General features: G+C 67.0%; 47 protein-coding genes, 2 tRNA genes and 3 pseudogenes (1 of these 52 running past the window's edge). 17 read left to right on the top strand and 35 right to left on the bottom strand.

What is annotated here, in order from left to right; genetic code table 11:
- The 3 genes from FHT32_RS27030 to FHT32_RS27020 form a co-directional block, all read right to left on the bottom strand.
- A protein-coding gene (locus FHT32_RS27030; RefSeq protein ID WP_176667655.1) for an aldehyde dehydrogenase family protein crosses the window boundary here: on the bottom strand, nt 1–677 show its 5' end (the start). The gene continues 751 nt to the left of window position 1, outside the view; the window shows 677 of its 1428 coding nt (coding positions 1–677); its start codon is at nt 675–677; the stop codon falls past the left edge of the window.
- 32 nt (nt 678–709) lie between these two features.
- Nucleotides 710–1726: an alpha/beta fold hydrolase gene (locus FHT32_RS27025; RefSeq protein WP_176667654.1), complete on the bottom strand. Its 1017-nt coding sequence runs from the start codon at nt 1724–1726 to the stop codon at nt 710–712.
- A 189-nt stretch (nt 1727–1915) separates the two neighbouring features.
- Nucleotides 1916–2644, bottom strand: coding sequence for an SDR family oxidoreductase (locus FHT32_RS27020; RefSeq protein ID WP_176667653.1), 729 nt, complete (start codon nt 2642–2644; stop codon nt 1916–1918).
- A 73-nt stretch (nt 2645–2717) separates the two neighbouring features.
- Between FHT32_RS27020 and FHT32_RS27015 the strand changes: the two genes are divergently transcribed.
- The 3 genes from FHT32_RS27015 (at nt 2718) to FHT32_RS27005 (ending at nt 7353) form a co-directional block, all read left to right on the top strand.
- Nucleotides 2718–3653: a LysR family transcriptional regulator gene (locus FHT32_RS27015; protein ID WP_176667652.1), complete on the top strand. Its 936-nt coding sequence runs from the start codon at nt 2718–2720 to the stop codon at nt 3651–3653.
- Between the two features lie 34 nt (nt 3654–3687).
- Complete coding sequence (gene hemE / locus FHT32_RS27010; protein WP_176667651.1) at nt 3688–4797, top strand: uroporphyrinogen decarboxylase; 1110 nt, start codon at nt 3688–3690, stop codon at nt 4795–4797.
- 480 nt (nt 4798–5277) lie between these two features.
- Nucleotides 5278–7353, top strand: a complete 2076-nt coding sequence (locus tag FHT32_RS27005) for a primosomal protein N' (protein WP_371132259.1) — start codon at nt 5278–5280, stop codon at nt 7351–7353.
- 34 nt (nt 7354–7387) lie between these two features.
- Here the strand turns inward: FHT32_RS27005 and FHT32_RS27000 are convergent, their stop codons facing one another.
- Nucleotides 7388–7597 (bottom strand): hypothetical protein, encoded by a 210-nt coding sequence (locus FHT32_RS27000; protein WP_176667650.1) that lies wholly within the window; start codon nt 7595–7597, stop codon nt 7388–7390.
- A 312-nt stretch (nt 7598–7909) separates the two neighbouring features.
- On the opposite strand from FHT32_RS27000, the gene FHT32_RS26995 reads away from it, so the two are divergent.
- Nucleotides 7910–8524, top strand: coding sequence for a hypothetical protein (locus FHT32_RS26995; protein WP_176667649.1), 615 nt, complete (start codon nt 7910–7912; stop codon nt 8522–8524).
- Here FHT32_RS26995 and FHT32_RS26990 read toward each other — a convergent pair.
- Entirely contained in the window at nt 8521–9546 is a 1026-nt protein-coding gene (locus FHT32_RS26990; protein ID WP_176667648.1) for an AEC family transporter, read from the bottom strand. The genes FHT32_RS26995 and FHT32_RS26990 overlap by 4 nt on opposite strands.
- A gap of 155 nt (nt 9547–9701) precedes the next feature.
- Here FHT32_RS26990 and FHT32_RS26985 point away from each other — a divergent pair, with 155 nt between their 5' ends.
- The 4 genes from FHT32_RS26985 to nadE all read left to right on the top strand — a co-directional run bounded on the left by FHT32_RS26985 (nt 9702) and on the right by nadE (nt 14462).
- The gene (locus FHT32_RS26985) at nt 9702–11810 is read left to right on the top strand and encodes an ATP-dependent helicase (protein WP_176667647.1); all 2109 of its coding nucleotides are present in this window, start codon (nt 9702–9704) and stop codon (nt 11808–11810) included.
- 5 nt (nt 11811–11815) lie between these two features.
- Nucleotides 11816–12313, top strand: a complete 498-nt coding sequence (locus FHT32_RS26980; RefSeq protein ID WP_256099178.1) for a hypothetical protein — start codon at nt 11816–11818, stop codon at nt 12311–12313.
- Nucleotides 12310–13497 (top strand): phospholipase A, encoded by a 1188-nt coding sequence (locus FHT32_RS26975; protein WP_176667646.1) that lies wholly within the window; start codon nt 12310–12312, stop codon nt 13495–13497. Before FHT32_RS26980 ends, FHT32_RS26975 begins: the two co-directional genes overlap by 4 nt.
- A gap of 125 nt (nt 13498–13622) precedes the next feature.
- Nucleotides 13623–14462, top strand: coding sequence for an ammonia-dependent NAD(+) synthetase (nadE, locus tag FHT32_RS26970; protein WP_176667645.1), 840 nt, complete (start codon nt 13623–13625; stop codon nt 14460–14462).
- Nucleotides 14463–14512: 50 nt separating this feature from the next.
- On the opposite strand, the gene FHT32_RS26965 is transcribed toward nadE, so the two are convergent.
- On the bottom strand, nt 14513–14779 hold the full coding sequence (locus FHT32_RS26965; RefSeq protein ID WP_176667644.1) for a hypothetical protein: 267 nt from the start codon (nt 14777–14779) through the stop codon (nt 14513–14515).
- 7 nt (nt 14780–14786) lie between these two features.
- Between FHT32_RS26965 and FHT32_RS35140 the strand changes: the two are divergent.
- A pseudogene (locus tag FHT32_RS35140) lies at nt 14787–14997 on the top strand (IS701 family transposase); the annotation flags it as partial.
- 399 nt (nt 14998–15396) lie between these two features.
- Here FHT32_RS35140 and FHT32_RS26960 read toward each other — a convergent pair.
- The 4 genes from FHT32_RS26960 to FHT32_RS26945 all read right to left on the bottom strand — a co-directional run bounded on the left by FHT32_RS26960 (nt 15397) and on the right by FHT32_RS26945 (nt 19279).
- Nucleotides 15397–15801 carry a helix-turn-helix transcriptional regulator gene (locus FHT32_RS26960; RefSeq protein ID WP_371132258.1) on the bottom strand — a complete coding sequence of 135 codons (405 nt, stop codon included), beginning with the start codon at nt 15799–15801 and terminating at the stop codon, nt 15397–15399.
- A gap of 868 nt (nt 15802–16669) precedes the next feature.
- On the bottom strand, nt 16670–17713 hold the full coding sequence (locus tag FHT32_RS26955) for a relaxase/mobilization nuclease domain-containing protein (protein ID WP_256099177.1): 1044 nt from the start codon (nt 17711–17713) through the stop codon (nt 16670–16672).
- Nucleotides 17714–17768: 55 nt separating this feature from the next.
- Complete coding sequence (locus FHT32_RS35135) at nt 17769–18350, bottom strand: hypothetical protein (protein ID WP_256099176.1); 582 nt, start codon at nt 18348–18350, stop codon at nt 17769–17771.
- 356 nt (nt 18351–18706) lie between these two features.
- On the bottom strand, nt 18707–19279 hold the full coding sequence (locus tag FHT32_RS26945; protein ID WP_371132257.1) for a helix-turn-helix domain-containing protein: 573 nt from the start codon (nt 19277–19279) through the stop codon (nt 18707–18709).
- Between the two features lie 217 nt (nt 19280–19496).
- Between FHT32_RS26945 and FHT32_RS26940 the strand changes: the two genes are divergently transcribed.
- Nucleotides 19497–19739: a helix-turn-helix transcriptional regulator gene (locus FHT32_RS26940; RefSeq protein ID WP_176667641.1), complete on the top strand. Its 243-nt coding sequence runs from the start codon at nt 19497–19499 to the stop codon at nt 19737–19739.
- A 67-nt stretch (nt 19740–19806) separates the two neighbouring features.
- Here FHT32_RS26940 and FHT32_RS35490 read toward each other — a convergent pair.
- The 4 genes and pseudogenes from FHT32_RS35490 to FHT32_RS26920 form a co-directional block, all read right to left on the bottom strand.
- A pseudogene (locus FHT32_RS35490) lies at nt 19807–20784 on the bottom strand (IS5 family transposase).
- Between the two features lie 460 nt (nt 20785–21244).
- Nucleotides 21245–21532 (bottom strand): hypothetical protein, encoded by a 288-nt coding sequence (locus tag FHT32_RS26930; protein WP_176667640.1) that lies wholly within the window; start codon nt 21530–21532, stop codon nt 21245–21247.
- Between the two features lie 17 nt (nt 21533–21549).
- On the bottom strand, nt 21550–21675 hold the full coding sequence (locus FHT32_RS26925; RefSeq protein WP_126469318.1) for a YHYH domain-containing protein: 126 nt from the start codon (nt 21673–21675) through the stop codon (nt 21550–21552).
- Between the two features lie 122 nt (nt 21676–21797).
- Nucleotides 21798–22079: a hypothetical protein gene (locus FHT32_RS26920; RefSeq protein ID WP_256099172.1), complete on the bottom strand. Its 282-nt coding sequence runs from the start codon at nt 22077–22079 to the stop codon at nt 21798–21800.
- A gap of 215 nt (nt 22080–22294) precedes the next feature.
- On the opposite strand from FHT32_RS26920, the gene FHT32_RS26915 reads away from it, so the two are divergent.
- The 4 genes from FHT32_RS26915 (at nt 22295) to FHT32_RS26900 (ending at nt 29384) form a co-directional block, all read left to right on the top strand.
- The gene (locus FHT32_RS26915; RefSeq protein WP_176667639.1) at nt 22295–22657 is read left to right on the top strand and encodes a hypothetical protein; all 363 of its coding nucleotides are present in this window, start codon (nt 22295–22297) and stop codon (nt 22655–22657) included.
- 680 nt (nt 22658–23337) lie between these two features.
- Nucleotides 23338–24612, top strand: coding sequence for an HlyD family efflux transporter periplasmic adaptor subunit (locus FHT32_RS26910; protein WP_176667638.1), 1275 nt, complete (start codon nt 23338–23340; stop codon nt 24610–24612).
- Nucleotides 24613–24663: 51 nt separating this feature from the next.
- The gene (locus tag FHT32_RS26905) at nt 24664–25995 is read left to right on the top strand and encodes a hypothetical protein (RefSeq protein WP_176667637.1); all 1332 of its coding nucleotides are present in this window, start codon (nt 24664–24666) and stop codon (nt 25993–25995) included.
- Nucleotides 25983–29384, top strand: coding sequence for an efflux transporter outer membrane subunit (locus tag FHT32_RS26900; RefSeq protein WP_176667636.1), 3402 nt, complete (start codon nt 25983–25985; stop codon nt 29382–29384). Before FHT32_RS26905 ends, FHT32_RS26900 begins: the two co-directional genes overlap by 13 nt.
- A gap of 36 nt (nt 29385–29420) precedes the next feature.
- On the opposite strand, the gene FHT32_RS26895 is transcribed toward FHT32_RS26900, so the two are convergent.
- From FHT32_RS26895 to FHT32_RS26880, 4 genes are all read right to left on the bottom strand, one after another.
- On the bottom strand, nt 29421–29852 hold the full coding sequence (locus tag FHT32_RS26895; protein WP_176667635.1) for a hypothetical protein: 432 nt from the start codon (nt 29850–29852) through the stop codon (nt 29421–29423).
- A gap of 159 nt (nt 29853–30011) precedes the next feature.
- Entirely contained in the window at nt 30012–30413 is a 402-nt protein-coding gene (locus FHT32_RS26890) for a PaaI family thioesterase (RefSeq protein ID WP_176667634.1), read from the bottom strand.
- A gap of 33 nt (nt 30414–30446) precedes the next feature.
- A complete protein-coding gene (locus FHT32_RS26885; protein WP_176667633.1) occupies nt 30447–31145 on the bottom strand; it encodes an aspartate/glutamate racemase family protein in 699 nt (232 codons plus the stop codon).
- A gap of 43 nt (nt 31146–31188) precedes the next feature.
- On the bottom strand, nt 31189–32607 hold the full coding sequence (locus FHT32_RS26880) for an MFS transporter (RefSeq protein ID WP_176667632.1): 1419 nt from the start codon (nt 32605–32607) through the stop codon (nt 31189–31191).
- A 261-nt stretch (nt 32608–32868) separates the two neighbouring features.
- Between FHT32_RS26880 and FHT32_RS26875 the strand changes: the two genes are divergently transcribed.
- The 3 genes from FHT32_RS26875 to FHT32_RS26865 all read left to right on the top strand — a co-directional run bounded on the left by FHT32_RS26875 (nt 32869) and on the right by FHT32_RS26865 (nt 37552).
- Nucleotides 32869–34221 carry a dicarboxylate/amino acid:cation symporter gene (locus tag FHT32_RS26875; protein WP_176667886.1) on the top strand — a complete coding sequence of 451 codons (1353 nt, stop codon included), beginning with the start codon at nt 32869–32871 and terminating at the stop codon, nt 34219–34221.
- Nucleotides 34222–34308: 87 nt separating this feature from the next.
- A complete protein-coding gene (locus FHT32_RS26870) occupies nt 34309–36171 on the top strand; it encodes an ATP-binding protein (RefSeq protein WP_176667631.1) in 1863 nt (620 codons plus the stop codon).
- 7 nt (nt 36172–36178) lie between these two features.
- Complete coding sequence (locus FHT32_RS26865; RefSeq protein WP_176667630.1) at nt 36179–37552, top strand: sigma-54 dependent transcriptional regulator; 1374 nt, start codon at nt 36179–36181, stop codon at nt 37550–37552.
- Between the two features lie 59 nt (nt 37553–37611).
- On the opposite strand, the gene FHT32_RS26860 is transcribed toward FHT32_RS26865, so the two are convergent.
- The 17 genes and pseudogenes from FHT32_RS26860 to tuf form a co-directional block, all read right to left on the bottom strand.
- Complete coding sequence (locus FHT32_RS26860; protein WP_176667629.1) at nt 37612–38955, bottom strand: integrase arm-type DNA-binding domain-containing protein; 1344 nt, start codon at nt 38953–38955, stop codon at nt 37612–37614.
- A 171-nt stretch (nt 38956–39126) separates the two neighbouring features.
- Nucleotides 39127–39202: transfer RNA gene (locus FHT32_RS26855), tRNA-Phe, on the bottom strand.
- 21 nt (nt 39203–39223) lie between these two features.
- On the bottom strand, nt 39224–39925 hold the full coding sequence (locus FHT32_RS26850; protein WP_176667628.1) for a response regulator: 702 nt from the start codon (nt 39923–39925) through the stop codon (nt 39224–39226).
- A gap of 96 nt (nt 39926–40021) precedes the next feature.
- Complete coding sequence (locus FHT32_RS26845) at nt 40022–42355, bottom strand: ATP-binding protein (protein ID WP_176667627.1); 2334 nt, start codon at nt 42353–42355, stop codon at nt 40022–40024.
- Nucleotides 42352–42996 (bottom strand): DUF4390 domain-containing protein, encoded by a 645-nt coding sequence (locus FHT32_RS26840; RefSeq protein WP_256099171.1) that lies wholly within the window; start codon nt 42994–42996, stop codon nt 42352–42354. The genes FHT32_RS26845 and FHT32_RS26840 overlap by 4 nt, the downstream gene beginning before the upstream one ends.
- Complete coding sequence (gene rsmB / locus FHT32_RS26835; protein ID WP_176667626.1) at nt 42977–44374, bottom strand: 16S rRNA (cytosine(967)-C(5))-methyltransferase RsmB; 1398 nt, start codon at nt 44372–44374, stop codon at nt 42977–42979. The genes FHT32_RS26840 and rsmB overlap by 20 nt, the downstream gene beginning before the upstream one ends.
- A gap of 101 nt (nt 44375–44475) precedes the next feature.
- Nucleotides 44476–45093: a lema family protein gene (locus tag FHT32_RS26830; protein WP_176667625.1), complete on the bottom strand. Its 618-nt coding sequence runs from the start codon at nt 45091–45093 to the stop codon at nt 44476–44478.
- A 98-nt stretch (nt 45094–45191) separates the two neighbouring features.
- The gene (rpoC, locus tag FHT32_RS26825) at nt 45192–49427 is read right to left on the bottom strand and encodes a DNA-directed RNA polymerase subunit beta' (protein WP_176667624.1); all 4236 of its coding nucleotides are present in this window, start codon (nt 49425–49427) and stop codon (nt 45192–45194) included.
- Nucleotides 49428–49448: 21 nt separating this feature from the next.
- The gene (gene rpoB / locus FHT32_RS26820; protein ID WP_176667623.1) at nt 49449–53573 is read right to left on the bottom strand and encodes a DNA-directed RNA polymerase subunit beta; all 4125 of its coding nucleotides are present in this window, start codon (nt 53571–53573) and stop codon (nt 49449–49451) included.
- Between the two features lie 248 nt (nt 53574–53821).
- A complete protein-coding gene (gene rplL, locus FHT32_RS26815) occupies nt 53822–54199 on the bottom strand; it encodes a 50S ribosomal protein L7/L12 (protein WP_093207002.1) in 378 nt (125 codons plus the stop codon).
- Between the two features lie 45 nt (nt 54200–54244).
- Nucleotides 54245–54778 (bottom strand): 50S ribosomal protein L10, encoded by a 534-nt coding sequence (gene rplJ, locus FHT32_RS26810; protein ID WP_176667622.1) that lies wholly within the window; start codon nt 54776–54778, stop codon nt 54245–54247.
- A 253-nt stretch (nt 54779–55031) separates the two neighbouring features.
- Entirely contained in the window at nt 55032–55730 is a 699-nt protein-coding gene (gene rplA, locus FHT32_RS26805; RefSeq protein WP_176667621.1) for a 50S ribosomal protein L1, read from the bottom strand.
- Entirely contained in the window at nt 55731–56162 is a 432-nt protein-coding gene (gene rplK / locus FHT32_RS26800; protein ID WP_093206996.1) for a 50S ribosomal protein L11, read from the bottom strand.
- 137 nt (nt 56163–56299) lie between these two features.
- The gene (gene nusG / locus FHT32_RS26795; protein ID WP_176667620.1) at nt 56300–56920 is read right to left on the bottom strand and encodes a transcription termination/antitermination protein NusG; all 621 of its coding nucleotides are present in this window, start codon (nt 56918–56920) and stop codon (nt 56300–56302) included.
- Nucleotides 56921–57304, bottom strand: a complete 384-nt coding sequence (gene secE, locus FHT32_RS26790) for a preprotein translocase subunit SecE (protein WP_019658339.1) — start codon at nt 57302–57304, stop codon at nt 56921–56923.
- A 102-nt stretch (nt 57305–57406) separates the two neighbouring features.
- Nucleotides 57407–57482, bottom strand: a tRNA-Trp gene (locus FHT32_RS26785).
- Between the two features lie 21 nt (nt 57483–57503).
- Nucleotides 57504–57671 (bottom strand): annotated as a pseudogene (gene tuf / locus FHT32_RS26780) (elongation factor Tu); the annotation flags it as partial.

Raw genomic sequence — 57671 nt, 5'->3', positions numbered from 1 at the left:
GTGGCCGTCGAGCCGGTGAACGAGATCTTGGCGATCGCCGGATGGGTGGCGATCTCGTCGCCCACGTCGCCGCCGCGTCCGAGCAGCACGTTGACCGCGCCCGCGGGCAGCCCGGCTTCGTGCAGCGCCTCGGTCACGACCCGCGCCTGCAGCGGGCTGAACTCGCTGGGCTTGATCACCGATGCGCAGCCCGCGGCGACGGCCGAGGCCAGCTTGCTGCAGATGCTCCCTGCGGTGCTGTTCCATGGCGCGATGAGTCCGGCCACGCCGACCGGCTCCATGCGCACGACCGCGTCACCCATGCGGCGCTCGAACTCGTAGCCTTCCAGCATCCGCGCCGTGTCGGCGAAGCATTGCGATGCGTAGTTGCTGACCCAGCGCGAGCGCGCCAGCGGACCGCCGTATTCCTCGATGGTGGCTTCGCAGATCTGCTCGGTACGCGCCAGCACGGCGGCTTCGAGGCGCCTGAGCATGGCTATGCGCCGCGCCTTGCTGCTGCCGGCCATTGCCGGCTGCGCCCGGCCCGCGGCTTCGATCGCCCGCTTCGCGTCGTCGCGGTTCGCCAGCGTCACGGTGCCGATCGGCTGCCCGGTGGCCGGGTTGACGATCTCCAGCCGCTCGCCGCCCTGCACGGGCACGAAGGCGCCGTCGATGTAGGCCTGGTGGATGTTCCACATGTTCGTCGTTCCTGCGCTCAGGGCTTGTCGACTCAGCCGCGCGCGACGTCGATCACCGCCTTCGCGAAGGCCTCGGGCGCTTCCTGCGGCAGGTTGTGGCCGATGCCGCCGCTGACCAGCCGGTGTTCGTAGCGTCCCGAGAACTTCTTCGCGTAGGCGCTGGGCTCCGGGTGCGGCGCGCCGTTGGCGTCGCCTTCGAGCGTGATGGTGGGCACGCCGATCACGGGCGCCTTGGCGAGCCGCTCCTCCAGGGCCTGGTACTTCGCCTCGCCCTCGGCCAGGCCGAGGCGCCAGCGGTAGTTGTGGACCGTGATGGCCACGTGGTCGGGGTTGTCGAGCGCCACGGCGCTGCGATCGAAGGTGGCCGCGTCGAAGTTCCACTTGGGCGACGCGGTCTGCCAGATCAGCCTGGCGAAGTCGTGGCGGTTCTTCTCGTAGCCGGCGCGGCCGCGCTCGGTCGCGAAGTAATACTGGTACCACCACTGCAGCTCGGCCTGCGGCGGCAGCGGCACCTTGCCGGCCTCCTGGCTGCCGATGAGGTAGCCGCTCACCGACACCAGCGCCTTCACGCGCTGCGGCCACAGCGCGGCCATGATGCAGGCGGTGCGCGCGCCCCAGTCGCAGCCGGCGACGGTGGCGACCTGGATCTTGAGCGCGTCCATCAGCGCGATGATGTCCACGGCGACCACCGACTGCTGCCCGTTGCGCGGCGTGTCCGCCGACAGGAAGCGCGTGGTGCCGTAGCCGCGCAGGTACGGCACGATGACGCGAAAGCCGGCCGCCGCGAGCGCCGGCGCCACGTCGACGAACATGTGGATGTCATAGGGCCAGCCGTGCAGCAGGATCACCGGCGCGCCGTCGGCCGGGCCCGCTTCGTAGTAGCCGATGTTGAGCGTGCCGGCATCGATGCTCTTGAGCGGCTCGAGGCGCCGGGGCGCCCCGGCGGCCTGGGCGAAAGCCGGCGTGAGCGCCGCCAGCTGGGCGGCTGCGGCGCCGAGGGCCGCGGCGGCGAGGAAGGATCTGCGGGGCAGTTGGAGCGACGATGTCATGGGGCTTTCCTGGATGGCTGGAGGTTGTGGTGGAAGGTCGATGGATCCGACTTTCGCGCCTCGAACCGCCGTTCGCCCGGTCCTGCGTATCGCTCTGTATCCACCCCCCGTTTTTTCAACAAAACTTTTCGATGCCCGCCCCATGCATGCCCCGGCCCAGGAACTTTCGGGTGCTGCCGGCGCTTCGACTCACACCAGCCGCAGCCCTCCGTCGCACTCGATGACGGTGCCCGTGGTGTAGCCGTTCTCGATCAGGAACTGGATCGCATGCGCCACGTCCTGCGGACGGCCCACGCGGCCGACGGGCAGCGTCTCGACCTGCTGGCGGAACAGGTCGTCCTTCATCGCGGCGGGCACGCGGTTCCACCAGGGCGTGTCGACCAGGCCGGGCGACACCGCGTTCACGCGGCTCGGCTTCAGCTCGCGCGCCAGGCTGCCCACCATCGCCTCGATCGCGCCGTTGATGGCCGCGAGCCCCGCCGTGCCGGGCAGCGAGTTGCGCGCGGAAATCGCCGTCACGAAGGTCAGGCTGCCGCCCTTGCGCAGCACGCGGGCGCCGGACTGCGCGGCCTCGAGCTGCGGCCAGAACTTGGCCTCGAAGCCGCGGCGCAGCGACTGCAGGTCGAGCTGCGCGAACTCGCCCGCGCCCTCGCCGCCGCTGAGCGTCAGCACCAGGTGGTCGACGGGCCCGACCCTGTCGAAGAAGGCATCGAGCGCGCCGCGGTCGCAGGCGTCGAAGGCCGCGCCGCTCACGTTCGCGCCCAGGCCACCAATCGCCTCCTGCAGCTTGCCGTTGTCGCGCCCCGTGGCGATCACGCGCGCGCCGGTCGCCGCCATGCGCCGCACGGTCTCGAGCCCCACGCCCGACGAGCCGCCGACCACCACCACCGTCTGTTGCTGTTGTTCCTTCTGGGTCATGCCGATTCCTTTGAATGCTGGAAGAGGCCTCAGGTTAGGGAGCACGGCACTATCATTCAAATCGTTTGAAACCATGGAATACATCAACGAAAGTGATTTCAGGCGGCTCGACTTGAACCTGCTGCTGGTGTTCCACGCGCTGCTGCACGAACGCAGCGTCACGCGCGCGGCGCAGCGCCTGTTCATCGGCCAGCCTGCATTGAGCGGCGCCCTCAAGCGCCTGCGCGCCGCGCTGGGCGACGAGCTGTTCGTGCGCACCTCGCACGGCATGACGCCGACGCCGCGTGCGCTGGAGCTTGCGCGCGTCATCGAGCCGCTGCTGCTGTCGCTGCAGCAGGCACTGCATGCGCGGCCAGCGTTCGACCCGGCGAAGGCCGAGCGCGTGTTCCGCATCGGCCTGAGCGACGCGCTCGAAGTGGCGCTGATGCCGCGGCTGATGCAGCGGCTTTCCGAAGAGGCGCCCGGCGTGCGGCTGATCGCGCGCGAGGCCGACCGCACGAATGCGCCCGCCATGCTCGACGCGGCCGAGATCGAGCTGGCGGCAGGCGTCTTCATCGACCGCGCCTCGTGGCACCGGCAGCGCGCGCTGTTCGGCTGGAACTTCGTCTGTGTCTACAACCCGGCGCTGGTGAAGCTGCGCGGCACGAAGATCACGCTCGCCGAGTACCTGCGCCACCCGCACCTGCTGACCTCGTTCAGCGCCGACCTCAGCGGGCTCGTCGACGAACTGCTGCGCGAGAAGGGGCACGCGCGCCAGGTCGTCTTCTCCAGCCGCAACTTCGCGACCAGCCCCTTCATCGTGCGGCAGATGCCCGCGATCACCACGGTGCCCACCTTCGCCGCCGCCACCTGGCGGGACGCGCTGGGGCTGGCGGTGAGCCCCTTGCCTTTCGAGACGCCGGCCTACGAGGTGTCGCTGCTGTGGACGGCCGCGCAAGATGCCGACCCGGCCCTGCAGTGGCTCATCGGCCTCGTGGCGGACGCGTTCGGCGGCAAGCCGGTTGCCTGAGCGGGCCGGGACACACCCCTGCGACAATCGGGAAATGCCTTTCGCCCCATTGCAAAACGACACTTTCCTGCGGGCCTGCTGGCGCCAGGCCACCGACCACACGCCCGTCTGGCTGATGCGCCAGGCCGGCCGCTACCTGCCGGAATACGTGGCCACCCGCGCTAAGGCGGGCAGCTTCATGGGGCTGGCCACCAACACCGGCTACGCCACCGAGGTCACGCTGCAGCCGCTGGAGCGCTATCCGCTGGACGCGGCCATCCTGTTCTCCGACATCCTCACCGTGCCCGACGCCATGGGCCTGGGCCTGTCCTTCGAGGCCGGCGAAGGCCCGCGCTTCGCGCGCCCGCTGCGCGACGAGGCGGCGGTGGCCGCGCTCGAAGTGCCCGACATGGAAAAGCTGCGCTACGTGTTCGACGCCGTGGCCTCGATCCGCAAGGCGCTGAATGGCCGCGTGCCGCTGATCGGCTTCTCGGGCAGCCCGTGGACGCTGGCCTGCTACATGGTGGAAGGCGCCGGCTCCAGCGACTACCGCCTGGTGAAGAGCATGCTCTACGGCCGCCCCGACCTGATGCACCGCGTGCTGGCCGTGAACGCCGATTCGGTGGCCGCGTATCTCAACGCCCAGATCGACGCCGGCGCGCAGGCCGTGATGATTTTCGACAGTTGGGGCGGCGTGCTGGCCGACGGCGCGTTCCAGGAATTCAGCCTCGCCTACACCGCCCGCGTGCTGGCCGGCCTGAAGCGCAACGGCGCCGACGGCCAGCCGGTGCCGCGCATCGTGTTCACCAAGGGCGGCGGCCTGTGGCTGGAAGCCATGCGCGAACTCGACTGCCAGGTACTTGGCGTGGACTGGACCGTGAACCTGGCCGCCGCGCGCCGCCAGATTGCCGAAGGCACGGACGGCAAGGCCAAGGCGCTGCAGGGCAACATCGACCCCAACGTGCTGTTCGCGCCGCCCGAGCGGATCGAGGCCGAGGTGGCCAAGGTGCTCGACACCTTCGGCAAGCCCCACACCGACCGCGCCACCCAGGGCCCGACGCACATCTTCAACCTGGGCCACGGCATCAGCCAGTTCACGCCGCCGGAGCACGTGGCGGCGCTGGTGGCGGCGGTGCACGCCAGGTCGCGCGCGATGCGCGGCTGATACACCTGTTATCAGCAAGAACGGGTTCGCGCGGCCGCGGTGCGCCCCCGGGAGTCGGTACGCCGCCGTTTGTCAAGCGCAAAAACGGCATATGGTTCCCACTTATGCACAAAACGCGTGCTGCACTGCGCAAGATTCCGAAGGGAGCCGCTTTCTTTGCTCCCAAAGAGATAGCAACGCTAAGTTGTTGATTTATATAGGATTTGAACTTTGCTTTTTTTCCGGGCAATCCAGCCAGAGCCTTGATTTTCAAGGCTTGGCGGCGAGTCCAGCATGCTTGTCAACAAAGTTATCCACAGGAACTCTGGATGGCCTCCAAAGCGCTGAAAAATCAACGACTTAAGCGCTCTTGCTCCAAGTCTCATTAACAAATCGCTCCAAGAAGGACCCGCCATCTCCTCCGCCCGCCTCCCCCTCGACGAGGCCTCCGATCCGACGGACGGCGCCCCCGCGGCGCTGCCCTGGCGGCTCGACATCGCCGTGCAGACGCCCGCGCACGCCGCGCTCGGCGACCTGCTGAGCTACGCCGGCGCCGAGCCCCTGCCGCCCGGCACGCTGGTGCGGGTGCCGCTGGGCAAGCGCGAGGTGCTGGGTGTGGTCTGGAACGAGCCGGTCTCGCTGGAAGGCGCCGAGCCCGACATGGCGCTCAAGCCGGTGGGCGCGGCGCTCGATGCGCTCACGCCGCTGGGCGAGGGCTGGCGCGACCTCGTGGCCTTTGCCGCGCGCTACTACCAGCGCTCGATCGGCGAGATCGCGCTGGCCGCGCTGCCGCCGCAGTTGCGCGACCTGTCGACGGCGCAGCTCGCGCGCCGGCTCAAGCGCAAGAGCGCGGCCGGGCCGGTGGCGCAGACGCCCGAGTCGTCGAACCCGGTGGCGCTGAGCGCGGAGCAGGCGGCCGTGCTGGCGCGCATCGAGGAAGCAACAGGCACCTTCCTGCTCGCCGGCAGCACCGGCAGCGGCAAGACCGAGGTCTACCTGCGCTGCGTGGCCGACCTGCTGGCACGCGAGCCCGAGGCGCAGGCGCTGGTGATGGTGCCCGAGATCAACCTTACGCCGCAGCTCGAAGCCCGCTTCAAGGCGCGCTTCGGCGACGAGGCGGTGGTCTCGCTGCACAGCGGCATGACCAACCCGCAGCGCCTGGCGAGCTGGCTGGCGGCGCACAGCGGCACGGCGCGCATCGTGCTGGGCACGCGCATGGCGGTGTTCGCGTCGATCCCGGCGCTCAGGCTCATCGTGGTCGACGAGGAGCACGACCCCAGCTACAAGCAGCAGGAAGGCGCGCGCTACTCTGCGCGCGACCTCGCCGTGTGGCGTGGCCAGCGCGAGAAGGCCAAGGTGATCCTGGGCTCGGCCACGCCCTCGCTGGAGAGCTGGCACCAGAGCCGCCCCGCCGAAGGCGAAGACCCGGGCGGGCGCTACGTGCGGCTGGCCATGCCCTCGCGCATCGGCGCGGGCGAACTGCCGGCCGTGCGGCTGGTCGACATGAACCTGCAGCCGCCGAAGACGGTGATCTCGGGCGCGCTGCTCGACGCCATCGGCCGGCGCATCGCGCGCGGCGAGCAGAGCATGATCTTCCTCAACCGGCGCGGCTATGCGCCGGTGCTGGCCTGCGGCGACTGCGGCTGGAAGAGCGAATGCCCGCACTGCAGCGCGTATCGCGTGTTCCACAAGATCGACCGCACGCTGCGCTGCCACCACTGCGGCTTCACCGAGCGCGTGCCGCGTGCCTGCCCGGCCTGCGGCAACCCCGACATCGCACCGGTCGGCCGCGGCACCGAGCGGCTCGAGGAGCACCTGGCGGAGCTGTTCTCGTCGGTGAAGCGGCCCGATGGCGGCGCAATCCGCATCGCGCGCATCGACGCCGACAGCACCAAGAAGCAGGGCGCACTCGAGTCGCAGCTCGCGGCCGTGCATGCGGGCGAGGTCGACGTGCTGGTGGGCACGCAGATGATCGCCAAGGGCCACGACTTCCGCCGCATCACGCTGGTGGCGGCGGTGAACCCCGACGGCGCGCTGTTCTCCAGCGACTTCCGCGCGCCGGAGCGGCTCTTCAGCCTGCTGATGCAGTCGGCCGGCCGCGCGGGCCGCGACGCCGCCTACCTCGCCGCGCAAGGTGCGAAGGCCGAGATGTGGGTGCAGACGCACCATGCGCAGCACCCGCTCTTCATGGCGCTGCGCAAGCACGACTACGTCGCCTTCGCGCAGCAGCAGCTCGACGAGCGCCGCGCCGCAGCCATGCCGCCCTTCGCGTTCCAGGCGCTGCTGAGGGCCGACGCGCGCGAGCAGTCGGTGGCGCAGGGTTTTTTGAACACGGCTGCCGACCAGGCGGAGTCGCTGCCCGGCGCCGACATCGTCACGCGCTATCCGGCGGTGCCGCTGGCGATCCAGCGCGTGGCGAACGTGGAGCGTGCGCAGATGCTGATCGAGAGCCCCTCGCGCGCCGCGCTGCAGAAGCTGCTTGCGGCATGGCAGCCGCTGCTGCACGAACTGCGGCGTGCACCGGAAGGCAAGGGCGTGATCCGCTGGCTGGTCGACGTCGACCCGCACAGCATCTGAGGCCGGGGCCGCCCGCGGGCCAGAGACCGCGGTTTCAGTGGTAGCCGGTGGGCTCCTTGCCCATGTCGACGTAGCGAAGTTCGTTGTGCCGGCGTCGCGCGACGCTCACGGGCCATGCGAACACCACGAGGCTCAGCGCAGCGAGCGCGATCGCCGTGGCGGTGCCGAACCTGCCGGCATGCCAGAACCAGCCGACGGCCGAGAGCCAGGCCAGCCACAGAAGGATGCGAACCAGAATTGCCATTGCGCGCCCCATTCACATCTTGACTTGGAAGCACTGTAGCAGCGCATCTGCAAACCCAAGCATTCATCTGAAGTAGTAGCGGATAGCTATGTCTTACGACATGCCCCGGACTACCGCAAATTTGTGAAAAAAGAGTTGACGGCGCACCCCGGCGCTGCTCAAGCTGTAAAGACGCGAACCCGCCGCGGATCGCGCACTCCAAACTGCCTCGCTCACCGCTTGCAAAGGTAGGTCGCCGTGAAACCGCCGTCTCGCTCTGGTTGGTCCCTCTCGCTGGCATCGTGCCTGGCCGCCCTTTCCCTTTCCTTCGCCATGCCGTCGGCCTCGACCGCCGCGGAGCTGGAGGTGCAGGGCGGCCGTCTCGTGGTCTCGGGCATGCTCGACGGGACCATGGTCAAGGAGTTCACCGAGCAGCTCGGCAGCGGAACGATCCACACCGTGGTCTTCGAGGACTCGTTCGGCGGCACCGCCGAAGCGGCCGGCGCCTTCGCCGACGCCATCCGCGCGAGCGGCGTGCAGACCGAGGTGCGAGGCCAGTGCATGGCGGCCTGCGCCTACGCCTTCCTGGCCGGCAAGACTCATCGCTTCGGCTATGGCCTGCAGGTCAACGGCATCCTGCTGCCGGTGGCGCAGCGCCCCTCGGCCGCCGAGCTGGCGGTGCGCTGGCGCGGCGACGACGCCCACAAGACGCTGGCCGAGTTCACGCCCACCTCGGCCAAGCCGGTGGAAGCCAGCGTTCCGCCCGCCAAGGACAGCTCCCGCGACAACTGGCAGCCCGACCACGGCGTGCTCTTCACCGCGAGCCCCACGCTCTTCGGCCGCGTCTACAACACCTACTACTGCGACGGCACGCAGGGCCGCGACTTCTCGAAGTGCGAGCGCCTCGCCGATGCCGACCCGTACAAGCTCGGGGTGCTGACTCCCTAGTTCCTCAGCGCGCTCACCGCGAGCGGAAAGCTCAGGAAGGCGATCACCGTCGTCCACAGGATGATGCGGGCGATGCGGCCGTTGTCCGCGCCGAAGCGCTCGGCCAGCATCGACACGTTGCTCGCGCTCGGCAGCGCCGCGACCAGCACGATCGTCACCAGCGCCGCATGCGACAGCGGCAGCCCCAGCGCGATGGCGCCGAGCCCCAGGCCCCACACCAGCAGCGGGTGCGCGAGCAGCTTCACCGCCACCACCGGCAGCACGTCGCTCCACGGCGCCTTGGCCGCCGGCATGTGCCCGGTCGCGCCCATAGCCTCGGCCACCGCCGCACTGGCGTCGTGCTCGCGCGCCAGCAGCGCCGAGCGGGCCAGCACCGCTCCGATGGTGAAGAGCGCCACCGGCGAGGCGGCGTCGGCCAGCATGGCCACCGTGCGCTCGACGGGCCCCGGCAGCGCCCAGTGCGCCGCCGACAGCAGCACGCCCAGCAGGATCGACCACGGCATCGGGTTGACCACGATGCCGCGCAGCGCCTTGCGCGCCGCCAGCATGGCGCCGTGCCGCCCCGCTCCGCCGGCCCCGTCGAGCCGCGACAGTGCGATGCACAGCGACGAGGTGACGACGAGGTCGAACGCGATCGTGATGATGATCGGCCCCGCCGCCTGCGCGCCGAGAATGGCCACCAGCAGCGGCACGCCCATGAAGCCGGTGTTCGGAAACGCCGCCACCAGCGCGCCGAAGGCCGCGTCGTTCCAGCCGATGCGCGCGTTGCGCGTGAGCGCCACCACGCCCGCCACCACCGCCAGCGCGCAGATGCCCCAAACCAGTGCGACGCTGCCGTCCAGCAGCTGCCCGATGGGCGTGCCCGCGCCGAAGCGCAGCAGCATGCACGGCAGCGCGAAGTACAGGACAAAGGTGTTGAGACCGGGAATGGCGTCCAGCGGCAGGATGCGGGCCCGGGCCGCGCCGTAGCCGGCCGCGATCAGCGCGAAGAAAGGGAAAGTAACAAGGAATACAGGCAGCACCGCTCCATTGTCGTTGCCTACTGCCGGTGGGCCGGATCGGCGTCGGCGGCCTACAACCCCGGGAAGGCCGGCCCCGTATCATTGCCCGCTTTTGCGCCTGCCGCGCCCCGCGGCGTTTTTGGCTCTTCCGGTTCCTTCGGTTCTCTTTTTCTCCCATGTCCCACGGTCTCAATCCCGCCCAGCTCGAAGCGGTCAACTACATGAGCGGTCCCTGCCTGGTGCTCGCCGGCGCGGGCTCGGGCAAGACGCGCGTGATCACGCACAAGATCGGCCGGCTGATCCAGTCGGGCATCGAGCCGCAGCGCATCGCGGCCATCACCTTCACCAACAAGGCCGCCGCCGAGATGCGCGAGCGTGCGAAAGACCTCATCGGCAAGGACGCGCGCAAGGTGGTGGTGTGCACCTTCCACGCGCTGGGCGTGCGCATGATGCGCGAGGACGGCGCCGTGCTCGGCCTGAAAAAGGCGTTCAGCATCCTCGACGCCGACGACGTGACCAAGATCCTGAAGGACGCCGGCGGCACCACCGACGCAGCCACCGCCCGCATCTGGCAGTGGACCATCAGCAAGTGGAAGAACATGGGCCTGAACGCCGCGCAGGCCGAAGCCCAGGCCGCCGACGACAACGAGCGCATCACCGCGAAGATCATGGCCCGCTACGAAGAGCGGCTGCTGGCCTACCAGAGCGTGGACTTCGACGACCTGATCGGCATGCCGCTGAAGCTGCTGTACGAATTCCCGGAAGTGCGCGCCAAGTGGCAGGCCATGATGGGCCACATCCTGGTGGACGAATACCAGGACACCAACGCCACGCAGTACGACGTGCTCAAGGCCCTGGCCGGCGAGCGCGGCCGCTTCACCGCCGTGGGCGACGACGACCAGTCCATCTACGGCTGGCGCGGCGCCACGCTGGACAACCTGCGCAAGCTGCCGGTCGACTACCCCACGCTCAAGGTCATCAAGCTGGAGCAGAACTACCGCTCCACCAGCGCCATCCTGCGCGCGGCCAACAACGTGATCGGCCCCAACCCCAAGCTCTTTCCGAAGACGCTCTTCTCCGAGCTCGGCGAGGGCGAGCCGGTGCGCATCGTCGATGCCGACAGCGAGGTGCACGAGGCCGAGCGCGCGGTGGCGCGCATCATCAGCATCCGTGCGGGCGAGGCCATCACGCAGGGCAAGCAGTACAAGGAGTACCGCGACTTCGCCATCCTCTACCGCGCCAACCACCAGGCGCGGGTGTTCGAGCAGGCGCTGCGCAAGGCGCAGATCCCGTACAAGGTCTCGGGCGGCCAGAGCTTCTTCGACCGCGCCGAAATCAAGGACCTGTGCGGCTGGTTCCGCCTGTGGGTCAACAACGACGACGACCCTGCGTTCCTGCGCGCCATCACCACGCCCAAGCGCGGCATCGGCCACACCACGCTCGCGAGCCTGGGCAGCTTCGCGAGCCAGTACAAGCTGAGCCTATTCGAAGCGCTCTTCAGCCCCTCGCTGCCCAGCGTGATGCCCAAGCGCACGCTCGAGGGCATCCACGAGTTCGGCCGCTACATCAACGACCTCGAATACCGCGCGCGCCGCACCATGGGCGCGGAAGACTCGCGCACCTTCATGCTCGACTGGCTCAAGGAGATCGACTACGAGAAGCACCTGTACGACGGCGAGGACAGCGAGGCCGCCGCGGCCTCGCGCTGGACCAACGTGCTGGAGTTCGTCGACTGGATGTCGCAGCGCGCCGGCGGCACGCTCGACGACACCTCGGGCGCCGACAGCGGCGGCATCGAGAGCGAGCGCAAGAGCCTGCTCGAGGTGGCGCAGACCATCTCGCTGCTGTCCACCATCAGCGAGCGCGAGCAGGACCAGGACGTGGTCACGCTCTCCACGCTGCACGCCTCCAAGGGCCTCGAGTGGCCGCACGTCATGCTCATCGGCGTGAGCGAGGGCCTGCTGCCCTTCAAGCTCGACGACGACAACGGCCGCCAGCAGCAGGTCAGCGAAGACACCCTGCAGCGCCTGCAGGAAGAGCGCCGCCTGATGTACGTGGGCATCACCCGCGCGCAGCGCAGCCTGGCCGTGAGCTGGACCAAGAAGCGCAAGCAGGGCCGCGAGATGGTGCCCTGCGTGCCCAGCCGCTTCATCGCGGAGATGGGCCTGGACAAGGCCACCACCAGGGAAGACCCGCGCGAAAAGCTCAAGGCGCTGCGCGCCGAGTTCGCGCGCAAGGCGCAGGACAGCGCCGCAAAGGCCGCCGCCGCGGCCTCGGCACCGTGAAGATGATGACGACGAAGACGATGAAGAAGAAGACCACCGCGACCGCTGCGCTGCTCGCCGGCGCCCTTGTCCTTCTCTCTGGCTGCGCCTCGATGAGCGGCAGCAGCCCCGACTGCCCCGCCGACGCGCGCGACCTGCCGCTGGAATCGCTCTACGGCAACTGGGAGGCGCGCTTCGACAACCTGCCCGCCGTGGCCGCCGTGCAGCTCGGCAAGCACCCCGACTACGACGGCGTGCGCGGCACCATCACGCGCAACGGCGCCAACCCGGCGAAGGCCACGGTCGCGCAGCTCGCGGGCGACGTGGACGACGAAGGCGCGCTCTCCATCGACGAGTCGCAGGACGGCCGCGCCATCAGCGGCGTGTGGTCGGGCAAGCTGCAGGCCGGCTCGTGCGGGCGCGAATTCAGAGGCACCTGGCGCAATGCCGCCGACGAGAGCACGCACCCGTTCGTGCTCAGCAAGACGGCGCCACCGGCGTCACAGGAAGGAAAGAAGCAATGACGAAGACGACCACCATCTCGCCGCGATCTCGCTTCAGGTTCAACACGCTCGCGGCCGTGGCCGCATGCCTCGGCGGTGCGGCGGGCATGGCCCACGCGCAGGCCGTGGACAAGCCCGCGAGCCCGCTGGCCGATTCGCAGCTCACCTGGCAGCAGTGCACCGCGCTGGGCGCCAACAACGAAGCACGCCTGGCCTGCTTCGACCGCTGGGCGCAGCAGCAGACGCTGCCCGCGGCGGCCGTGCCCGCCGCGCCGCCGGTGCTCGCGAGCACGCAGCCGCCGGTGGACGGCACGGTGCCCGCCACGCGCGTGGTCTCGGTGGCCACCACCGAGGGCTGCCGCGACCGCCAGTACTCGGCGCTCTCGCGCTTCTGGGAGCTGGAGAACGCCACCGACTGCGGCACCTTCGGTTTCCGCGGCTACCGCCCGCTCAACGTGTCGGTCTCGGCCGCCACCAAGAAGCCGGAGACGCCCACCTCGCCCTCGGCCGACCACACCGCCGACCCGGTGGCCTACCAGGCCAACGAGATGCGCATCGGCCTGTCGGTGCGCACCAAGCTCGCGCAGGGCATGCTCACGCAGAACGATCCGGTCAAGAAGGACTCGCTGTGGTTCGCCTACAGCCAGCAGTCGACCTGGCAGCTGTTCAACGGCTCCATATCGCGCCCCTTCCGCACCACCGACCACGAACCCGAGCTGATGTACGTCTACCCGGCCGACTTCAAGCTGCCGGGCGGCTGGCGCTGGCGCTATGCGGGCGTGGGCATCGTGCACCAGTCGAATGGCCAGAGCCTGCCGCTGTCGCGCAGCTGGAACCGCGTGTACCTGATGGGCGGCGCCGAACTCGACGACCGCTTCACCATCACCGGCCGCATCTGGAAGCGCATCTCCGAAAGCGCCGCGAAGGACGACAACCCCGACATCGCCGACTACATCGGCCGCGCCGAGCTCACCGGCCGCTGGAACCTCAACCGAGACAACCAGCTCGCCGTGACCGTGCGCAACAACCTGCGCGACAGCGGCCGCGGCTCGATCCGCCTCGAGTGGCTCAAGGCCATCGGCGACCCGACCAAGAGCAACCTGCGCTTCCACACGCAGCTGTTCTCGGGTTACGGCGACACGCTGGTGGACTACAACCGCAAGCGCACCGTGCTGAGCATCGGCCTGAGCCTGGTGGATTTCTAGGCTCACCCCCAGGCTGCGCGCACTTCGTGTCGCGCACGCCTTCCCCCTACCGGGGGCAACACCCGCGGCCCGGCAGCGCCGGTTCCGCGGTGTTCCACCGGAAGAACTCAAGGAAAAATCGCCGTATGAATCACGACCTCTCTCCCGTCGACGACACGCAGCGCGAGATCATCGCGGCGCTGCATGTCGCGCCCGTCTTCGATGCCGCCCGCGAGCTGGAGCGGCGCGTCGACTTTCTCGCGGACTACCTGAAGCGGACCGGCCTGAAGACGCTGGTGCTGGGCATCAGCGGCGGCGTCGATTCGCTGACCGCCGGCTGCCTCGCGCAGCGCGCGGTCGAGAAGCTGCGCGCCACGGGCTACGACGCGAGCTTCATCGCGATGCGCCTGCCCTACGGCGTGCAGAAGGACGAGGCCGAGGCGCAGGCCTCGCTGGCGGTGATGAAGCCCGACCGCACCATCACGGTCGACATCCGCCCCGCGGCCGACGCCATGCTCGCGGCGCTGAAGGCCGGCGACCTGACGTTCCGCGACGCCGCGCATGAAGACTTCGTGCTGGGCAACATCAAGGCGCGCCAGCGCATGATCGCGCAGTTCGCGGTGGCCGGCGCGCACGACGGCATCGTCATCGGCACCGACCATGCGGCCGAGGCACTGATGGGCTTCTTCACCAAGTTCGGCGATGGCGCGGCCGACATCACGCCGCTCACCGGCCTCAACAAGCGCCGCGTGCGCGCGGTGGCGCAGCTGCTGGGCGCGCCCGACGCGCTGGTCCACAAGGTGCCCACCGCCGACCTCGAATCGCTGGTGCCCGGCAAGCCCGACGAAGACGCCTTCGGCGTCACCTACGAGCAGATCGACGACTTCCTCGAAGGCAAGCCGGTGTCGGCCGAGGCGCGGCGGATCATTCTTTCCACGCACCGCAAGAGCGCGCACAAGCGCGCGCTGCCCGTCGAGCCGTTCTGAGCGGGGCCCGTGCCGCCGTACGTGCCTAAGAGCGGGACGTCCTTCCGGCGTCAGGCCGACATCTCCGCCGCATAAGGCGCCGGAATACTGGCCTCGTAGCCGTTGCCGCGCACGACCGCATCGTAGCTACAGACGGTCTGATCCTGGGGGTCGTGCAGGGTCCAGCGCACCTGCGTGCCGTCGGGCGCCTCGTTCGCGACGTGCATCGAAGGCACGCCGATGTTGGCGCCCACGTGGGCATAGCGCGCGTCCACCGTCATCGGCACGTGGGGCGAAAAGGGCTCGCTGCCCGGCAGGTCACACCACTCGTGGTTCATCAGCAGGCTGGGTCTCGGCCACCACGAGGGCAGGTTGGCGGGGATACCACCACCATGTCGCCTCGAGCATCGCGGCCTATGGGTTCTTGATGGCTGAACTCTTGGTGGTCGACAAGTCTGTCGGCAAAAAAACTTCATCGAATGCCAAGTGCCTGGATTACATCCCCCGCGGCAGTCCTGCGCGCACATCGCCACGTGGCGATGTCGATCACGACACTCAGCCCCGACTGAGCTACCGGCTGCTCGCTCGTCTCGAGCAGTCCCTGCTGCTCAAAGGCAGGCGCAAAGCTACTTTTTTTGACACAGTAAGAATAGGCAGTACGGCCCCACGAACCCTGACTGTCGCTCGGCTCATCGAGCGCCTATGGCGAAAAATTCAAGAAGCGGTGGACCAGACAGCTTCCCCACGGTTGCCCCTTAGGAAGAGCTCCACCTTGACAGCGCAAGCTGGGCCACGTTTTAGGGCTAGCAACGGCGATCCAGCGATGATCTACAGTCCGCTCTCGATCACAGCGGTCGTCCATTGCCGGCATGTCGCTGGCAGCTATCAATCTTCAGGGTTCATAGCAACTGGATTTTTAACTTCCGGGTAGAAGTCGTCGGACTGCAGGCGCGTGTCAGGCTCCAGTATCGAGGTCGCCCAGCCCGTGGGCATCCGAGTATCCCTCCGGATCATCTACCCAGCGCTGCAGCGCGGCACGTGGCCAACCGCAGGCGCGTCCACCCAAGTGCATAGGAGCTGGAAACTTGCCCTCAGCAATCCTGCGATATAGGGTCGCGCGGCTCAGTGCGGTGATGCGTATCACATCGTGCATGCGAAAGAACTCGGGCCCTTCCACGCTCGAAAGGTCAACACGGCGGTGACTGGAATGGGGTCCAAAATGCATGACATCTCCTTGAAACTGGTTTGAGCCTTCGAGCAGCGACCTGAGTACCGACGGCGAATCTCTGACTTGAAGAATCCGGACAGCGGCAGCACCGGCACCGAAACCAGCAGCAAACCATCCAGACTTGATCAGCATTGCGACCGTATCGAGCGCCTCCTTAGACTCGTCTCCAGCGTGGATGGACGTTGAGCATGCGACGACTCACGACTTCCGACAACTAACAACTTTCACAGTAGACAACCCCTACCTTTCGGCATCACTGCCCACACTCTCAGACGACGACTTCGCACCAGGGCTGCAGCCGAGTGCGAGACTCGCGTTATTGCGCCTCCGCTCGCACTCATAAGTGCGCTGCGTGACTCCCACCGGAAACAGACGCGGACCGCGCCTGGAACAGGAACCGCTTTTGCCCAGCGACTATCTAGAACGCCAACCACATGAGAGTGCGACGGTGCTCAAAAGTCCATCCAATCCACCCTCGATGCGTGGCATATGGCGCATAGATGGCCGATGGGAATTCCCGCTCACACGGCAAGGCCGCCGCCATCGCCGCGTCTTCCTGTTCAGCACGCAGGATGGGGTTCGTGCTTCGCTCGGGATCGCCAGACAATGACGGGATGAGGTTGCAACCGAGAAGCTGCAAACGCCGCGTCACGTGCAAGCAGTCAGATTGCAGCCGGGCTCACCGATTGGCATCGCCGACTTGGCCTGTGCCCAGCAGACGCGGCACCGTCGGCCCGTCATGTGGCGAAGTCAGACAGGCATCGATGGTCGAAACATGAGCAGTCGTACAACTTCGGGCGACATGGCGCGCGGGCATCACGTTTCGTCATTGCGGCCTGCGAGAAGCAATTCGAGCAAATGAAGCGGCGCTTGCTGTCGCGGGCGGCGTGACCCACACGCCAGCCGCCAAGGGCGCCCTCAGCGAAATCGGTGGCACTCGCCAACGCGCGGAACCATTTCCCGACGTCAAGCTTCGTCGGCCGCTGCATAAGTTCCTGGCTTACCGAGCCGGTGCTCCAGGTGACTTGGCATCAGTACGCTCCTGCGCTCGATTTCGCTCCGCATCCTTCCAGCGCTCCGCCATGCGCTGCTCGTCGGTCTGCACGGCAGGCATGCGCCCAACGAAACGCTCCACGCGCTCGGCCAATTCGGCCTGCCCCTGCCTTCTCAGCGTATCGGCGGTCGATTGCCAGTCCGCCGCCACCTCCTGCCACGTGCGCTGCATCTCGTCTCTGCCTGCATCCAGGGTGTCTCGCCTTGTCTGTAGGGCCCGCAGCACGGCCCCGAGCTTGGCTCGCATGAAACTCGAAGTCTTCGGCGGCTGCCGACCCGCCCGCTCGTCCGGCGGCAGTTGCCCGAATGCCCGAAGCGCGCGCAGCCGGTGATGGATGGCGTCCTTCAGCGGCTTGCGGATCTGACCGCGCACCTGCCGCGGCGTCGCGTTGGCCGCCACGCCCTGCTCCCGCATCAGTGCGGCGAACTGCTCGCGCCATTGGCGCAGTGTTTCCTTGCGGATGTAGAGACGCTTGCCGGGCTCGAACTCGTGCTCGCACTTGACCACGAGGTGCACATGCGGGTGTGGCTGGTCGGTGTGCAGCACCATGGCGTAGCGGTACTGCAACGCGAAGTTCTCCCGCGCAAACACGCGTGCCGCCGCCAGCACCTTTTCCGGCGGGGTACCCGGCGGCATTGACAGCACGATGTTGTGGGCGAGCTTCGCGCGGATGTCCTTCTGGCCTGGGACCGGCTTGGGCCTGTACTGGCTGCTGCACAGGTCCAGCTGCCAGTCGGTGACGATCTCCCTGGGTGCCCCGCGGCCCTGCATGGCAGGTCCCTCATCGGTCTCGAGGGGCACCTTGCCGTGCCGGCTGATGTAGCGCAGGTGCGCCTCGACACCACCGGTGTCGCGCCCGCCGCCGGAGACTTTCACCAACACCTCGGGCGTGCGTCCCACCGTGCGCTGGATCTGCGCGATCTCGCCGGAACCGAAGCGCAGGGAGCCACCGGGTCCGCGCCGACCATAGCTCACGATGTCCAGCGTCATGTCGCGTGCGCCATCGGCACATTGGCGACCACCGCGTGTGAGCCGCAGCGTCTGTCTAGGCATGGTCCACCTCGCGGCTGCAGGTCTCCCAGCTGATCAGGTTGCGCTGCACGACGGCGGCCGTAGCCTGGCGCGCCTGCTCGATCTCCCTTCGTGCAAGCGCAAGTGCATCGATGATCTCGCAGGCCTGCGGCTGTGTGACGGTGTTCGGCAAACCGAACATCCGGAACTGCCGTCCGAGCCCGGCCAGTTGCGCGCAGGTCGCCTTGATCTGGGTGAGTTCGTTCGGCGGAAGCATCACGGGTCCATGCACATGGTTGTGGATCAGCATGGCCAAGTAGCTGCCCGGCTTCATGCCCCGCAACCCGGCCCGTTCAGCAATCAGGGCACGATCGCCCGCGCGAAGCCGCATCGTGATGCGATCCTCGGAGAGACGGCCGATGTCCGAAGCGCGCGGGGTATGCGTGGAGGACGACACCGTGGTCGAGGGCGCATTGGTGCGCAGAACTTCGTCGACGAGCTTGGCAAGCAGGCCGGCCTCCGTCAGTTGATGACGTGCCGCGAGCGCAGCAAACCGTGTCCGGGTTTCGGCCGACACCCGGGTTCCGATCACGCTCGATCGAGAGGTCTTGGTCATCGCGACGCCATCGCTGTTAACAATGTCTGACGGCAGTCTATCCTGCCCTCACAGCCGCACAAGGACTCTGCCCTCAAAACTCCCCGCTTCTTGCCACCATCTCGTTTAAGCTGCCGGCATACATCATCCATCCTGCTCACGCAGAGTGCCCTGCACGACTGTCTGATAGATGTCTCGCCCTTTCATTGAACAAGAGGGCTCCGCACTTGATAGCCGGCCGGAGCTCCCTCGACATTCGGCATGCCGAACGCCGAACCCGGGAGAAACAAAAGAAATTGGTATGAGCGAATGCCAAAGCGATGAGTCGGGCCGGCATCGACCTCACTCAGCAAGCCTGACAGTTCGCCGCGAGTAACCTAGTCGCGCAGTGTAAAAACTACCGAGAGGTAGGAGACCGGTCCCGAGTGGATGGTCTCAATGCCGTGCAGCGCACTCGCCTCAAACAGCAGTGAGTCTCCCGCTCTCACCTCAACCATCTTGCTGCCATAGCGGTAGCTGACCTCGCCGGACAGGAAGTACAGGAACTTCAGACCCGGGTGCTGGAAAGTCATATACGGATCGGCGCGCGGCAGCAGCGTTACCAGGTAGGGTTCGACAAACAAGTTGCCCGACAATAGGTGGCCCAGCAGCTCGTAGTGATAGCCGGCCACGGCCCCAATGCGGTCGACTACAAGCCCCTGCCCTGCCCGCACGTGGCAGAAGTCCGTGCGCCGCGCCTGATCGCAGAAGAAGCGCGAGACCGGCACGTGCAACCCCTGCGCGAGCCGCTCCAGCGTCTCGACTGAGGGCGACACCAGACCTCGCTCGATGCGCGAAAGCATCGACGCCGAGATCTCGGACGCCAGCGCCAGTTGGCCCGCAGACCGCCCCGCTGCAACGCGCAGCGCTCGCACCTGCGCGCCGATCCGGGCGGCGGACAAGCTCCGCACCACAGGCTCAGACTGCCGAGGTCGTGCGCGCGTCACTGAGAACGGCAACCGTAGGCGGTATGCCGTTGGCAGAGGCGAAGCGGCCTGTCGACGCGTCATTTGGATCTCATAGCAAAAGAGTCGTGAGAAAGGCCAAAGCGGCATTTTTCCCCGACGTCCATGATACCCCAGAAAAGGTCGAAATGGCCTTTTTTAGTCTGTCTCTGAGCATCAAGTGGTGCCTCCGTCCATTCATCATCGCCGATACGAAGTGCTAAGAAAGCACCTGCGTTACCTCCGGCGCGCTGCCGGTTTGACGCAAGCAGAACTGGGAGTACGGCTCAAAGTGGACCAGTCCCATGTATCCAAAGTCGAGCGAGGCGAACGGTATATGGACGTGCTGTTTTATTTGGACTGGTGTCGCGCTTGCAAACAACATCCGGAAGCCGCGATCGCGGTCCTGGTCAAGGCTGGAGCCTAGGGCTACGCTCATTCCGTCGATTTTGGACGCTCGTGTTTCGCAAAGCGAGATCTGCGGCGAGCGGATTTCATCGGTTTTCCTTTTGATTCGACGGGCCTGTGGCCCCTTTTGCCCTGTACGGGTGCATCTTCGCTAGCAGCAGCTCCCGGGTCATGTAGTGACCAGAGAGAGCGCCGTAAGCGCGTAGCGTTCTTGTGCAGCCCACGGTAACGCACCTTACTGAAGACGCACAGCCGCTAGACGATGGCAAACATGTGCTCACGCGTGCACGCACCTTCGACTTCTCCCGGTTGCGACGCCGATGCAGCTCTTCGGCCCTCAACCGTTTTACGCACACACTGGTTCGTGCAGTCCTTCGCCGCAGGCGCCTCCTCGGCGATCACTTCCTGCTGCCCTGCATGGGCACAGTCTCCGTACACGTTCAGCTTGTCCGCGTGCAGCCGTTCGGGCGGGGGTATTTATCATGCACGTTCGCAGACGTGACCATCGGACTGTGCGCCAGCCCCGTGTGTCCGTCCACGCCAAGGTGCAGTTTCATTTCGAAGAACCAGTTCTTCTTGTCCTTGGCCGTCCGGTACGTTTCCGGGTCGCGCTTCTTGTCTTTGTTCTTCGTCGAACTGGGCACGCTAATGGTCGTGGCGCCCACGATCGTGCCCGCCCCCACCTTCATTCCATGGCCCGGCAGCATTTCGCGACCTTGGCGAACAGCGCTTGCCTCAGATCGTTCGTCTACAGCAGGCGACGGCACTTCAACAACAGCGTGGCATCGGGCCTCCACTCGCGATCCAGGTCGATCCCCATGAAGCCGCGCAGACTGGCGCTGTCGTACAGCGCTTCCTCGCACGCCTCGTCGGCCAAGTTGAATCTGTGCTGCGCGAACAGCATGCGAAGCATCCGCTGAAGCCTCGCTGGTGGGGCGGGCACCTTGGCAATACGGCTCCAGGCCACGGCACGATCTTGTCACCGTCTTGGAACATGTAGCCCCTGGGCGGGCGGCGCAACTGCTCGAAGCCTTTGACGCCATGGCAAGAGTCTGTTGCTTCATGCCTCCATGAACGCATCCGCCGGTCTCGCGGCAGACTTCTTTCAGCGTAGCCGTAGGTCTGTCACCCCCCATGACAGCCCGCAAATCCATGGACAGCGACCGGCTATCGAATAGTGGGATTGAGGCACGCTTCTCGCTGCTCCGTTGCGCGATAATCTGACTTAGGTCGGACGGAATGCACCATTTGAACTTTCGCACCGCACGACCTTAAATGGTCTGGTGTACCCGAAGGTGTGCCCAGAGAACAGGAGCAGTGAGCGAAAGCAAGTGCTGGCGAGGGTTGCGCAGAATTATTCGATTCCGCCCCAGCCACCACTTCCAAGCCCCTGATTCTTGATCGAATCAGGGGCTTTTCAGTTTTCAGGCCTCTCGACGACCGCGCGGATTTGTGTCCGATGCCGGCGTGGCAGTACTCGACAGCGGCGTCGTTCCTCGTCCGGCCAATCTCCGCTTCCCCCAACTAGTTAGCCGGCTTCGTCCCCGCCTTGCCGGTATATGGATTCACGTTGCCCCTGGTAGACCAGTTGTCCGTCTTCGTGCCGTTCGGGTTGGTCGCGTGGCTCGGCGCTACATGGGTTCCGTTGCCCCTGGTGTAGCCGCTGATCGAATGGCTGCCGCCCGAGCCCGAGCTGTGGCTGGCCGAGTGCGATCCATGGCTTCCGGAACCGTGGCCGTGACCACCACCGCCTCTGGCGAACGCAGGCATGCAAACGGCCAGGGCGGTGGCCAGAACAATGATCGATTTCATCGTTGCTTCTCCACTTGTCAGTGGCAGTGATAGCCGCCGGTCTTGTGGTCGCGATGGCAGCCGTTCTTGTCCGTTCCGCCCGAGTGTGCGAACGCACCCAGGCTCAGGCACAAGGCGGCCATCAGCACTGCGATCTTCTTCATGTTGTCTCCTCGCTCGCTTGAATGAAGTCGCAGTGTGCGCCTGTGCTCGATCTGTCAACCGAGGGTTTGCGAGCGATCTCCCATGTTCGTGGGAGCCCGGGAACCGAATGGCGCACCGGCCCTCAGGCCGCGCAACTCTCGCGCAGCATGCCGATGGTGCCTTCCGCTGCCTCGATGCGCCGGTTCAGTTCCTCATTGACAAGCCGGACCAGCGCGCCGAGTTCGGAGCGTGTCGGATAGACCTCTTCGCAGTCGCTCACATGCCGGGCGACGATGAGCTTCTCGAGGCACGCGTACGCGCAGTGCACGTCGCGAATGCTCGCGATGTCATCGGCGGCTTGCAGTGCGAGCGATTCGGGGTCGTGTTGAAGAGGGCGCGAGGGCGCGCGAGCGGATTTGGCCATGAACGATCTCCAGGAGCTTGCTTCCAAGAGCTTCTTCGAGCTGCTAAACCCGATCACGCCGTCTCGCGGCGCGACGGGCGCAAGTATAGACATCGGCCCCTCGCCACCACGCGTGACATTTGGGAACGTTCTTCACCGTAGCGATGTGCGCCGTGCCGTGAGCCCGGGCGTTGGTGGTGCATCAGAGGCTTTTTTCGTCCTCAGGAGTGAAAGAAATGACTTTTCCCCGATCCATGTTCAAGCTGGCTGCCGCGGGTCTCGTTGCCGCCGGTGCCTTGTTCGCCGCCGCATCCGCCAATGCCGGAACAAGCTGGTCCATCGGCGTCAACGTGCCGGGCGTGGTCGTGAGCGAGCCCGCGCCGGTCTACTACGAACCGGCTCCCGTCTATTCGCGGCCGGCTCCGACCTACTACCAGCCTGCCCCGGTCTATTCGACGCCGGCACCCGTCTACTACGAACCGAGCTGGGAGGAGCGCCGTGCCCAGCGCTGGGAAGAACGCCGTGCGGAGCGCCGCGAATGGCGCCGCCATCAATGGGAGCGCGAGCAGTACCGCCGCTACTACGAAGGTCGCGACTGAGCGACCCGGGCAGGGGGCAACGTCGTTCGGCGCGACTGCGCCGAGGCGTTGCCTGACCGTGCCGATGATCCCTGCGCCATACAGCGACAGCGCAATCTCTTTCCGGGCACGCTGCTCGCCCGGCGAAGCGGCCCGCCGATACACATTCGGCGGCGCATCCTTCCTTCATGACTCCCGATCGCTCTCCGATGCTCGCGGCACCGCGTCGATCGGCGACTGACCGCTGCTGAATTCCCACGGTCGTCGTGACCGTTCGCGGCTATATCGTTACCGCGTGTTGACCGCGAAGCCCCTTGCGTGGTCGTCGGCGTCGCGCGTCGAAGAACGACATCCCTTGCACTCCAGAAATTCCGAGCCCGCTGCTTCCCTGACAACCGGGGGCCACGCGATGCTTCGGCATGCCTGCGCGCTTGCGGGCTGTCAATCCCTCGCGCCTCGGAGCCGGTGTAGGACTCCATCCCGCTTCGCGCTCCCGAATTAGATGTGAAGTTTGCACATCTTGTTGCTCACCGAAGCAGAAAGGACTCAGCTTCGGGCGTACCTTTATTGCATCGCAGCATGAAAAACAGAGCGCGCTGCAATCCGTGGACCGGTGGAGGACTGGGATCGGGTCTCTTTCTTTCAACACCAGGCGGCGCGTCGCATCGGCGTGCCATCGACGTTTTCAAGGGGTGGTGGCTATGCGAGTGTCCAGACCGATTTCATCTTCGTCCGATGCGGCTCTCTGCGTCCGGGCCCTGGGCGGCCGACGCAGCCGGCAGCGGGGCGCCTTCGTTCCGAAGCTGGCGGGCTATGCGCTGCTGGCGTTCGTGCTGTGGCTCATGATTTCGACCCTGGTCGCGCCGCTGCTGTCGGCCCAGGCGACGCGGGCGGTGCTGCAGGCGCCGGTGGGGCTCGTCACCTCGCCGATCAGCGGCGTGGTCACGCAGATGGCGGTGCACTCGCGCGACGCGGTGGTGCCGGGCTCGCTGGTGGCGACGGTGCGCAACCCGACGGTGAGCCAGGAGATCCTCACCACGCTGACGACGCAGCGCCTGGCGTTGCAGAGCCAGCTGTCGCAGCTGGGCAACCAGTTCAAGGCCGACAGCCAGGAGATGAGGGCCGTGGGCCAGCAGGCGCAGGTGCATCGGCAAGCCTCGCTCGCGCAGACCTGGGACTCGTGGGAAATCGCCCAGCGCCAGCGCGACGTTGCGCACAGCGTGGTGGCCGAGCAGGAGAACAAGGTTCGCACCAGCGAGGCGCTGCTGAAGGAAGGCGCCATCAGCGAGCAGGTGATGAACGCGGCCGAGGCCCAGCTGAGCACCGCCCGCGCCAACGCGGCGGTGGCCGAGCAGGCCTTCGCCGGACAGGCGCAGACCGTGGCGAGCGCGGGGCAGGGCGCCTTCGTGGGCACTGGCGGCAGCAACCTGTTCCAGACGCTCACGAGCCGGCGCGAAGCGCTTCGCAACAGCATCGACCGGGCCCGGCAGGACGGCACGGCCATCGTGCAGCAGCTCAAGCAGATCTCGCAGCTCGAGGAAGACGAGCGCCACCGCGTCGAGAAGCTCGCCGCCTACCAGGTCACGGCAACGCAGCCGGGGCTGGTGCACACGGTGCTGATGCCCGAGGGCGCGTATGTCACCGCGGGCGCTTCGCTCGTGCGCGTCACCGATTGCAGCCGGCTCGGCGTCGTCGCGGTGTTTCCCGCGCGGCTGGCCAAGCGCCTGAGCATCGGCTCGGTGCTCGACGTGAAGATCGGCGAGAACACGGCCGCGATGCCCGCGCGCGTCGAACAGCTGCTGCCCGTGGCCTCCGACGCGCTGCAGAGCACGTACAGCGTGCCCTTCCCCTATGCCGAGCAGGGCTCCATCTACGCCGTGGCGCGCATCGAGGACGGCCAGTCCCAGCAGTCCGCGGCCCGCCAGCAGAGCATCTGCGTGCCGGGCAAGGTGGTCTCGGCCAGCCTCAGGACCTGAGCGCGGGCTCTTCGCGCGCCTCCAGGCTCCACATCCTCCGGAGAGAACGCCATGTCGATCTCCTCTTTCTTCCGTGTGCGGGTGTGGTGCGCCGCCTCGGCGGCGCTGGCCTGTGCCGCGGCCGCGGCTGCGGCGCCCCAGGCGGGCGCCACGCAGCAGGCGCTCGCGCGCGAAAGCTGCGAGGGGTTGCGCCGCGCGGTCGTGCACGACCAGGCGGGCGCCGCTTCCGGGCCGCTGTTCCTTGCGAGCTACAGGCCGGCCGAGGGCGCGCGCGGCGAGCCGCCGTTCGAGCCCGCGCTCGCGGGTGCCGCCTTCACCTACGACAACGCATTGGCCGGCATCGCGCTGCTGGCCTGCGGCGACCGCGCCGCCGCAAGGCGCATCGGCGATGCGGTGGTGCGCGCCGTTGCGCACGACCAGAGCTTTTCCGACGGGCGCGTGCGCAACGCCTACCGCGCCGGTCCGGTGACCGAGGAAAAGCCCGCGCTGCCCGGCCGCTGGGACGCGCAGCGCAAGCAGTGGATCGCCGACGCCTACCAGGTCAGCACCGCCACCGGCAACGTGGCCTGGGCGGCGCTGCTCATGCTGAACCTGTTCCAGGCCGAGCCCTCATCGGGCTCGGCCCCGGCCTATCTGGAGACCGCGCGCAAGCTGCTGGCCTGGACCGAGCAGAACACGCGCGCCAGGAACGGGCAGGACGGCTACAACGGCGGGCGCTACGGCTGGGACAACGCGCAGCGCGCCCAGACCTGGAAATCCACCGAGCACAACATCGACATCGCCGTGGCCGCCGCATGGGCCGCGCGCGCCAGCGGCCAGCGCGACGCGCCGGAGCATCGGCAGGCGCGCACCGCGCTCGATTTCGTGGGCCGCATGTGGAGCCCCCAGGAGCAGCGCTTCCACATCGGCACCAAGGAGGACGGCGCGACCCTCTCCACCGAAGGCTCCGGCCTGGATGCGCAACTCTGGCCGCTGCTGGCCGCGCCCGAGGGCTCGTGCGCCTGGAGCAAGGGGCTCGACTGGGTGGAGAAGCACCATCGCTTCGAAGCCGGCTACGGCTTCTCGCGCAACCCCGACGGCATCTGGACCGAAGGCAGTGCGCAGGCCGCCGCCACGCTGGTGGCGCGCAAAGGCTCGGCGCCCGAGGCCCTGTGGCAGCTGCTCGCATCGCAGCGCGCCGGCAACGGCCTGTACTACGCGACGCCGGCCTCCCGCATTTCCACCGGCCTGGCCATCGGCCCCGACTCGGCCGGCGCCGACTTCTATTACTACCACTGGCCGCACCTCGGCGCCACGGCCTGGATCGCCCTGGCCGCCACCGGTTTCAACCCCTTCACCGGCAAGACTGCCGCATCGGAAGCCACCCCATCATGTCCAGCCTGATCGCCACACCGGAATTCCAGCTCAACGCCCTGATCGGGGCAATCGCGCTGCTCCTGATGAGCCGGGCCAGCGTCGATCGCATCTCGCATCGCATGCTGTTCGGCGCGCTGACCGCGCTGCTCCTGCTTCGCTACGCGGTCTGGCGCGTGGTCGCCACCATGCCGCCATCGGACCTCGGCTTCGGGACGCTGTTCGCCTGGGTGTTCCTGTGCTTCGAGCTGGCGGCCATCGTCTACACGCTGATGTCCATCCAGATGCTGGTGAGGCGCCGCGACAACCGCGGGCAGGCCGACCGCGGAGAAGCCGCGCTGCGCGCCCGTGGCGGGCAGGTGCCGGCGGTGGACGTGTTCATCTGCACATACAACGAAGAGCTGGCGGTGCTGGAGAAGACCATCATCGCCGCCCAGGCCATCGACTATCCGCGGCTGAATGTCTGGGTGCTCGACGACACCCGGCGCGACTGGCTGCGCGACTACTGCGAACGCAGGGGCGTGCACTACGCGCGGCGGCCCGACAACAGCCACGCCAAGGCCGGCAACCTCAACAACGGGCTGCGCCTGTCCGCGGACGCGACCAACGCGCCCTTCATCCTGGTGCTCGACGCGGACTTCGCGCCGCAGCGCGAGATCGTCTACCGCATGCTCGGGCTGTTCGAGGACCGCCGCGTCGGACTGGTGCAGACGCCGCAGTTCTATTACAACGCCGACCCCATCCAGCACAACCTGCGCGCAACCGACAGCTGGGTCGACGAGCAGCGCGTGTTCTTCGACGTGCTGCAGCCGGCGAAGGACGCGGCCGACTCGGCCTTCTGCGTGGGCACCTCGTTCATCGTGCGGCGCGACCTGATCACCGCCGCGGGCGGCTTCCCGGTGGGCAGCGTGTGCGAGGACATCCACACCACCTATCTGCTGCTGCGGCGCGGCCACGTCACGCGCTGGCTGGGCGAGCGGCTGTCGAACGGGCTGTCGGCCGAGAGCATCATCGACTACATCAACCAGCGCAGCCGCTGGTGCCTGGGCACGGTGCAGCTCGCGCTGCTTCCCGACGGCCCGCTGCGCGGCGCGGGCTACAGCCTTTCGGCGCGGCTGCACTTCGTGCACGGGCTGCTGCACTGGCTGGGCAAGCCCTTCATGGCGCTGATCATGCTGGCGCCGGTGCTGTACTGGTATGCCGGCGTCTCGGCCTTCCATGCGACGCCGCAGGCCTTTGCCGCCTACGGCCTGCCGCCGCTCATGATGTTCTGGGCCTACAGCTACTGGATCAGCCAGCGCCGCTGCCTGCCCGTGTTCAGCGAGGTGAGCCAGCTGGTGGCCGCGATGGCCGTCACCGGCACGCTGCTCAACGCGATGCTGCGGCCCTTCGGCCATCCGTTCAAGGTGACGGCGAAGGGGCTCGACCGCTCCAGGACCGTCGTGCACTGGAAGCTGGTCGCCGTCTTCGGCGGCCTGTTCGTGGCACTGCAGGGCGGCGCCGCCTCGGCCGTGCTGGAAGGAGCGGCGCTGACGCCCGGCGACGAACTCAACCTCGTGTGGACCGGCATCGCGCTGGTGCTGTGCCTGGGGGCGCTCATGGCCTGCGTCGACCTGCCCAGGCCGCAGCAGGAAGAGCGCTTTCCGTGGCGCGCCCGCGCACGGGTGCGCACCGCCGCTGGAGAGGGCGAATCGCGCTTCGTCAACATCGCGGCCGACGGTGCGCTGCTCGAAGGCGGCTCCCTGTTCAAGCGCCTGCGCGTCGGCCAGCCGCTGGAGGTGTACGTCGACCCGGTGGGCTGGCTCCCGGCCCTTCTCGCAGGCCGCAGTTCGGCCGGTGCCGACCTGCGGTTCGCCGGCACGGAGGCGCAGCGCGAGCACCTGGTGAGGCATGTGTTCAACGTGGTGCCGAGCCATGTCGCCGTCCAGGTACGGCCCTGGCGGGCCGCCTCGGCCCTGTTCGCGAGCGCGGGCTTCCGCTCGCCCGGCGCCGGCTTCGTGCGCCTGAGCCTGCGCCTGATATTGCTGGTGCTGGCGCTGTGCGTCCTGCTGGTGGTGAGCGGATGCAATCTCACGCCGCCGATGAAGCAGCCCGACCTGTCCGTGCCCTCGCAATGGCCGGCCGGCGCGGCGCGGCCGTCCGCGGAGCCGGTGGACTGGCGCGGCTTCGTGCAGGACGACGAACTGCGCGGCCTGATCGCCACCGCGCTGTCGCGCAACCGCGACTTGCGCGTCTACGCGGCGAAGGCGCGCGAGGCGCGGGCCGTGTATGCCGCGGGGCGTGCATCGCTGTTCCCGCCGCTGGGGCTGTCGGCCCATGCCCAGCGCGCGCAGACCACGCCGCAGGGCTCGCTGAGCCCGGTCGGCAACCTGCCGTCGGACGGCAGCGTTTCCAACAGCTTCGACATCCAGGCCGGCGTGACGTCGTACGAGCTCGACTTCTTCGGCCGCCAGCAGAGCAGCGCGCAGCAGGGCGGCTCGCTGGCCGAAGCCGGCGACCGCGACTACGCGGCAGCGCGCATGAACCTGGTGGGCGAGGTGGCGAACGCCTATCTCACGCTGCGCGCCGACCGCGCATTGCTGAGCCTGGCCGATTCCAACGCGGCCGGGCTGACCGCCAATGCCGACATGATCGGCCGCGCCAAGGCGGTCGGCGGCGCGGCGCAGCTGGACGTGTACCGCGCGCAGTCGCTGCTGCAGAACGCCCGCGTGCGACAGGAGGAATACCGCATGCGCGTCGCGCAGGATCTGCAGGGGCTGAACGTGCTGGTGGGCGAGGCCGTGCCGCCGGACACGGGCGCCGCACGGCCCTGGCCGCAGCGCTCCACCGCGCAGGTCGCGCCGGGCATGCCGTCGAGCCTGCTGCAGCGCCGGCCCGACCTGCTGGCGGCTTACGCGCGCGTCGAGGCCGCCAACTCGGGCGTGGGCGCGGCCAAGGCGGCCATGCTGCCGACCATCTCGCTGACCGCGCTCACCGGCGGCGTGAGCAGGGAACTGTCGACGCTGCTCAGCGGTGGCAACGCCAGCTGGGCCGGCGTGCTGGGCGTGTCGCTGCCGCTGTTCGACTGGGGCCGCAGGTCCGCCAACGTCACGGCCAGCGAAGAGCGGCTGGCCGCGGCAATGGCTTCCTACGAATCCGCGGCGCAGGTGGCTTTTCGCGAAACCGCCAACGCGCTGATCGCCGACGACCATCTGGCGCCGCAGCTCGAGGCGCAGCAGGCGCGCGTGCAGGCGCTGGAGAAGGTGGCCGGCATTTCGCGCACGCGCTTTCGCAGCGGCCTGGAAGACTACTTCTCCAGCCAGGACGCGCAGCGCGAACTCTATGCCGAACAGCAGCAGCTGATCGAGCTCCAGCTCAAGGCCGCCGTGAACATGGTCAACCTGTACAAGGCGATCGGCGGCGGGTGGGGCGCTGCGTAGCTGCGTAGGGCGTAGGGCGGGCCCGCTTCTTCGCCGCTACTTCTTCATCGCCTTGACTTCGGCCTTGCCCTTCTCCTCGTCGGCCTTGGCCTGCTTCACGCAGGCGGACTTGGCGTCGCCCTTCTGGTCGTCGCACTTTTCCTTGGCGATGCTGTAGGCCGCTTCCACCTTGGCTTCGGCCACCTTGCGGGCGTTGCTGTCGCTGGGCATCAGCTTCTGGTCGAGCTGGGCCTTGGCGATCTTTTCCTTGCCCTTGGCTTCCTCGACGCAGACATCCTTGGCGTTGTCCTTCAGGGCGTCGCATGCGGCGCGGTCGGCCTTGTAGTCGGCCGCGATCTTGTCGCGGCCCGCCTTCAGTTCGGCAACGGCCGGATCGACGGTTGCCGCCGGCGGCGTGTTCATCTGGGCGTGGGCCGAAAGCACGCCGAGGCAGGACGCGACGGCGCAGGACCATATGAGCTTGTTCATGGTCATCTCCTTGGGGGCACCGGCGTTGGTTGCACACAGGGATGAGGATGTCCGGCGCCTGAATCCCAGGCTAGGAACCATGGCGGGTGCGTCGATAGGACGCTGTGCGAAGCGACCGTAAGCGCATGCCGACGCGCGCCGGCGGTGCGACCAGGCGCCTCAGTCGAGCACCAGCTGCGTCTGCGTGACCACCGCGCACAGCTTGCCGTCGGCATTGGTCACCGAGGTCTGCCACACCTGCGTCGTGCGCCCGCGATGCAGCGCCACGCTGGTGCCGGTGACCGTGGTGCCGACGCGCGCGCCCGCGATGAACTTGGTGCTCGAGTCGGTCGTCGTCGTGCGCTTGCCCTCGGGCAGGTTGACGATGGTGCCGACAGCGCCGAGCGTGTCGGCGAATGCCATGTAGGCGCCGCCGTGGAGGATGCCGCCGGCGGTGCACAGGTCGGGCCGCACCTCCATCTGCGCGACCACGCGCTCGGGCTCGAGCTGGGTGAGCCGCACGCCCATGAGGCCGGGGAAGATCGTGTCCAGCAGTTTCTGCATCGTGGCGATGTCGGGCATCGATGTCTCCTTGTTTCCAGTTGGATCGAAAGCTCAGCCGGCCGCCGTTGCGCGCCGCAGCGCCGCGCGGGCCAGCAGGCGCGTGGAGTCGAGCGTGGGGAGCGCCGAGTTGCCGTCGTTCAGCACCAGCGGCAGCTCGGTGCAGCCCAGCACCACGGCATCGCAGCCGCGCGACTTCAGGCCGTCGATCATGCGTTGCAGCACCGCGGTCGACTCTGGCCTGATCACGCCGCGCACCAGCTCGTCCATGATGATGCGGCCCATCGTGGCGCGCTCCCCGGCCTCGGGGCGCACGGCTTCCAGGCCGGCGGCCGAGAGTGCCCGCGGATAGACCTCGCTGTTCACCAGCCAGTGCGTGCCCAGCACGCCCACGCTGCGAAAGCCGCGCGACGTCGCTTCGGCCGCGGCCACCTCGGCGATGTGCAGCCACGGCAGCGGCGACTGCGGCAGCACGATGTGCATCGCCTGGTGGATCGTGTTGTCGGGGCAGATCAGGAAGTCTGCGCCGGCCGCGGCGAGCTTGCGTGCCGACGACAGCATCAGCTGCCCGACGCCGTCGATGTCGCCGCGATCGAGGCAGTCCACGTACGCGGCGAGCGAATGCGTGTGCATCGAGACCTCGGGGTGTGCATGCGCGTGGCCCATGTAGCTGGCGCCTTCGACGCACAGCGTGCGATAGCAGAGCGCAGCGCCTTCGGCCGAGCAGCCGACGATGCCGATGTGAAGTGGCATGAAGCGAATCTCCGTCGTCAAGGAAAAGCAGCGGAAGATGTTCTCACGACCTCCGCGATACCGCCACGCCCGCATGGCGGTCGAGCCGCAGCGTCATCAGCGTCGCAACGGCCATCAGCAGGCCGACCACGTACCAGGCATGCCTGAAGTCGGCGAGCTCCACGGCCGGCGCGCCGCGCAGCGCCTGCGACGCGCCGAGCACCATCGCCCCCAGCGCCACGCCGAGCGCGAGCGACACCTGCTGCAGCATCGTGCCGAGCGTGCTGGCGCCGGCGCGTGTCTCGTCGGGCACGTCTGCGAAGGCGAGCGTGTTGATGGCGGTGAAGTTCATCGAACGCGCCATGCCCGCCACGAACAGCAGCACGCACATCCACGGCAGTGGGTCGCCGGGCGACAGCAGCCCGCAGCCGAAGAGCGTGGCGGCGCAGATCGCGCCGTTCACCGTCAGCACGCGGCGAAAGCCGAAGCGCCGCAGCACCGCCGTGGTGGCGCTCTTCATGACGAGGTTGCCGGCCATGTACACCAGCAGCATCGAGCCCGCATGGAAGGCGCTCATGCCGAAGCCGATCTGGAACATCAGCGGCAGCAGGAAGGGCGAGGCGTTGATGGCGACCCGCGAGACGAAGCCGGCGGTCGCTGTGGCCAGCGCATAGGTCGGCACCGCGAGCGCGCGCAGGTCGAGCAGTGGCGCCGCCACGCGCCGCGCGTGCCACACCGCGGCGAGCGCTGTCACCACGCCGGCGGCCAACAGGCCGAGCGTGACGGCCGAGCCCGGCTGCGGCCCGCCCAGCCGCGTGAGGCCTTCGACCAGCGCGGCCAGCGCGATGGCTGTGAGCACGAAGCCTGTGGCGTCGAAGCGCACCGGCGCGGCGTCGGCCCGGCGCGGAAAGAGCCGCATCACCAGCCACAGGCCCACCAGGCCCAGCGGCACGTTCAGCAAAAAGATCCAGCGCCACGACGCATGCGTGGCGATCAGCCCGCCCAGCGGCGGCCCGATCACCGGCGCGATGAGACCCGGCCAGGTGATGGTGCCGATGGCCTCGATCAGCCGGTGCTTCGGCGTCTCGCGCAGCACCACCAGCCGGCCCACCGGCGACATGAAGGCGGCGGCCGCGCCCTGCAGCACGCGCGCCGCGACGAAGAACTCGAAAGTCGGCGCAAGCCCGCAGGCCAGCGAGGCGAGGGTGAAGGTGCCGACCGCCAGCGCGAACACCCGTCGCGCGCCGAAGCGCCCCGCGCACCAGCCCGCCGCAGGCACCAGCGCCGCCATCGCGATCAGGTAGACCGTGACGCCCAGGCTCGCATCGAGCGCCCCGATGCCGAAGCCGGCGCCGATGGCCGGCAGCGCCGTGACGATGACGGTGGCGTCCAGCGTCTCCATGAAGAAGGCGGCGGCCACGGTGAGGGCGATGCGCTTCGAAGCGCCTTCCGTGGCCGTCTCCGGCCGGGCGTTGTCGTTCATGCGCCGAGTCTGACACCGCCGGGTGCCTAGGGTTTACCCGGTGCCGACGATCCGGAAGCTCGGACGGGGCCGGTCGGCGGCATCCGGATCGTCGGCGGAGCGCCTCGCGCCCCGCGGAGAAAAGCCCCGTGAAATCAAGGACTTAGGGCGCCCGCCGGCCCTTGCCGGCCGTGGCATGTCGATTGCTGAACCACCGGCCGGCCGTGCGCCCCCGATGCGGGGCCCGGTCACGAACCTGGAGACAAACCAATGAGCACCCCCATGGAACACCAGACCGCCCCCAAGCCCTTCTACAAATCCCTGTACTTCCAGGTCATCACGGCCATCGTGCTCGGGGTGCTCCTGGGGCATTTCTATCCCGACACCGGCGCTTCCATGAAGCCGCTGGGCGACGGCTTCATCAAGCTGATCAAGATGATCATCGCGCCGATCATCTTCTGCACGGTGGTGGTCGGCATCGCCGGCATGGAAGACATGAAGAAGGTCGGCAAGACCGGCGGCATGGCGCTGCTGTACTTCGAGATCGTCAGCAGCATCGCGCTGATCGTGGGCCTTGTGCTCGTGAACGTGCTCAAGCCCGGCGCGGGCATGAACATCGACGTGACCCAGCTCGACACCAAGAGCATCGCGGCCTACACCGGCCCGGGCAAGATGCAGAGCACTACCGACTTCCTGCTCAACATCATTCCGAGCACGGTGGTCGACGCCTTCGCCAAGGGCGAGATCCTGCAGGTGCTGCTGATCGCGGTGATGTTCGGCTTCGCGCTGCACCGCTTCGGCGGCCGCGGCACGCTGGTGTTCGACGTGATCGAGAAGGGCTCGCACGTGCTCTTCGTGATCGTCGGCTACATCATGAAGGTCGCGCCCATCGGCGCCTTCGGCGCAATGGCGTTCACCATCGGCAAGTACGGCGTGAGCTCGCTGCTGCAGCTGGGCCAGCTGATGGCCACCTTCTACGCCACCTGCCTGCTGTTCATCTTCGTGGTGCTGGGGCTCATCGCGAAGTTCCATGGGTTCAGCATCTGGAAGTTCATCAAGTACATCAAGGAAGAACTGCTGATCGTGCTGGGCACCTCGTCGAGCGAGTCGGTGCTGCCGCGCATGATGGCCAAGATGGAGAACCTGGGCGCGAAGAAGTCGGTGGTCGGCCTCGTGATTCCGACCGGCTACTCGTTCAACCTCGACGGCACCTCCATCTACCTGACGATGGCGGCCGTGTTCATCGCGCAGGCCACCAACACCGACATGACGCTGACGCAGCAGCTCACGCTGCTGGCGGTGCTGCTGCTCACCTCCAAGGGCGCGGCGGGCGTCACCGGCAGCGGCTTCATCGTGCTGGCGGCGACGTTGTCGGCGGTGGGACACGTGCCGGTGGCGGGGCTGGCGCTGATCCTGGGCATCGATCGCTTCATGTCGGAAGCCCGCGCGCTCACCAACCTGATCGGCAACGGCGTTGCCACGCTGGTGGTTGCCAAGTGGACCGGCGACCTCGACACCGTGCGCATGAACCAGCACCTGAACCAGGAAAGCACGGCCGAGGCCGACGAGCCCGAGCGCGTGCTCGACGCCACCGAGGCGCACATGCCTGCCAGCGGCGCGCGCCAGGCTTCCTGATCTTTTTTTCCGCTCCCTCCGGCCCCGCCCAGGGGCCATCGGGCTGCCACTAATGCGGGCGGCCCAGCCTTGTGCAATAACGGGCCCATGAATCCAAGGGAGCCGGCCCGGCGTCTAGAACCACATTCCGACCAGGCGACAAGAGGGTGGCGCGGCCTGCCCCGCTGGGGCGGCGCGCTGGCCCTGGTGGCCGTGGCCGCCTTCGCGGGCTACCAGGTCGCGATGCAGACCGGCCTGGCCCGGCTGCGCGAAGCGGCCGACCACCGCCTCGACATGCTCGCCACCGGCCTCGACGCCGACCTGGCCCGCTTCGACTACCTGCCCGCGCTGCTGGAGATGGCGCCCCTGGTGCCGGCGCTGCTCGGCACGCCCGCGGACACGCGGCTGCGCGATTCGGTCAACCGCTACCTCGACGGCGTCAATGCCGCGGCCGGGGCGGAGATGCTCTACGTGCTCGACGCCTCCGGCACCTCGCTGGCGGCCTCCGACTGGGACAAGCCCGGCACCACCGTGGGCCAGGACCTGTCGTTCCGGCCCTACGTGATCGACGCGCTGGGGCAGGGCAGGGGCCGCTTCTACGGCGTGGGCATCACCAGCAAGAAGCCGGGCTATTACCTTTCCTATGCGCTGCGGCGCGGGCAGGCCTCGCGCGGCGTGGTGGCCGTGAAGATCAATCTCGAAGAGGCCGAGCGCACCTGGCGCAAGCTGCCGGGCGACGTGGCGCTGATCGATCAGCGCGGCGTGGTCATCCTTTCCACGCGCGAGGACATCAAGTTCCGGCCGCTGCTGCCGCTCGACGCCCTGCAGCGCGCCGAGGTGCTGCGCTCGCGACCCTACGGCGAGGCCGCGCTGCAGCCGCTGCAATGGACCCAGAAGGAGGCGCTCGACCGCGACGTGCAGGTGATCTCGCTCGACGGCGTCGACCAGCTCGCCTCCGCCCGCACCCTGCGCGGCGCGCCGTGGCAGCTGGTGGTGCTGGACAACCTCGCGCCGCTGCGCCTGGCCGCGCGCAACGCGGCCATCACCGCCGGGCTCGCGATGACGGTGCTGCTGCTGGTGGCCGTGGCGCTGTGGCAGCGCCGCCGCGCGGTGCGCCAGAAGCTGGCCAATCAGGCCGCGCTGCAGGCGGCGCACGACACGCTCGAATCGACCGTGGCCGCGCGCACCGCGCAGCTTCGCGCGGCGCAGGGCGAGCTGGTGCATGCCGGCAAGATGGCTGCGCTCGGGCAGATGTCGGCCGGCGTCGTGCACGAACTCAACCAGCCGCTCACGGCCATGCGCACGCTCTCGGAAAGCGCGGCCATCCTGCTCGACAAGAACCGCCTCGACGACGTGCGCGGCAACCTCGAGCGCATCCGCGGCATGGTCGACCGGCTCGCGCGCCTGACCTCGCAGCTGCGCACCTTCGCCTACAAGAGCGAGCTTCCGCTGGCGCCGGTGCTGCTGTCGCACGCGATCGCCGACGCGCAGGTGATCGTGGCCGAGGCTTCGCGCAAGCAGCGCGTCACCATCGAGGTCGACGTGCAGCCCGCCGCGCTGAGCGTGATGGCGGAAGAAGCCGCGCTCGGCAGCGTGCTCGCCAACCTGATGCGCAACGCCATCGACGCCATGCAGGACGCGCCGGTGCGCAAGCTGCGCCTTCAGGCGCGGCCGAAGGAGGGCCGGGTGCTGCTGTCGGTGACCGACACCGGCCCGGGCATCCGCCCCGACATCCTGCAGCGCCTGTTCGAACCCTTCGTCACCGGCAAGGCCGCCGGCTCGGGCCTGGGACTGGGTCTCGTCATCTCGGCACAATTGGTGCGGTCCATGGACGGCACGCTGCGCGCGGCCAACCTGGACGGCGGCGGGGCCTGCTTCGTCATCGACCTGCCGGCGGCCATCGCCGTGATGCACGACAGCAGCAGCCATCCGCCGGTTTCCGACGCCCTTTCCATTGCACAACAGGAGTGATCCCCAAGTGAGCGAAGCCCCTGCCGTCCGGGTGATGCTGATCGAGGACGACGAAGACGTCCGCGTCAGTACCACCCAGGTGCTGACCCTGGCCGGTTTCGAAGTCGAGTCCTTTCCCAGCGCCGAGCGCGCGCGCCCGCACATCACGTTCGGCGTGCCCGCCGTCGTCATCAGCGACGTGCGCCTCCCGGGCCTGAGCGGCACCGAGTGGCTGCCCGAGCTGCGCGGCGTCGACCCCGAGCTGCCGGTGATCCTGGTCACCGGCCACGGCCACATCGCGATGGCGGTGCAGGCCATGCGCGAGGGAGCCTACGACTTCATCGAGAAGCCCTTCAGCTCCGAGCGGCTGGTGGCCATCGTGCGCCATGCCATCGAGCGGCGGCAGCTCAGCCTGCAGGTGCGCGCTTTGCGCGACGCGCTGGAGAACTGGCAGGGCATCCAGTCGGTGCTGATCGGCCGATCAGCGCAGATGCAGCAGGTGCGCCAGACCGTGAAGACGCTGGCCGAGACCTCCGCCGACGTGCTGGTGTACGGCGAGACCGGGACCGGCAAGGAGCTCGTCGCGCGCTGCCTGCACGACCACAGCGCGCGACGGCGCCAGCATTTCGTGCCGCTCAATTGCGGCGGCCTGCCCGAGTCGCTGGCCGAGAGCGAGCTCTTCGGCCACGAGGCCGGCGCCTTCACCGGCGCGAGCCGCATGCGCGTGGGCAAGTTCGAATACGCCAGCGGCGGCACGCTCTTCCTCGACGAGATCGAGAGCATGCCGATGGCGGTGCAGATCAAGCTGCTGCGCGCGCTGCAGGAGCGCAGCATCGAGCGCATCGGCTCCAACAAGACCATTCCCTTCGACTGCCGCGTGGTGGCCGCGAGCAAAGACGACCTCAAGGCCATGAGCGACCAGCAGAAGTTCAGGGCCGACCTGTACTACCGCCTGGGCGTGGCCTTCATCGAGCTGCCGCCCCTGCGCGAGCGCCGCGAGGACATCCCGCTGCTCTTCGAGCACTTCACGCTGCAGGCCGCGACCCGCTACGACCGCCCCGCGCCGCTCTTGAGCAACGCGCAGCTCGCCGACCTCATGGCCTACGCGTGGCCCGGCAACGTGCGTGAGTTGCGCAACGTGGCCGACCGCTTCGTGCTGGGCCTGCTCGGCGAGCGCCTCACGCAGACGTACGGCGGCGCCGGTGGTGGCGCGCAGGGCGTGCCCGCGTTGCCGCGCGGGCTGCCGCAGCAGGTGGAGTCGTTCGAACGCGCGGTGATCGTCGAGGAACTGCGGCGCCAGCGCGGCGACCAGCCGGCCACCGCCGCCGCGCTCGGCATCGCGCGCCAGACGCTGCACGACAAGGTGCGCAAGCTGGGCCTGACGGTGGACGAGTTCAAGTAGAAGGCAGGAGGTGGGAGGCAGGAGGTGTAGCCGCCCGCTGCGTCAGCATCGCTTTCGAATCAAACCTCGAGCTGAGCAGTTCGGTGGAAAGAGCCAGCCTCCTCCACGCCCATCTCGCTCGTCCTTACCGTCGCAAACTCCGTGCAAACAGGCACCGCCAACCCCGTGTCCGCAGCCAGATCATCAAGCAGATCCGCCCACAATTGAATCATTTGGCGCCGTTGATTCAGAAAAGTGGCGCGGTCATAGGCGCTTCCCAACTCCTCATCGGAGCCGTGCGCCAAATGCCGCTCGATTACCTCACGATCCCACCCCAACAGTTCGCGGATCAGCGTCCGGGCCGTGGCGCGAAACCCGTGGCCCGTGATCTGCTCTTTCGTGTCATAGCCCAACGTACGCAGCGCACTGTTGATGGTGTTGTCGCTCATGTACCGCGTCTTCTCGGAACGCTTCGACATGCTGCGGAAGATCGGCCCGCTAGGACCGGTCAGCGGATGGATATCGCGCAGAATGTCGACCGCCTGTGTCGGCAGCGGCACGAGGTGTGCCGGCGTGCGTACGTCTCGCTTCTTCCACTCCCTCAACTTCATCTTCTCGGGTGGGCAACGCCACAGCGCCTGATTGAGATCTACATCTTCCCAATGCGCCAGGCGCAGCTGACCAGGCCGCTGGAACAACAAGGGCGATAGCTGCAAGGCCGCACGCGTGATGACATTGCCGTTGTACGCACGCATGTCACGAAGCAACTGGCCGAGCTTCTGCGGATCCGTGATGGCCGCATAGTGTCGAGTGCGAGGTGGCGGCAGGCCGCCCGTGCGACCGTTCACGAAGTTCCGAGCCGGATCTAGCGCGCCCACGTCGACAGCGTACTGGAACACATGCTGCACCGCTTCGCGCACTCGCTGCGCCGTCTCCAGATTGCCGCGCTCCTTGATGCGGTGCAGACATCGGACCACCTCGGTCGGCAAGATGGCCTCGATGGCGAGCGCACCGATCCAGGGAAAAACGTGCAGTTCTAGGTGGCGCATAACTTTTCCGGCATAGCCGGCCGACCATTCGCGGTCCTTCCACGCCTGCACATGCCAAGCCCGGGCGGTCAGTTCGAAGGTATTGAGGCGTGCGACACGAGCACGCTCGACCTCTACGCGCCGGGCCTCCCGGGGATCGACACCATCGGCGCGCTTCTCGGCTTCGAGGCGCGCTTTCCGGCGCGCCGTCGCGAGTGTCACCGCCGGGTAGTGACCGATACTGAGCTTGGCTTCTTTGCCGTGCCGTTTGTAACGATAGACCCACACTTTGCCGGTCGGTCGCACGCGAAGGTAAAGGCCCTCGCCGTCCGCCAGCAAATATTCCCTGTCACGCGGCGCTGCCGCCCTGATCTGAAGTTCGTTGAGTTGCCCCATGGTGTACCCAAAATCAACTGCGGTTGAAAAGCAGTCTGGGGTACACCGTGGGGTACACGCAAGAACGGGACTATGTGAGATCTGGTGATGCCGCCTGAGCCGCCTTTTCAGGCTAAGTCCTTGATATACAAGGACTTTTAAGCTGTCTTGGGTTCTACCGAGAAAGAAAGATGGTGGCCTGGGGCGGAATCGAACCACCGACACGCGGATTTTCAATCCGCTGCTCTACCAACTGAGCTACCGGGCCGTTGCTGTGTGCAGCCTCAAATTATACAGCGCTTCTACGCCCTCTGGAAAGGTCGACGCCAAGTTGTTTGAGTTTTCTGTAGAGATGGGTGCGCTCGAGGCCGGTTTTCTCGGCGACGCGGGTCATTGAGCCGTTCTCCATCGCAAGGTGGAACTCGAAGTACGCCTTCTCGAAACCGTCGCGCGCGTCGCGCAGCGGGCGGTCGAGGTCGAAGCTCTGGGTCGATTGCGGGCCGGCATCGGCCACGGGCACGGCGGCCAGCGACGCCATCAGCAGGCTGTCGCCCGTCGTTGTGATGGCGGCCGACTGGCTGCCGGTGACCGGCGTGGGCACCACGCCCGCTGCGGCACGGCGCGCGCTCTCGCGGGCCAGGCCCTGCTCCACCGCCTTGAGCAGCTTCTGCATGGTGATGGGCTTTTCGAGGAAGGCGAACGCGCCGATGCGCGTGGCGTCGACCGCGGTGTCGATGGTGGCGTGGCCGCTCATCATGATGACGGGCATGCTCAGGAGGCCCGAGGTGGACCATTCCTTGAGCAGCGTGACGCCGTCGGTGTCGGGCATCCAGATGTCGAGCAGCACGAGATCGGGCCGTGCGCGCTGGCGTGCAGCGCGAGCTTCGGCGGCGTTTTCCGCGAGCTCCACGTTGTGGCCTTCGTCATTGAGAATTTCGAAGAGCAGGTCCCGGATGCCCAGCTCGTCATCGACCACGAGAATGTTTGCCATGAGTGATGCTTGTTGTGTGCGCTGGTGTCTGCAATGTTTGTCGAGTCGCTGGCCGATCCATCGCCTGTGCGACGGACATTCGTTCGTTCGTGCGACTCAGGCGGCGGAAGACTTCGACGAATCTTCGGTGTGAGCGACCGCTGCCTGCGGCTCGCCTGCCAGCGCGAATGATAGCGAGACTTGTGCCCCCGCTACAGCCCCATCGACGACGCGGTTGGAAAGCTCGATGCGCGCGCCGTGCTCGTCGGCGATCTTCTTGACGACCGCCAGGCCCAAACCGGTACCTTTTGTTTTCGTGGTGACGTAGGGCTCGAATGCGCGCTTGAGGATGTTCTCGGCGAAGCCCGGTCCGCTGTCCTGCACGGTCAGGCGCACGCGCTGGCCGGAGTCGCCGAGCCGCGTGCGGATGATGACCTCGCCGACCTTGCCTGTGCCGCTGGCGGCGGCCTCTGCCGCGTCCTGCGCGTTTTGCAACAGGTTGTGTATGACCTGCCGGATCTGCTGCGCATCGCCCCGGACGGGCGGGCAGCGCTCGTCGAGCTCGGAGCGCAGCGTGATCGGCAGGTTCTCCGCGCTGTAGAGCTGGAGCACGTCGGTCAGAAGGGCGTTCAGGTCCACCGGCTTCAGGTCGGCCGCGGGCAGGCGCGCGTAGTCGCGGAATTCGTTCACCAGCCGCTTCATCGCATCGACCTGGTCGACGATGGTCTTCACCGACTTCACGAGCACGGCCTGCTCCGGCGGCTGCACCTTGCCGGAGAGCTTCATCTCGAGCCGCTCGGCCGAGAGCTGGATCGGCGTGAGCGGATTCTTGATCTCGTGCGCGAGCCGTCGCGCCACTTCGCCCCAGGCCTGCGCGCGCTGGGCCGAGACGATCTCGGAGATATCGTCGAACACCAGCAGCCGGGCGGCGCCGGGCAGCTCGGCGCCGCGCGCGACGATGTTGATGGCGCCGTCCTGCTGCGGCAGGTCGGCGCCGGAGGCATGCAGCTCGAAGGCGTGCTGCCAGTGGTCGAGGCCGTGCTGCATGCGCTCGACGAGGAAGTCTTCGAACTGCTGCTGCACCTTGGCACCGAACTCGGCCAGCCCGGGCACCTCGATGAGCGGCCGGCCTTCGTAGGCCGCAAGCGGCGCGCGCAGCACGCGGGTCGCGCCCGGGTTTGTGGACAGCACCGTGCCCTTGGCATCGAGCACGATCACGCCCGAGGTCAGGTTGTCGAGGATGGTCTGCAGGTTGGCGCGCGCCGCATCGAGCTGGCCCATGGTCTTCTCGACCGCGCCGCGCGCATCGGCCAGCTGTTGTGTCATGACGGCGAAGGAGCGCGTAAGGCCGCCCAGCTCGTCCTTGCCCTGCAGCACGGCGGTGGGCCGCAGGTCGCCGGCCGCCACCTGCCGCACGCCGTCGGCCAGCACGAGCAGCGGCCGCGCGAGCTGGTTGCCGAAGAGCACCGCCAGCAGCACCGCGCCGAACACGGCGAGGAACAGGCTCAGCGTGAGCGTGCCGATGTACATGCGGCGCAGCCCCTCGCGCGCGATCGCGCGCTCCTGGTATTCGCGGTTGGCCTCCTGCACCGCCAGCGCGTTGGCGACCACCGCGGGCGGCAGCGGCCGCGTGACCTGCAGATAACGCGGCGCGGTATCGAAGTCGAAGCCCGGCCTTTGCACCATGGCGAGCGCGCGCACGCTGGCGGCCGGCGGCGTGGCGCCCGCCGCGGTGGTTTCGTCCAGCCCCTCGACGTGCGCGACGGCGCGCTCGGGTCGCACCTGGCGGAACTGCTGCGACGTCGGGCGCTCGGGGTTGAGCTGGAAGCGCGAGGTTCCGGCGCTGGCCACCAGCTGGCCGCTGCCGGTCCAGAGAATGACGTCGCTGGCTTCGAGCTGGTCGCGGATGCGCTCGAGCGCCAGGCCCGCGCTGGCGTCGGGCACCTGCGCCAGTTGCGCGCTGGCGCTGCGCGTCTTCACGGCGAGGTCGTCGGACAGCGAATCGAGCGTGGCCCGCCCGAGGTTCAGGCCGGCGTCGAGCGCGCCTTCCACCTTGACGTCGAACCAGCTCTCGATGGAGCGTGCGACGAACTGGTACGACACCACGTAGACCAGCGCCCCCGGCACCACCCCCACCAACGCGAAGATGGCCGCGAGCTTGATGAGCAGCCGGCTGCCGAACTTGCCCTGCCGCAGTCGCCGCAGCAGGCGGAAGGCCACCCAGCCGATCACCAGCACCAGCAGCACTGCCACCACGACGTTGATGCCGAACAGGCGTACGTAGTAGCGCTCGTACAGCGCGCGGTTGTTGGTGGCCTGCGCCAGCAGGAACATCAGCACCAGGCCGATGGCCGTGACCAGCGCGGCGCCGACGCCGATGGCCCAGCGCCGGGCCCGCGCGCGGCTCGCGGCCTGCGAGGCCGGCGTGCCGCTGCGCGCCGCAGTGCTCACTTCTGCTTCTCCACCGTGAGCCGCGCGGTGCGCTCGACGGCGATGTTCCAGTCGGCCTGGCCGACCACGCCGATCTGGAAGGGGCGCGGCAGCTGCGAGGTGTCGAGCCTGAACCGGAAGGTGACCTGGTGCTGCGGGTCGTCGCCGATCTCGGCCACGTCGCCCATGTGCAGGCGGCCGACGCGCTTGATGGCGTCGAGCGCGTCGCCGAGGGTGTCGAAGTTCTGGTTCAGCGAGATGCCCAAGCCGGCCGCACCGGTCATCGGCGCCGCCGACACGTTGAGCCGCCAGCGCCGCGTGAGTGGCTGGTAGGCCAGCCGCATGTGGCGCGTGACCTGCGCGACCTTGCGGTCGGTCCAGTACCAGCGCTCCTGGAAGAGCTCGGCCTCGGCCACGAAATAGATGGCGATGCCCTTGTCGAGCACCTCCTCGACCAGCGAAGGCAACTCGAACTGCACCGCGGCGCTGAAGTAGATGCCGTCGTCGGACTGCTCCAGGCGCATCTGCGTGATCGACGCCCCGTTGCGGCCCTGCGCGGCCGCCGGAGCCGGCAGGAAGGCCATCCACATCGCCCAGATCCAGAGCAGGACGGGCAGCGACAGGAGCAGCCCGCGCCGTCGCTCAACGCGGACGCTTTTCAAGCAGGGCGTAGAAGAAGCCGTCGTGGTCACCAAAGGCATTGTCCGGGACGCCGCGGGCATTCGATCCGCTTTGGGGCAGCAAATGGCCCGGCGACGGCAGCAATCGTGCGTTGGTGTTGTGTACAAGAAACGCATCAATTTGTTGCGAACCCTCTTCGCGGAACACGGAGCAAGTGCAGTAAAGAAGCCGTCCGCCGGGCCGCACGAGCGGCCACAGGGCCGCCAGGAGCGCGGCCTGCTGGGCGGCGAGCTGGGCGGTGTCGCTTTCGCGGCGCAGCCAGCGCACGTCGGGATGGCGCCGCACGATGCCTGAGGCGGTGCACGGCGCGTCGAGCAGGATGGCGTCGAAGGGCGTGCCGTCCCACCACCGGGCCGGCTGGGCCGCATCGGCGACGAGCACCTTGGCCTGGAGCCCGAGGCGGGCCAGGGTTTCGTCGATGCGGCGGCTGCGCGCGGCATCGACTTCCAGCGCGGTGACGTCGATGGCGCCGGGGCCCGCCATTTCGAGCAGGTGGGCGGTCTTGCCGCCGGGGGCGGCGCAGGCATCGAGCACGCGCAGCGGCGTGGCCGTCTCGCCGGACTTCGCCGTTGGCAGCAGGCCTTCGAGCAGCAGTGGCGCGGCCATCTGCGCGGCGGCGTCCTGCACCGAACAGGCGCCATCGGCAAACCCGGGCAGCTGCTGCACGGGGCGGGCACGCGCCAACTGCAGGCCGCTGGGCCCCACGCGCGTAGCGCCAAGGCCGACGGCCTCCAGCTCGGCGAGATAGGAGGCGGCCGTCGTCTTCAGCGCATTGACCCGCAGCGTCATCGGCGCCTGCGCGTTGTCGGCGGCCAGCACGCGCTGCCACTCGCGCGGATGGTCGCGCTTCAGGCGCTCGATCCACCAGCGCGGATGGTTCCATTGCGCGACGGGTTCGGTGTCGGTGGCGGCCACGAGCTCGTCGCGCTCCCGCAGGAAGCGCCGCAGGCAGGCGTTGATGAAACTGGCCTGGGCCCGCGTGGCCGGGTTGCGCTTGGCGGCCTCGACGGCCTGGTCGACCAGCGTGAAAGGCTCGTAGGGTGCGTGCGTGGCGTCCCAGGCAAGCGCCAGCGCGGTGCACAGCAGTGCATCGGGCAGGGGCGGCGGCGTGCGCTTGGCCAGGTGCCGGCGCAGAGCTTCGGCGCGGCCGAGCCAGCGAAGCACCTGGAAGCCGAGCGCCTGCACGCCGGGCCGCAGCGCGGGCTCGACGGCTTCGAAGGCCACCGAACCCGAGGTGCCGGCCCGGATCGACGCCAGCGCCGCCGCAGTCAACTGCAGCTGGCGCCAGAGCGGAGGTTGTTGCAGCGGCGGCGCGTTGCCGTGGCCGCTGCGGGAAGGATCGGAAGGTAGTTCTGACAAGTTGGGGGCGATGGTAACGGGCCGGCCAAAAGCCGGACTTCACGCATGGAAAGAAGAAGAAACGGAGAGAAACGCAGGTCGAAGCGCGCCGCAGGCTCTCTTCAGAGCAGTGGCGCGGCCGGACGCAGACGCACGGCCCATGCCACCAGCACCGCCGGAAACTGCGCGATCGCCGCGTTGTACTGCGCGACCGCCTGGTTGAACTGGCTGCGCGCGATCTCGGCCGCCGCGGAGGGCTCCGGCCAGCCGATCGGCTCGGGGGCGCCAGTCACAGAAAACGCGGCTGTCGTGGCGCCGGGCTGCAGCGGCACGGGCCGCGACAGCGTGCCGTCGGCATCGAACACCGTCACCTGGTCGGGATGCTGGCGCTGCCAGGCGCCGATCCAGACCTGCAGCGCGGTGGCCAGCGCGGCCATGCCGCCGACGTCGAGCGGACGCAGCCGGGTCGCTCCCAGCAGGGTGGCGAGCTGCGCGGTTGCCGCCTGCAGCGGCGCGACCGACGACAGCAGCTCGCCCGTGGGCGCGGCCTCGGGCTGCGGCCCCGCCGCGATGCTGGCCTGCACGAAATCCAGCTGCTTGCCCAGCGCCGCATCGAGCTGGCCGTAAGCCTGCAGCACGGCCGCGCGCAGGCGCACCAGCCGGTTGTAGGCACCGACAAACCAGAACAGCAGGATCGCGATCACGATCCAGCCGGCCATCGATTCGGGCAACAGACTCATCGACGACTACACCTCATGGGAACACAAAGAAAAACGCCCCCCAACCGGGGGCGGTCGGGGGGCGTGATGTACCGGTCATGGCCGGTGATGCTAACCAGTTATTCGGTCGCAGCGCCTTCGCTGGCTTCCGTCGTGCTGGCAGCCGCCTCGGCTTCGCCGGAACCTGCCAGCTCGGCAGCTTCCGATTCGGCGATGGCGCGGCGCTCGGCCTCGTCCATGGCGTCCTTGACCTTGCGTGCCTGGTGGTACGCCATGCCGGTGCCCGCGGGGATCAGGCGGCCGACGATGACGTTTTCCTTCAGGCCGCGCAGTTCGTCGCGCTTGCCCATGATCGCGGCTTCGGTCAGCACGCGCGTCGTTTCCTGGAACGAAGCGGCCGAGATGAACGAGTCCGTCGACAGCGATGCCTTCGTGATACCCAGCAGCAGGTTGGTGAACGTCGCGGGGATCTTGCCTTCGGCGCGCAGGGCGTCGTTGGTGTTGAGCATTTCGCTGCGTTCGACCTGTTCGCCGGAGATGTAGCTCGTGTCGCCGGCGTTGTCGACCACGACGCGGCGCAGCATCTGGCGAACGATCACCTCGATGTGCTTGTCGTTGATCTTCACGCCCTGCAGGCGGTACACGTCCTGCACTTCGTCCACGATGTAGCGTGCCAGTTCTTCCGAACCCAGCAGGCGCAGGATGTCCTGCGGGTCCGCCGGGCCGTCGACCACGGATTCGCCCTTGTTCACCACCTGGCCTTCGTGCACCAGGATGTTCTTTTCCTTCGGCACGAGGTCTTCCCAGACCGTGCCTTCCGGATCGGTGATCTGCAGGCGGATCTTGCCCTTCGTTTCCTTGCCGAACGACACGGTACCGGTCATTTCGGCCAGCATGCCCTTGTCCTTCGGCGAACGGGCTTCGAACAGCTCGGCAACGCGCGGCAGACCGCCGGTGATGTCGCGGGTCTTCTGGCCTTCGACCGGAATGCGCGCCAGCACTTCGCCGGGGCCCACGTCCTGGCCGTCACGCACCTGCACCAGCGCGCCGATCGGGAAGCCGATCGTCACCGAGTGGTCGGTGCCCGGGATCTTCACTTCGGCGCCGGAGGCGTCGATGAGCTTCACCTGCGGGCGAACGACCTTGGCGGCGCCGCGGCGCTTCGGGTCGATCACGACCAGGGTCGACAGACCGGTCACTTCGTCCACCTGCTTGGCGACCGTGAGGCCTTCCTCGACGTTCTCGAACTGCGTCTTGCCGGCGAATTCCGTGATGATCGGACGGGTCAGCGGGTCCCAGTTGGCCAGAACGTGGCCAGCCTTGATCTGCTGGTCGGCCTTGACCGTCAGGGTCGCGCCGTACGGCACCTTGTGGCGCTCGCGCTCGCGGCCGTGCTCGTCATGAATGACGATTTCGCCCGAGCGCGAAATCACGACCAGCTCGCCCTTGCTGTTGGTCACGTAGCGCATCGTGGCGTTGAAGCCGATCGAGCCGTTCGACTTGGCTTCCACGCTCGAGGCAATGGCAGCGCGCGAAGCGGCACCACCGATGTGGAAGGTACGCATCGTCAGCTGCGTGCCGGGTTCGCCGATGGACTGGGCGGCGATCACACCGACGGCTTCGCCGATGTTGATCAGGCCGCCGCGGCCCAGGTCGCGGCCGTAGCAGGTCGCGCAGATGCCGAAGCGGGTTTCGCAGGTCAGCGCGGTACGCACCTTGACCTCGTCGACGCCTTGCGCCTCGAGAGCCTCGATGGTGTCCTCGTCGAACATCTCGCCGGCCTTCAGCAGCACCGAGCGGTTTTCCGGGTGCAGCACGTCGTCGGCTGCGGTGCGGCCGAGGATACGGTCGCGCAGCGATTCGATCACTTCACCGCCTTCGACGATGGCGCGCATCAGGTAGCCGCCGTGCGTGCCGCAGTCCTGCTCGGTCACGACCAGGTCTTGCGTCACGTCGACCAGACGGCGGGTCAGGTAGCCCGAGTTCGCCGTCTTCAGCGCCGTGTCGGCCAGACCCTTACGGGCACCGTGGGTGGAGATGAAGTACTCCAGCACGTTCAGGCCTTCGCGGAAGTTCGCGGTAATGGGCGTCTCGATGATCGAGCCGTCAGGCTTGGCCATCAGGCCGCGCATGCCGGCCACCTGGCGAATCTGGGCCGCGGAACCGCGGGCGCCCGAGTCGGCCATCATGTAGATCGAGTTGAAGGACTCCTGCTCGACTTCCTTGCCGTTGCGGTCGATGACCTTCTGCTTCGACAGCTTGGCCATCATGACCTTCGACACTTCGTCGCCGGCCTTGCCCCAGATGTCCACCACCTTGTTGTAGCGCTCGCCGGAGGTCACGAGACCCGAGACGTACTGCTGCTCGATCTCCTTCACTTCCTTGGCGGAGCGCTCGATGATGCCGTGCTTTTCAGCGGGCACCAGCATGTCGTCGATGGCGATCGAGATACCGGCCTTGGTTGCCAGGCGGAAGCCGTTCTGCAGCAGCTTGTCGGCGAAGACCACGGTCTCCTTCAGGCCGCACTTGCGGAACGAGACGTTGATGAGCTTGGAGATTTCCTTCTTCTTCAGCGCCTTGTTGATGTTCGAGAACGGCAGGCCCTTCGGCAGGATCTCGGACAGCAGCGCGCGGCCCACGGTGGTGTCCACGAGCGAGGTCGACGGCGTGAATTCGCCGGTTTCCTTGTTCTTGGTGTACTCCGTGATGCGCACTGCCACCTTGGCGGTGAGCTCGACTTCGTTGGCGTCGAGCGCGCGCTGCACTTCACCGATGTCGGAGAAGATCAGGCCCTCGCCCTTGCCGTTGATGCGGTCGCGGGTCGTGTAGTACAGACCCAGCACCACGTCCTGCGAAGGAACGATCGACGGTTCGCCCGAAGCCGGGAACAGCACGTTGTTGGAGGCCAGCATCAGCGTGCGGGCTTCCATCTGCGCTTCCACCGACAGCGGCACGTGAACGGCCATCTGGTCGCCGTCGAAGTCGGCGTTGAAAGCCGCGCAAACCAGCGGGTGCAGCTGGATCGCCTTGCCTTCGATCAGGATCGGCTCGAAGGCCTGGATGCCCAGACGGTGCAGCGTAGGAGCGCGGTTCAGCATGACCGGGTGCTCTTTGATGACCTCTTCCAGGATGTCCCAGACCACCGGCGTGCCCGATTCGACTTCCTTCTTGGCAGCCTTGATCGTCGTCGCGATGCCCATGGCTTCGAGGCGCGAGAAGATGAAGGGCTTGAACAGCTCGAGTGCCATCAGCTTCGGCAGGCCGCACTGGTGCAGCTTGAGCGTCGGGCCCACCACGATGACCGAACGGCCCGAGTAGTCGACGCGCTTGCCCAGCAGATTCTGGCGGAAGCGGCCGCTCTTGCCCTTGATCATGTCGGCCAGCGACTTCAGCGCGCGCTTGTTGGCGCCCGTCATGGCCTTGCCACGGCGGCCGTTGTCCAGCAGCGAGTCGACAGCCTCTTGCAGCATCCGCTTCTCGTTGCGCGCGATGATTTCCGGAGCCTTCAGCTCCAGCAGGCGGCGCAGGCGCGAGTTACGGTTGATGACGCGGCGATACAGGTCGTTCAGGTCGGAGGTCGCGAAGCGGCCGCCGTCCAGCGGCACCAACGGACGCAGGTCCGGCGGCAGCACGGGCAGCACGTCGAGCACCATCCACTCGGGCTTGATGCCCGACTTGCGGAAGGCTTCCAGAACCTTCAGGCGCTTGGAGTTCTTCTTGACCTTGACTTCGGAGCCGGTCAGGTCGCCGCGCAGGCGTTCGATTTCGCTGTCGAGCTCGATGCCTTCCAGCAGGTCCTTGATGCCTTCGGCGCCCATCTTGGCGACGAACTCGTCACCGTATTCCTTGCGCTTCGCGTCGTAGTCGTCCTCGGACATGATGCCGAACTTCTTCAGCGGGGTCATGCCGGGGTCGGTGATCACGTAGGCTTCGAAGTACAGCACGCGCTCGATGTCGCGCAGCGTCATGTCGAGCACGAGGCCCAGGCGCGACGGCAGCGACTTCAGGAACCAGATGTGGGCGCAGGGCGCGGCCAGGTCGATGTGACCCATGCGCTCGCGACGCACCTTGGTCTGCGTGACTTCGACGCCGCACTTCTCGCAGATCACGCCGCGGTGCTTCAGGCGCTTGTACTTGCCGCACAGGCACTCGTAGTCCTTGATGGGGCCGAAGATCTTCGCGCAGAAGAGGCCGTCGCGCTCGGGCTTGAACGTGCGGTAGTTGATCGTCTCGGGCTTCTTCACCTCGCCGAAGGACCACGAACGGATCTTCTCGGGCGAAGCCATGCCGATCTTGATGGCATCGAAATGCTCATCAGGGGTGAATTGCTTGAACAGGTCGAGTAGCGATTTCATAAGACTCTTTCCCTTTTCAAATTAGGAACGCTCGAGCTCGATGTCGAGACCCAGCGAACGGATTTCCTTGACCAGCACGTTGAACGATTCCGGCATGCCGGCTTCGATCGAGTGCTCGCCCTTGACGATGCTCTCGTACACCTTGGTACGGCCTTGCACGTCGTCGGACTTCACGGTCAGCATTTCCTGCAGGACGTAGGAAGCGCCGTAGGCTTCGAGCGCCCACACTTCCATTTCCCCGAAACGCTGGCCGCCGAACTGCGCCTTGCCGCCCAGGGGCTGCTGCGTGACCAGCGAGTACGGGCCGGTCGAGCGGGCGTGCATCTTGTCGTCCACCAGGTGATGCAGCTTCAGGAAGTGCATGTAGCCGACGGTGACGGGACGCTCGAACTGGTCGCCGGTGCGGCCGTCGAACAGGTAGGCCTGCGTGCGGCTCTCGGTCAGGCCCTTGGCCTTGGCGATGTCGTCCGGATATGCAAGCTTCAGCATGCCGCGGATTTCCTCTTCCGAGGCACCGTCGAACACCGGCGTCGCGAAGGTCGCGCCGTTCTGCAGGTTGCCGGCCATCTCGAGCAGCTCGGTGTCGCTCAGCGAGGCGATGTCTTCCTTGCGGCCCGAGCCGTTGTACAGCTGCTCCATGAACTTGCGCAGCTCGGCCACCTTGGCCTCCTGCTGCAGCAGGTCGCCGATGCGCTGGCCCACGCCCTTGCCGGCCCAGCCCAGGTGCACTTCGAGAACCTGGCCCACGTTCATCCGCGAGGGCACGCCCAGCGGGTTCAGGCAGATGTCGCACGGCGTGCCGTCGGCCATGTGGGGCATGTCCTCGACCGGAACGATCTTCGACACCACACCCTTGTTGCCGTGGCGGCCGGCCATCTTGTCGCCGGGCTGCAGGCGGCGCTTGACGGCCAGGTAGACCTTGACCATCTTGAGCACGCCAGCGGGCAGCTCGTCGCCCTGCGTGAGCTTCTTGCGCTTTTCTTCGAACGCGAGGTCGAAGCTGTGGCGCGTCTGCTCCAGCGAGTTCTTGATCGACTCGAGCTGCGTCGCCACTTCGTCTTCCGCCGGGCGGATGTCGAACCAGTGGAACTTCTCGACCGACGACAGGTAGGCCTTGTCGAGCTTGGTGCCCTTGGCCAGCTTGTTCGGACCGCCGTTGGCGACCTTGCCGGTCAGCAGCTTCTCGATACGGTCGAACGCGTCGGCTTCGACGATGCGAAGCTGGTCGTTCAGGTCGAGGCGGAAGCGCTTCAGTTCGTCGTCGATGATCTGCTGGGCGCGCTTGTCGCGCTGGATGCCTTCGCGGGTGAACACCTGCACGTCGATCACGGTGCCTTGCGAGCCCTGGTCCACGCGCAGCGAGGTGTCCTTCACGTCGGAAGCCTTCTCGCCGAAGATGGCGCGAAGCAGCTTCTCTTCAGGCGTCAGCGTGGTCTCGCCCTTCGGCGTGACCTTGCCCACCAGCGTGTCGCCCGGCTGCACTTCGGCGCCGACATAGATGATGCCGGACTCGTCGAGGCGGTTGAGCTGCTGCTCGGCCAGGTTCGGGATGTCGCGCGTGATTTCTTCGGCACCCAGCTTCGTGTCGCGGGCCATCACCACCAGTTCCTCGATGTGGATCGAGGTGTAGCGGTCTTCGGCGACGACGCGTTCCGAGATCAGGATCGAGTCTTCGAAGTTGTAGCCGTTCCAGGGCATGAACGCGATCAGCATGTTCTGGCCGAGAGCCAGTTCGCCGAGGTCGGTCGATGCGCCGTCGGCCACCACGTCGCCCTTGGCGATCTTGTCGCCGCGCTTGACGATGGGGCGCTGGTGGATGTTGGTGTTCTGGTTCGAACGCTGATACTTGATCAGGTTGTAGATGTCCACACCGACTTCACCGGCAGCCGCTTCGGCGTCGTTCACGCGCACCACGACACGGGTCGCATCGACGTAGTCGACGATACCGCCGCGGGTGGCCGTGACCACGGTGCCCGAGTCGACCGCGGAAACGCGCTCGATACCGGTACCGACCATCGGCTTCTCGGGACGCAGCACGGGCACGGCCTGACGCTGCATGTTGGCGCCCATCAGCGCGCGGTTCGCGTCGTCGTGCTCCAGGAACGGCACGAGCGATGCGGCCACCGACACGATCTGCGCGGGCGACACGTCCATGTACTGGATGCGCTCGGCACCGACCAGGATCGATTCGCCGGCTTCACGCGCGGAGACCAGGTCGCCGGTCAGGACGCCGTCCTTGTCCAGGGCCGCGTTGGCCTGGGCGATGACGTACTTGCCTTCCTCGATGGCCGACAGGTAGTCGATCTCGTTGGTGACCTTGCTGTCCACCACGCGACGATACGGCGTCTCGATGAAGCCGTATTCGTTCAGGCGGGCATACAGGGCCAGCGAGTTGATCAGGCCGATGTTCGGGCCTTCAGGCGTTTCGATCGGGCACACGCGGCCGTAGTGGGTCACGTGCACGTCGCGCACTTCGAAGCCTGCACGTTCGCGCGTCAGACCGCCCGGGCCAAGGGCCGACACGCGGCGCTTGTGGGTGATTTCGGACAGCGGGTTCGTCTGGTCCATGAACTGCGACAGCTGCGAGGCGCCGAAGAATTCCTTCAGCGCTGCCGAGATCGGCTTGCTGTTGATCAGGTCGTGCGGCATCAGCGGCTCTTGCTCCGCCTGGCCCAGACGTTCCTTCACGGCCTTCTCGATACGTGCCAGGCCGGTGCGGTACTGGTTCTCGGCCAGTTCGCCGACGCAGCGCACGCGGCGGTTGCCCAGGTGGTCGATGTCGTCGACTTCGCCGTTGCCGTTGCGCAGGTCCACGAGGATCTTGACCACGGCCAGGATGTCCTCGTTGGTCAGCACCATCGGGCCGGTCGACTCGTCGCGGCCGACCTTGGCGTTGAACTTCATGCGGCCGACGCGCGACAGGTCGTACGTGTCCGGGTTGTAGAACAGGCGCTGGAACAGGGCCTGCACCGCGTCTTCCGTCGGCGGCTCGCCGGGGCGCATCATGCGGTAGATGGCCACGCGGGCGGCGAATTCGTCCACCGTTTCGTCGATGCGCAGGGTCTGCGAGATGTAAGCGCCCTGGTCGAGTTCGTTCGTGTAGATGACCTGCACGTCCTGCACGCCTGCCGTGCGCAGCTTCTTCAGCAGCGCTTCGGTCAGCTCGTCGTTGGCCTTGGCCAGGATCTCGCCGGAGTCGGCGTCGACGATGTTGCGGGCGATCACGCGGCCGATCAGGAAGTCTTCCGGCACGCTGATGTGCGTGGTGCCGCTCTGCTCGAGCTCGCGCGTGTGGCGCGCGGTGACGCGCTTGTCCTTGGCGACCACGACCTTGCCCGACTTGTCGGTGATGTCGAAGCGCGCGACTTCGCCGCGCAGGCGCTCGGGAACGAATTCCATCTGCGCGCCGCTGTCCATCAGGCGGAAGTTGTCGTTCACGAAGAAGTTCGCGAGGATCGATTCCGGGTTCAGGCCGATGGCCTTCAGCAGGATCGTGACCGGCATCTTGCGGCGACGGTCCACGCGGAAGTACAGCATGTCCTTCGGGTCGAACTCGAAGTCCAGCCACGAGCCGCGGTAGGGAATCACGCGAGCGGAGAACAGCAGCTTGCCCGAGCTGTGCGTCTTGCCCTTGTCGTGCTCGAAGAACACGCCCGGCGAGCGGTGCAGCTGCGACACGATCACGCGTTCGGTGCCGTTGATGATGAACGAACCCTTGTCCGTCATGAGCGGCACTTCGCCCATGTAGACCTCTTGTTCCTTCACTTCCTTGACCACCTTCGACTGCGAGGTCGACGACTCGCGGTCATAGATGATGAGCTGCACCTTGGCGCGCACGGCCGACGCGAAGGTCAGGCCGCGGGTCTGGCATTCGCGCACGTCGAACGCCGGCTTCGCCAGGTTGTACTCGAGGAACTTCATCTCGACGAAACCGTTGTGCGAGACGATCGGGAAGGCAGCGTCGAACGCAGCCTGCAGGCCTTCGACGGTACGTTGTTTCGGGGGAACGCCGGCTTGCAGGAACGCGGTGTACGCGTCTTTCTGCATCTGCAGCAGGTAGGGGATTTCGACGACGCTGTCGCGATTGCCGAAACTTTTTCGGATGCGCTTGCGTTCGGTGTAACTGTACGCGGACGATTGGGCCATGAGAGCTCCGGTGCTTGAGATCTTCAGCGACTTGTCAGCAGTGCCGGGGCACCACTGCTTGGCGGCTGGCCACTACCAGCCGTTGGCGGACAGCGATGCGTTGCACATCGCCCGAACCAAGGGGTCTTCTGCAGTCGGGGTCAGAAGACACTCAAAAACCCGGCTCGCCTGGGCTTTTGAGTGCGCTCTGAAAGCGGCAAAGGCTGGAGGGCCTTTTCAGGCACCTCCAGCCCTCCAGGGGGTCTGAATTACTTCAGTTCCACCTTGGCGCCGGCGTCTTCCAGCTTCTTCTTGGCGGCTTCAGCGTCAGCCTTCGACAGGCCTTCCTTGACAGCCTTGGGAGCGGCTTCCACCAGGTCCTTGGCTTCCTTGAGGCCCAGGCCGGTGATTTCGCGCACTGCCTTGATCGCCGAAACCTTGTTCGCGCCGGCATCGACCAGCACGACGTTGAATTCGGTCTTCTCTTCGACTGCAGCAGCAGCAGCACCGCCACCACCAGCGGCCGGAGCGGCCATTGCAGCGGCGCTCACGCCGAACTTCTCTTCGATGGCCTTGACCAGGTCGTTGAGTTCCAGGACCGTCATGCTGTCGAGCGCGGTCAGAAATGCGTCTTTATCGAATGCCATTTTTGTTTCCTAACAATTGGGTTGAATGTTTCAAACGCAAGCAGCTCAAGCTGCCTGTGCTTCTGCCGGTGCCTCGGCGGGTGCAGCTTCGCCACCACCACGCTTCTCGGCCAGCGCCGCGAGCACGCGGGCGGTACGAGAGATCGGGGATTGCATCAAGCCCAGCAGTTGCGCCAGCAGCACTTCCTTCGAAGGGATGTTGGCCAGTTGCTTCACGCCGTCGACGTCCAGGGCCTTGCCACCGAAGGCGCCGCCGCGAATGACCAGCTTGTCGTTGGTCTTCGCGAAATCGGCCACCACCTTGGCGGCGGCCACAGCGTCTTCGGAGAAGCCGTAGATCAGCGGACCGGTCATCTGGTCGCCGACGACCTCGAACGCGCTACCGGCGACAGCACGGCGTGCCAGGGTGTTCTTCAGAACACTCAGGGTCACACCCTTGCTGCGCGCTTCGTTGCGCAGTTTGGTCATATCGGCCACCGTGATGCCACGGTATTCCGCCATCACGAGCGTTTGAGCTTTTGCGGCGAGGCTGGTCACATCACTGATGACCGCTTCTTTCTCACTGCGATTCAGACTCAAGGTCTACTCCTTTTAATGCGATCTTCGGCCGGAGCCTGGGATCGCGCTTCATGCAGCGACCAACTGTCAGGAACAAAAAACGAATTCCTCGATTCCTTGCAGCGGGATCGCCATCTGCGCTGGATACCGGACGGGGAGGTCCGGCGTTTAAGTGCAGCACCCTGCACACCAGCGGTCTTGGATGGCCCGCGGCAACCGAAGCCGCCGCGACCCACCACATCCGCCCCACCCTTGCGAGGTGGAGCAAATCTCTTTAGCTCGCCGAGATGGTTTGCGTGTCCACGCGGACACCCAGACCCATGGTCGACGAAACAGCCACCTTGCGCAGGTACACGCCCTTGCTGGTCGCGGGCTTGGCCTTGACCAGAGCGTCGATCAGCGCGGCGAGGTTGCCCTGCAGCTTGTCGTTGTCGAACGAGCGACGGCCGATCGTGCCGTGCACGATGCCGGCCTTGTCGACGCGGAACTGAACCTGGCCAGCCTTGGCGTTCTTCACCGCCGTGGCGACGTCCGGGGTCACGGTGCCAACCTTGGGGTTGGGCATCAGGCCGCGCGGGCCGAGGATCTGACCGAGCGTACCGACGACGCGCATGGCGTCAGGGGCAGCGATCACGACGTCGAAGGGCATGTCGCCAGCCTTGACCATGGCAGCCAGGTCGTCCATGCCGACGATGTCGGCGCCGGCGGCCTTGGCTTCCTCAGCCTTGGCGCCCTGGGCGAACACGGCCACGCGCTTGGTCTTGCCGGTGCCGTTGGGCAGCACGACGGCGCCACGCACGACCTGGTCCGACTTCTTCGCATCGATGCCGAGTTGGACAGCCACGTCGATCGATTCGTCGAACTTGGCGGTTGCAGCTTCCTTGACGATGTTGATCGCGTCAACCAGCGGGTACAGCTTGGTGCTGTCGACCTTGCCTTCGAGCGACTTCTGCTTCTTGGTGATCTTGGACATTTACACGCCCTCCACATTCACGCCCATCGAGCGGGCCGTACCGGCGATGGTGCGAACCGCGGCGTCCATGTCGGCAGCGGTCAGGTCCTTCATCTTGGTCTTTGCGATCTCTTCGAGCTGGGCGCGCGTGATCTTGCCGACCTTGTCGGTGTGCGGACGTGCGGAACCCTTTTCGAGCTTGATCGCCTTCTTGATCAGCACGCCGGCCGGCGGCGACTTGATGATGAAGGTGAAGCTCTTGTCGGCGAACGCGGTGATGACCACCGGCAGCGCCAGACCCGGCTCGTAGCTCTGCGTCTGCGCGTTGAACGCCTTGCAGAATTCCATGATGTTCAGACCACGCTGACCGAGTGCGGGACCGATCGGCGGGGACGGGTTGGCCTTACCAGCTGGCACTTGCAGCTTGATGAAGCCGACGATTTTCTTCGCCATGCTTTTTGCTCCTTGCGGGTGATATCGCCTTGGCTTGCGGCCGAGGCTCCCCGGGGTTAAACGACTCTTCGATCAAGGCCGCGCGCCGAGTCGGACAACGCGCAGCCGGGAATGGCTCGGACCTCGCGGTCCGGGGCTCAGGTCTTCTCGACCTGGCTGAATTCGAGCTCCACAGGCGTCGCGCGGCCGAAGATCATGACCGACACGCTGACCTTGCTCTTTTCGTAGTTGACTTCCTCGACGGTGCCGTTGAAGTCGGTGAACGGGCCTTCCTTGACGCGCACAAATTCACCCACGGTGAATTCGACCTTGTGGCGCGGCTTCTCGGTGCCCTGCTGCATCTGGCTGACGATGTCCTCGACCTCTTTCTGCGAGATCGGGGCCGGACGGTTCTTAGCGCCGCCCACGAAGCCCGTCACCTTGTTGGTGTGCTTCACCAGGTGCCAGCTCTCGTCGTCCATGATCATTTCGACCAGCACGTAGCCCGGGAAGAAACGACGCTCGGTAGTGCGCTTCTGACCGTTCTTGATCTCGACCACTTCTTCGGTCGGAACCAGGATCCGGCCGAACTTGTCCTGCATGCCGGCGCGATTGATGCGCTCGGTGATGTTGCGCTCGACGGCCTTTTCCATGCCCGAATAGGCATGCACCACGTACCAACGCAGATCGGGGTTGGCGGCAGGAGCCAGCACGGAAGTGCTTTCTTCCTCTGGCGTGCCCGGCGTGGTTTCAACTGCGTTCACTGGATCAGCGCTCATTTATTTTCTCCAGCCCAGAATGAGGTCGAAAAACACCCATTCGAGCGTCTTGTCGGTGAGCCAGAGGAAGACGGACATGATCGCCACGAAGGCGAACACATAAGCCGTCATCTGCATCGCTTCCTTGCGGGTCGGCCAGACGACCTTCCTGACCTCGCGCCACGAATCGCGACCGAACGCCCACAGCTGGCGGCCATTCTCCGAACTGCCGAAGGCAGCCACCGCCGCGGCCAGGCCGACCAGCAGCGCAGCCCATTGCACCAGCGAGCCCTGGCGCGCCAGCAGATAGAACGCCACGATGGCGCCCACCGCCAACACCACCGCCGCGGCCAGTTTGGCCTTGTCGGCGCCGGTGCTCACGGTTTCGATTTGAGAAGTGGCCATGTTCGGCTGATTTCCTGTGACCCGAAGGCCTTCAATTCAATGCGTCTCTTGAGACGCCGAAGCCCGTCGGGACGCGACGGGCTTTTCGGAGTGCCACCTAAGTGGCAGGGGCAGTAGGAATCGAACCTACAACCTTCGGTTTTGGAGACCGACGCTCTGCCAATTGAGCTATACCCCTCCGGTACTCTTCGCGCTCGCCTTACAGGTCGAGGATCTTCGCCACGACGCCCGAACCCACGGTGCGGCCGCCTTCGCGGATGGCGAAGCGCAGACCTTCTTCCATGGCGATCGGAGCGATCAGCTTCACGGTGATGCTGACGTTGTCGCCGGGCATGACCATTTCCTTGTCCTTGGGCAGCTCGATCGC

The sequence above is a fragment of the Variovorax sp. SG517 genome, from assembly GCF_013376045.1.
Classification (GTDB): Bacteria; Pseudomonadota; Gammaproteobacteria; order Burkholderiales; family Burkholderiaceae_C; genus Variovorax.
This window is presented reverse-complemented; position numbering and strand designations above follow the sequence as displayed.

What these genes read in the sequence shown, in the direction of transcription:
- FHT32_RS27000 (WP_176667650.1), bottom strand. Translation starts at nt 7,597, where the DNA reads ATGGCAATTCTGGTTCGCATCCTTCTGTGGCTGGCCTGGCTCTCGGCC.
- FHT32_RS26900 (WP_176667636.1), top strand. Translation starts at nt 25,983, where the DNA reads ATGTCCAGCCTGATCGCCACACCGGAATTCCAGCTCAACGCCCTGATC.
- FHT32_RS27025 (WP_176667654.1), bottom strand. Translation starts at nt 1,726, where the DNA reads ATGACATCGTCGCTCCAACTGCCCCGCAGATCCTTCCTCGCCGCCGCG.
- FHT32_RS26870 (WP_176667631.1), top strand. Translation starts at nt 34,309, where the DNA reads ATGAATCCAAGGGAGCCGGCCCGGCGTCTAGAACCACATTCCGACCAG.
- nadE (WP_176667645.1), top strand. Translation starts at nt 13,623, where the DNA reads ATGAATCACGACCTCTCTCCCGTCGACGACACGCAGCGCGAGATCATC.
- FHT32_RS26875 (WP_176667886.1), top strand. Translation starts at nt 32,869, where the DNA reads ATGGAACACCAGACCGCCCCCAAGCCCTTCTACAAATCCCTGTACTTC.
- FHT32_RS26895 (WP_176667635.1), bottom strand. Translation starts at nt 29,852, where the DNA reads ATGAACAAGCTCATATGGTCCTGCGCCGTCGCGTCCTGCCTCGGCGTG.
- FHT32_RS26960 (WP_371132258.1), bottom strand. Translation starts at nt 15,801, where the DNA reads ATGCTGATCAAGTCTGGATGGTTTGCTGCTGGTTTCGGTGCCGGTGCT.
- FHT32_RS26965 (WP_176667644.1), bottom strand. Translation starts at nt 14,779, where the DNA reads ATGAACCACGAGTGGTGTGACCTGCCGGGCAGCGAGCCCTTTTCGCCC.
- nusG (WP_176667620.1), bottom strand. Translation starts at nt 56,920, where the DNA reads ATGAGCGCTGATCCAGTGAACGCAGTTGAAACCACGCCGGGCACGCCA.
- FHT32_RS27015 (WP_176667652.1), top strand. Translation starts at nt 2,718, where the DNA reads ATGGAATACATCAACGAAAGTGATTTCAGGCGGCTCGACTTGAACCTG.
- hemE (WP_176667651.1), top strand. Translation starts at nt 3,688, where the DNA reads ATGCCTTTCGCCCCATTGCAAAACGACACTTTCCTGCGGGCCTGCTGG.
- FHT32_RS26980 (WP_256099178.1), top strand. Translation starts at nt 11,816, where the DNA reads ATGACGACGAAGACGATGAAGAAGAAGACCACCGCGACCGCTGCGCTG.
- FHT32_RS26890 (WP_176667634.1), bottom strand. Translation starts at nt 30,413, where the DNA reads ATGCCCGACATCGCCACGATGCAGAAACTGCTGGACACGATCTTCCCC.
- FHT32_RS35135 (WP_256099176.1), bottom strand. Translation starts at nt 18,350, where the DNA reads ATGACCAAGACCTCTCGATCGAGCGTGATCGGAACCCGGGTGTCGGCC.
- rplL (WP_093207002.1), bottom strand. Translation starts at nt 54,199, where the DNA reads ATGGCATTCGATAAAGACGCATTTCTGACCGCGCTCGACAGCATGACG.
- FHT32_RS26920 (WP_256099172.1), bottom strand. Translation starts at nt 22,079, where the DNA reads ATGGCCAAATCCGCTCGCGCGCCCTCGCGCCCTCTTCAACACGACCCC.
- FHT32_RS27020 (WP_176667653.1), bottom strand. Translation starts at nt 2,644, where the DNA reads ATGACCCAGAAGGAACAACAGCAACAGACGGTGGTGGTGGTCGGCGGC.
- rpoC (WP_176667624.1), bottom strand. Translation starts at nt 49,427, where the DNA reads ATGAAATCGCTACTCGACCTGTTCAAGCAATTCACCCCTGATGAGCAT.
- FHT32_RS26985 (WP_176667647.1), top strand. Translation starts at nt 9,702, where the DNA reads ATGTCCCACGGTCTCAATCCCGCCCAGCTCGAAGCGGTCAACTACATG.
- FHT32_RS26885 (WP_176667633.1), bottom strand. Translation starts at nt 31,145, where the DNA reads ATGCCACTTCACATCGGCATCGTCGGCTGCTCGGCCGAAGGCGCTGCG.
- FHT32_RS26830 (WP_176667625.1), bottom strand. Translation starts at nt 45,093, where the DNA reads ATGAGTCTGTTGCCCGAATCGATGGCCGGCTGGATCGTGATCGCGATC.
- FHT32_RS26955 (WP_256099177.1), bottom strand. Translation starts at nt 17,713, where the DNA reads ATGACGCTGGACATCGTGAGCTATGGTCGGCGCGGACCCGGTGGCTCC.
- FHT32_RS26930 (WP_176667640.1), bottom strand. Translation starts at nt 21,532, where the DNA reads ATGAAATCGATCATTGTTCTGGCCACCGCCCTGGCCGTTTGCATGCCT.
- FHT32_RS26915 (WP_176667639.1), top strand. Translation starts at nt 22,295, where the DNA reads ATGACTTTTCCCCGATCCATGTTCAAGCTGGCTGCCGCGGGTCTCGTT.
- rpoB (WP_176667623.1), bottom strand. Translation starts at nt 53,573, where the DNA reads ATGGCCCAATCGTCCGCGTACAGTTACACCGAACGCAAGCGCATCCGA.
- FHT32_RS26880 (WP_176667632.1), bottom strand. Translation starts at nt 32,607, where the DNA reads ATGAACGACAACGCCCGGCCGGAGACGGCCACGGAAGGCGCTTCGAAG.
- FHT32_RS26925 (WP_126469318.1), bottom strand. Translation starts at nt 21,675, where the DNA reads ATGAAGAAGATCGCAGTGCTGATGGCCGCCTTGTGCCTGAGCCTGGGT.
- FHT32_RS26910 (WP_176667638.1), top strand. Translation starts at nt 23,338, where the DNA reads ATGCGAGTGTCCAGACCGATTTCATCTTCGTCCGATGCGGCTCTCTGC.
- rplA (WP_176667621.1), bottom strand. Translation starts at nt 55,730, where the DNA reads ATGTCCAAGATCACCAAGAAGCAGAAGTCGCTCGAAGGCAAGGTCGAC.
- FHT32_RS26860 (WP_176667629.1), bottom strand. Translation starts at nt 38,955, where the DNA reads ATGGGGCAACTCAACGAACTTCAGATCAGGGCGGCAGCGCCGCGTGAC.
- FHT32_RS26905 (WP_176667637.1), top strand. Translation starts at nt 24,664, where the DNA reads ATGTCGATCTCCTCTTTCTTCCGTGTGCGGGTGTGGTGCGCCGCCTCG.
- FHT32_RS26975 (WP_176667646.1), top strand. Translation starts at nt 12,310, where the DNA reads ATGACGAAGACGACCACCATCTCGCCGCGATCTCGCTTCAGGTTCAAC.
- rplK (WP_093206996.1), bottom strand. Translation starts at nt 56,162, where the DNA reads ATGGCGAAGAAAATCGTCGGCTTCATCAAGCTGCAAGTGCCAGCTGGT.
- FHT32_RS26995 (WP_176667649.1), top strand. Translation starts at nt 7,910, where the DNA reads ATGCCGTCGGCCTCGACCGCCGCGGAGCTGGAGGTGCAGGGCGGCCGT.
- FHT32_RS26850 (WP_176667628.1), bottom strand. Translation starts at nt 39,925, where the DNA reads ATGGCAAACATTCTCGTGGTCGATGACGAGCTGGGCATCCGGGACCTG.
- secE (WP_019658339.1), bottom strand. Translation starts at nt 57,304, where the DNA reads ATGGCCACTTCTCAAATCGAAACCGTGAGCACCGGCGCCGACAAGGCC.